Genomic DNA, 57,671 nt, shown 5'->3' on the forward strand with positions numbered 1-57,671 from the left:
TATCGGCTTAAGCACCGAGCGCACCACTTCACCTGTCTCTGGCATTTTACGTACCGGAGACGCTAATGAGTAAACCACCAGATCAATCTGACCAAGATCGGCTTTAATCAACTCAATAGCTTTCTGTTTAGCCTCATGCGAGAACGCATCTCCATTGATGCTTTTCGCATACAATCCGGCCTCATGCGCCATTTGTTCAAACGCAGCTGAATTATACCAGCCAGCGGTACCTGTTTTTTTCTCTGATGCCGGCTTTTCGAAAAACACACCAATCGTAGCCGCACCCGAACCAAAGGCGGTCTCAACACGAGAAGACAATCCATAACCGCTGGACGAGCCTACGATCAAAACACGTTTTGGCCCGTTTTCAATGGCGCCTTTCTGTTTAATAGTTTCAATTTGGTTACGGACATTCTGCGCGCAACCAGCAGGGTGCGCTGTGGTACAAATAAAACCACGAATTTTCGGAGTAATGATCATGGCTGGCTATAATCTCTATCAATTAATCGGAAATATCTGCGCCGTACCTTACCCGTTTATCGCCTCATTTAATAGCAAAACACCCGCATAGGCGGGTGTTTACACATCACTGTAGGTGCTTAGCGTTTAATTAAAAGAACTTAATTAAACGAACTAGCCAAGTGCTCATCAGTGAAAGCCATAATAGAATCACTTCCAGCAGAAACCATCTGGGCATAGCTTAAATGGCGAGGCAAAATTTGATCAACATAAAACAGCGCGGTTAATTGCTTGGTTTCAAGGTACGGATCGTTCTCCCCTTGCTCCTGCTTTTTAGCAGCGGCTAATGCTGCACGCAATAGCTCCCAACCTCCACAAAGCGTGCCCATCATCATCATATAATTATAGGCAACAGCGCCCGGCAAATAAGGCTTATCAGCTGATTCTGACAGTATCTGAGTCGTCGCTTTTTGTGCTACGTCGACTGCCGCTTGCAATGCGGCGGCGGCTGCAGCAAAGCGACTAACCGAACTCGCTTCTGCAAGCGTGATATTCATTTCTTCTATCAGAATATGCGCAACAACACCTTTATCACTTAAGGTTTTACGACCGATCAGATCCAATGCCTGAATGCCGTTTGTTCCCTCATAAATCGGTAAAATACGCGCATCCCTGAAGTGCTGAGCGGCGCCTGTTTCTTCGATATAGCCCATACCACCATGTACCTGCACACCCAACGACGTGACTTCCTGTGCAACTTCAGTACACCAGCCTTTAACAATAGGGGTTAAGTACGCTGCACGTGCTTTCTCTTTTGCGGCCAGCGCTTTATCTTCGTAAGCATGTGAAAAATCTAAGCTGGCGCATGCATCATAAACCAGCGCACGCCCTGCTTCAGTCAGGGCCTTCATAGTCATTAACATACGACGCACATCAGCATGGCGCAGAATCGGGCCCTCTGCTTCATAACCAACCGCTTTACTCTGGATACGATCACCGGCAAACCATAGTGCCTGCTGGTAAGAACGCTCAGAAATAGCGACGCCCTGCAAGCCAACAGCCAGACGGGCGTTATTCATCATGGTAAACATGCACGCAAGACCTTTACCCGCCTCACCCACCAGATAACCGACAGCTCCTGCATTTTCACCAAAGGCCATCACACAGGTAGCACTGGCATGAATGCCTAATTTATGCTCCAGCGAAGCGACAGCAACATCATTGAGTTCGCCCAGCTCGCCATTTTCGTCAACCCTATACTTGGGAACCAGAAACAAAGAGATTCCACGCACACCAGCAGGAGCATCAGGCAAGCGAGCTAATACAAGATGAACGATATTCCCGGCCATCTCATGATCACCCCAGGTAATAAATATCTTTGTACCGCGAATCAGATAATGATCGCCTTGCGGCTCCGCTTTAGAGCGAATAGCGGATAAATCAGAGCCTGCACCGGGCTCGGTCAGGTTCATGGTACCGGTCCACTCACCACTGATCATTTTTGCCAGATAGGTATTTTTCAGTGCATCGCTACCGTTTAAATACAGTGCTTCAACAGCGCCCTGACTCAGCAACGGGCATAGTCCCCATGCCATATTAGCTGACTGCCACATTTCCATAACGGGTGTAGATAACGAATAAGGAAGCCCTTGGCCGCCAAATTCAGGATCAAATTGTAATGACCCCCAACCACCTTCCGCATATTGCTGGTAAGCCTCAGCGAATCCGTCTGGTATCATCACTTTACCATTTTCCAGGCGAACACCTTGCTGGTCGCCAACACTATTGGTAGGAGCGATAACCTCTGCAGACACCCGGCCTGCCTCTTCAAGAATCGCGCTTACCATATCCGGCGTTGCGTCTTCAAAAGTTGTCAATGCAGCCAGTTGTGGCATGCGTGATATGTTTTCCAGAATAAACTGCATATCTTTAACAGGCGCTTTATAGTCAGCCATATGTAATCTTCTCTCTATATCCTAGCGGGAGACCAAAAGATTGACGCTTCATACTCGCATCAATCAGGGAATTCACTTATTCTAACATAAAAATATTATTCACTAAGGATTTACCCTAATACTTTGGGTTGAATTAATCATCTAAAGTTTGTTTCATTAATTTCAAAGATTCGTTCAATTTTAAAAAGATTCGTTCAATTATTATAGGAATTACAGCATGCAGGAACTACACGGTTACTATTTAGAAGATCTGGAAGTGGGCATGAGCGCTTCTTATGCAAAAACAATTTCTGAGTCAGATGTTTATATGTTTGCCGGCATTTCAGGCGATAACAACCCCATTCATATCAATGATGACTACGCCAAAACGACGCCTTTCAAGAAACGCATCGTGCATGGAATGTTCAGCGCCGCACTGATTTCTACCGTTGCTGGTACGCGCTTACCCGGGCCTGGCGCCATTTATATTGACCAACAGATTAAATTTCGTGCGCCGGTGTTTATTGGCGACACGGCCAAAGCCACGTTAACCGTGACCGAAATTGATCAGAAACGCCGCCGCGTCACTGCTAAAACAGAAGTCCATGTCGGTGAGACGCTGGTAGCAACCGGTACAGGAATCTTTATGGTTGATCGCCGCGAGGCTGCAGAATAATCGAGTTCAGATGATAACAGGACCGGAAATATCACTATTTTCGGATACCTGTTTTTTCAAGCAGATTTTCAAACAAATTTTTAAACAAAAGACCCTGTCAAAGAAAACAACCGATATCTTTCAACACCTCAACTTGCATACACCGCGGCACCCCTTCCGCTATCGTATGTAATTCCATACTCTGGCCATTGAGAAAGCTTGCAAGGGCTCACAATAAATTATTAGCACTCAACATAGGAAATAATATATGTCGACTAATAAGCCATCAGCTTTAACCATTGCCATAGTAACCGGAGTACTTACGATTCCAGGTACCGCATCAGGAAGCATTATAAAGAGTTTTGCTGACATTAACCTCGAGCGCACAAAAATGATGTTGATATCTTCGTATCTGGAACAGACAATGCTAACTAAGTCTTAAGTAAGCCTAAGCGTTCTGGAGCAGGAAAACTAAAAGCCTGGGATAGCCTTTATACAAAGAAATACAATTATCAGCACTGAAGGGGGAAACAACGATTGTCATGGACTTTAATCATGATGAATGTACAGAAAAATAATCCATTGCAAATAGATTAGGTAGTGTTTTTCGATTACCGGAGAGAGTATTCGTGCAAAATAAGCACTACCTGAGATTGTTTACTCTCAGTTTTTTACGAAAGATATATGCTTAATCTCATTCAACAGCAAAACATCCAGGGAAGGGAGATCCCATCCCATTTCCCTAAGCTCATAAAAAAACGGCCTTTTGGCCGTTTTTATGAACAGCTATTATTATTTACTTTTCATTAGCCTGATCACGCAACAGGAACTTCTGTATTTTGCCGGTCGAGGTTTTTGGCAAATCGCCAAAAATAACTTTTTTAGGCGCTTTGAAACGTGCCATATTATCGCGACAGAACGCGATAATTTCTTCGGCGGTTACCTCCTCACCCTCTTTTACCTTGATGAAGGCACAAGGCACCTCGCCCCATTTCTCGTCCTGCTGTGCAACAACGGCCGCTTCCATAATCGAGCGGTGACGATAAAGCACATCTTCCACTTCAACACTGGAGATATTCTCTCCGCCGGAGATAATGATATCTTTAGAGCGATCTTTGATATCAATATACCCATCAGCATGCCATACCGCTAAATCGCCCGAGTGCAGCCAACCACCTTCAAAGGATTCATCGGTGGTGGTTGGGTTTTTCAAATACCCTTTCATGACGAGATTACCACGCATGAAAATCTCACCGATGGTTTTACCATCCTGAGGCACCGGCACCAACGTTTCAGGATGAGCTACCATCAGCCCTTCCTGCATAGGCACCTTAACACCTTGACGTGACTTGAGTCGGGACTGCTCTTCTGAAGTTTTGTCGTTCCACTCGTCATGCCATGCACACACAACAGAAGGGCCGTACGTTTCAGTCAGGCCATACACATGCGTGACTTTAAAGCCCATCTCTTCCATCCCCTGGATAACCGATGCAGGTGGTGGCGCGCCTGCGGTCATTACCTTAACCTGATGGTTGATGTCTGCTTTCATTTCGTCAGTGGCATTATTCAGCATATTAAGCACAATCGGCGCGCCACAGAAATGATTTACTTTATCCTTACGGATCGCATTGTAAATATCATCTGCACGGACATGGCGAAGACATACGCTTACACCCGCACACGCCGCCAAACTCCAAGGAAAGCACCAACCATTACAATGGAACATCGGCAGCGTCCACAGATAAACAGGATGCGCTCCCATATCCCAGGAAATTAAATTACTGACGGCATTAAGATAAGCACCACGGTGGTGATAAACCACACCTTTAGGGTTACCCGTAGTACCGGACGTATAGTTCAGAGTAATGGCATCCCACTCATCTTCCGGGAGAGACCAGCTGTAATCACTTTCACCTTGTGCAATAAATGCTTCGTAATCCATCGCACCAATCAGCTCACCACCGTCGTAGTATGGATCATCGATATCGATAACCAGTGGCTTATGCTGAATCATTTTGACCGCTCTGGAAACCACTTCAGAGAACTCACGGTCGACTATAATTACTTTGGCTTCACCGTGCTGAAGGATAAACGCAATAGCTTCCGCATCAAGGCGCGTATTCATTGCATTCAAAACAGCACCTACCATGGGCACACCAAAATGTGCTTCAAATAGCTCTGGTAAGTTCGGCGCCATAACCGCGACAGTATCCCCTTTGACGACACCATTTTTTTCAAGTGCGCTGGCTAATTTAAGCGTCCGCGTATACGTCTCAGCCCACGTACGCTTCGTGTCCTGATGAACTACCGCTACATGGTTTGGATAAACACTGGCAGCACGCTGAATAAATGACAGTGGACTCAAAGCAGCATAGTTAGCAGCATTCTTATCCAGACCCATCATATAAGGATTGTGGTTATTATTTGTCATCTTATCCTTTTCACTCACTGTTGAGTTATAAACACCTAAAGGCTTTGCGAGTGCAGTAGCAGCATCTAATACGCCGATAAATAAGCAAAAACCCTTACTTAGTTATTATGATACGCAATTTCCCTTATTACACAAGATAGCCTAAAGTCATACTATTAGCGCCGCAGTCTAGTCACGCAGACAGAACAGATCAGCACAAGAGAGAGAACATGCAGAAGACCACCGCTGAGGATCTTCAGAAATGCCGCGAAGAAGCAGATCGGTACCGCTTACTGGCCGAACAATCTACCGACATGATTTCACGCCATTCAGCCACCTCCGAATGGGTGTATATCGACGTAAACCCTGCCGTTGAAAGAGTGCTGGGTTACACGGTAGATGAAATAATAGGCACCAAAGGTTATGACCTTTTTCATCCGGAAGATGCCGATAATTTAATAAAACGGACAGAATCAGTCCATTATCGACGCGGCATGTACACAAACACATACCGCTACCGCCATAAAGATGGCCATTATATCTGGCTTGAAACGACCAGCCGCACTATCCGTGATGATCAGGGAACACCCGTAGAGATCATCTGTGTTTCACGTGATGTTACCGAGCGTGAAATGGCACAAAGGGCAATTCGACGCCTCGCGCGCGTTGTAGAAGCATCTAGTGATTTGATCATGTTTTGTAATCATGAATCAATGCAACTGACATATTTAAATGAATCAGCTTACCGCACACTCGGTAGCGAAAAAGAAAATCTCGTGATTTTTTATCTTGATCAGATTTTTGATGATGAAATATTCAATACATTGGTTCAGGATGCCTTAAGCCATGCCGCTCAACATGGCACCTGGTACGGCAGCATCCCATTGAAAATGCCGGAGAATCATCAGAGAATTGCCGAAATTCGCGAAGTCATTGCCCACCGTAACCGCACAGAAAATATGCAGGTAGAGTACTACTCTATTATCGGCCGCGATATCACGCTGAAACGTAAAGCAGAAGAACAAGCCAAACGACAACAGCTGGAGATGGCACATATGTCCCGCTTATTGTCTGTTGGCGAAATGGCGACCGGGCTTGCGCATGAAATAAACCAACCTCTGGCTGCCATTCTTAATTATTGCAGGGGCAGTCTGAGACGTTTGGAAGAAGGTTCCAACGAAGCGAACCTGCCGCAGATCGCGCATTCAATGCAACTCATCACCAAGCAGGCCAAGCGTGCCGCCGATATCGTTAAACGCATGCGTAGTTTTGTAAAACGCACCGACTATCAGCGTATCGAGTTTTCAATCAATGAATCCTGTATTGATGTAGTCGGATTTCTTAATCAGGAAGCAACTGACCACAATATTACCTTTAATTTTGAATTAGACCCTGCTGAACCCAAGCTATTAGCTGACAAAATCCAGATTGAACAGGTATTATTGAACCTACTGCGCAATGCGATAGAGGCTTATAGCGACAGCCAACAAACTTATCGCCCAGTTACTATTACGACCCAGCTTAAAAACGGCTATATCTACATCTCGGCTCAGGATGACGGTAACGGGATTTCCGCTGAAGGGCTTAAGACACTTTTTGAACCCTTCATTACCTCAAAATCCACAGGCTTGGGAATGGGCCTGGCGATTTCACAAACAATAATCGAAACTCATGGCGGACTGCTATGGGCAGAGAGCGATGGTAACACCGGCACGCAATTTCAATTCAAAGTACCGGTAAGGACAAGTTGATGACACAAAGAGCAAGCGGCACTGTATTTATTGTCGATGATGATGATGATTTTCGGGATTCTATGAAGTGGTTACTCGAATCAGACAATTTTCATGTCATTGGATTTACCTCTGCATATGATTTTCTCGATCGCTATAATGGTGATATGGGATGCATGCTGTTAGATGTGCGCATGCCTGAAGTCAATGGTTTGGCATTACAACAAATCATGATTGAGCGTGGCATTAAACTACCCATCATTGTAGTGAGCGGTCATGGAGATATTCCTATGGCGGTCAATGCCATGAAATATGGCGCACTCGACTTCATCGAAAAACCCTTTGATGATGAAGTTTTATTACGTCTGGTTGAGCTGGGTTTACAACGCGCCACAGAAATGTTCAAAGACAACGTCGCGTTCAATCAGTCACGTAGCAGCTATGATTCGCTCAGCAAACGCGAGAAAGAGGTAATGGCGCTGGTTGTTAGCGGCAAATCCAATCGGGAAATAGCAGAAGATCTGGGTATTAGCCCGAAAACTGTCGAGGTTCATCGGGCTCGTGTCATGAGTAAAATGCGGGCGGGTAGCTTACCTGACTTAGTACAGCAGTCTAACCGTCTTAATGCTGTCTAGTTATTTAACCTGACTTTTAAATCTGCCTTTAGTCCTCAATGATTTTCTTCGACAAAACAGACCACTGCAGCGACCAGCCTTTCTCTGTCCTCAAAATGCGGAACATGTCCGCATTTTGAAAGAAAAAGTGGCGCTGCACGTGCACCAATTCCTTTACAGATATCAGCAACCTGCTCAGGCACCCCATACTTATCGTCCTCTCCCTGTATGATTAATGCGGGGCACTGAATGCGCGGCAGCCAGGGACGAAGATTCATGGGCTGTTTGCGTTGCCGCAACCAGGTCTCATGCCAGGCGCGAAATAGCAGATCAGTTCGCTCTCCATGATATTTCGCCAGCTTATCCTTTAAGTCAGTTGTACGGTAACGCTCAACAGCCTCTTCAATACCCGCCGTTGTCAGATGGTCAATATAGATATGCGCCGCTTCAGTCACTACCCCTAACACCTGCTCAGGCATACTCGCCGCAGCGATTAATGCCACCGAACCGCCATCACTATGCCCGATAAGGAAGACGCGTTTAAGCGCTAAGCGATCGATTAATCGAGGCAACCACACCTCGCCCTCTTCTACTAGGTAATCATCATCACGAGGCAGTGTGATCGTCGACGATAATCCATAGCCCTGACGCTCATAGACAACAACATCACAGCCTGTTTCAGCCGCCAGCTGATCGGGAATGTCTTTCCACATAGCGATGCAACCGAGCGCTTCGTGCAAAAAAAGCAGTACCGGTCGGTTGCTATCAACATCTGAATGCCGCCCTATGCGAACCGACAATATAACGCCATGCCCCATATCAATCTGCTGATTTTTCCATGAAATAGCCACGCTTAACGCTCCGGAATTGAGTAGGTCAGGGTGGCATGAGCTACCGGATCAGTTTCGCCGCGTGACGTAATATACACCTCACCCACACCCAGCCGCTTACCTACTTTTAAGGTTTCTGCGCGCGCCACAATATCCATATCCGCTTTAGGACGACGCAGAAAATTAATATTTAAATTAATGGTCACCGCCAGCGCAACAGGGCCAATTTTACTCAGTAGCGCCGCATACATAGCGACATCAGCCAAGGCCATCATGGCAGGGCCAGATACGGTTCCACCCGGGCGTAAATGCTGATCATCAATCAGCAAATGCATTTCTGCCCAACCATCACCTAACGCTTCAAGAACACCGTACTGATCCCCTTGCGGAAACTGCTCTGCAAGAAAGCTGCGCATTTCTTCTACATTCATAACTTGTGGCATAGAACCCTCTGCTGTTTTTTCTAATTATTAATGACAGCTAATGTCACTGTTGCTTTCGCCACCAGGATAAGCGAGCTATCAGCCTGCAAGGTGTAAATTTCTGATTCTGCAATAATCAGCACTCTTCCTGGCTTTAACACCGAACTGCGGCAGATAAGCTGCTGTCCTTTTGCTGCGCGCAGTAAGTTAATTTTAAACTCAGCCGTTAACACCCGTTGACCTTTATCGATCAGCGTAACCGCCGCTGTTCCCGCGCTGTGATCAGCCAACGTAGCCTGAACGCCCGCATGCACATATCCATCCTGCTGCTGATGCATGTCCTCAAGTATTATATGGCTGTGGCAAACACCGGCGTCTAACTGATCCAACTGGCAGCCAAGCGATGTAATAAACGGAGCGCCGCTAAAGATTCGTCTGGCTTCATCAAGTTGTAAATTCATCCCTTCTCCGGTTCAATAATAAGGTTTATCTGCGGATAAGCTAAACCTCATCGCGTGCCTGGTTACGTAATATGAATCGCTGAATTTTACCACTCGGGGTTTTCGGCAACTCGTCAATGAACTCGATTTCGCGAGGAAATGCATGTGTGGACAAACGATCACGCACCCTTTGTTTTAGCTCTTCGGCCAATTCTACAGTAGGGTCGTATTGTGGTTTTATCACAACATAGGCCTTGATAATGGCACCACGAGAAGCGTCTGGCTTACCAATAACACCAGACTCAATAACGGCATCATGTTCCAATAAAGTGCTCTCTACATCAGCAGGCCCTACCCGATAACCTGCCGTGGTAATAATGTCATCATCGCGACCAGTGAACGAATAGCTACCATCACCGTGACTCATAACCACATCGCCTGTGAGGTAATAACGCCCTTTAAACGGATCTTTTTCACCCCAGGTATAACCCTGAAAAAAGAATAAAGGTGACTGGTCTACATCAACCGCCAGCTGACCAATTTCACCTTCACCTAACTCCTCAAAATCAGCACTCAAAACCACTACATGGTGCCCCGGCAAAGAAAACCCCATTGAGCCCACACGCACAATAGCCTGTTCAAGATCAAGATGATTACAACATGTCATGCCTGTTTCAGTCTGGCCGTAATGATCCATAACAGGACAGCCCATACGACGCTGAACCCAGTTAATAACTTCAGGATTTAAAGGCTCCCCAGCGCTACTGGCCACACGTAACCCTAACGATTCATCGGGTGCCAGCACCGCATCGTTGGCCATCAGCATTCGATAAGCGGTTGGCGCGGCGGCAAGATTGGTAATAGCGTACTTGCGGATCATTTTATAAGTTGTTTCGGGCGTAAAACCATTCTCATTAAAATGTGTTCCATTACCCATGAGCATTGGACCGATAACCGCATAATAAAGCCCGTATGCCCAACCCGGATCGGCAACATTCCAATAAGCATCATCCGGACGTAGTCCAATTGCATAACGCATATACACATAGAAAGACATGATAGCGCGAGCAGGCACAGCCACCCCTTTAGCTTTTCCCACGGTACCAGAGGTGAACATTTGTAAAAATGGCTCATTTGCACCGATACGCACCGGTTCAAATTCGTCGGGTTGCTTTGCCATTTCATCCGTTAATAACAGGTCGCCTTCCCGAGCATCCCCGACCATCAAAATAAGAGGGCAACCTTTCACTTCATCTAGTTTGCTGCGGTTAGTTGCATCAGTAACCACCAGCTTTGTTTTAGCGGTTGCCAAGCGGTATTCTATTGCACCCGGCCCAAACGCAGTAAAGAGCGGCTGATAAACCGCACCGGCGCGTAACGTACCCAGAATAACGATCATCAACTCAGGCGTACGAGGCAATAAAGCAGCCACCCGGTCTCCCTTACCAATACCCTGCGAAGCCAGAAAATTTGCAAACCTTGCCGACTTCTCTTTCAATTCAACATACGTATGTTGCGAGGATGAACGCTCGGCAGCTTCATAAAACAACCCGACACGATCAGCACCAGAATCAGAACAAGAGCCAGCCCAACGATCGCAAATCTCTTCGCATACGTTAAAACCCTCCTTAAGACTGCCGATCAGCCTGGCTTCCACTAATGCCGGCGTGAAGTTGTTATAAAATGATTGATAATCCCTAATGCTCATTTCAGGCCTCTCTTTATTATCATTATTATCAGCTTTTAACTATTCGCCTAACCTATTCACCTAAACTGTTCACCTAAATTATCCGTTATAAAGGTGCTGCTTTAAAAATTCATATACGAACCGCTATGTAAATAAACCTGCTGTTTCCATTTCAGCAATCATTTCGGGCGTCATGCCGAGCTGCGCTAATATCTGTTGATTATCTTGCCCACACAACGGGGCTGCAGGCACAGAATGCCTATCCATACCCGCCAGTAAAGGCGTTGGCCTGACTTGCTTCACACCTGCTGAGTTTTCTGCTACTAATTGACGCGCTAACGCATGAGGATGAACTAACGCCTCAGACATCGACAATACAGGTTCAACACAGGCGTCTATTTCACTGAAACACCGCACCCACACGTCTTGTTTTTGCTGGATAAAAGTATGACGCAGATGATCCTTTAAAATATCATCAGGCTCGGCCAGCCATTCAGGGTGACCCAGCGCCTCCACTAATCGCTGACGAAACTGCGGCTCTAAACTGCCAACCGCCATATAAAGACCATCTGCTGTGGCATAATAATCATAAACGCCAGCCCCATTCAGAAAATGCTCTTGCGCACCGATAGCGGCATGTCCATTGGTAACACCCGGCATCATCAGCGGTTGCAACGCCATGCACTGGTCACTCATAGCAATATCAATAAACTGCCCTTCCCCTGTGATAGAGCGCTGAATAACGGCCGCTAAAATCGCCATTACAGCCGGTTGAGAGCCCGCAGCAACATCCGCAATTTGTACACCCGATAAAAGCGGACCAGTGGACTGCTTACCCGAGCATGCCGAAATACCACTGAGGGCCAGATAGTTAATATCATGCCCTGCACGATCCCGATACGGGCCTGATTGGCCATAACCAGTAATTGAACAATAAATCAGGCGAGGATTTATTCGTGACAACGCCTCATATCCCAGACCAAGACGCGCCATAACACCGGGACGAAACTGCTCAACCAGCACATCATAATCAGCCAATAACGCATGTACGATGCTAACCGCTTGCTTGTGTTTAAGGTTGATGCCCAGCGAACGTTTACCACGATTAAGATACTCAAAGGCTGCAGACTGACCCGCAATCTGAGGCTCCATTGTTCTCACCAAATCAGGTCTGGAAGGAGACTCTATGCGCAAAATATCAGCGCCCATATCCGCCAATAACATCGTCGCATAAGGCCCTGGCAGCAGGGTTGAAAAATCGAGTACTTTTAATCCTTCTAATGGTCGCATCAATAAATCACCTATTAATCTGTAGCGCTAACCCATTCGCAATGACCTGACATGATTTCATCATTTGCTGCTCTTCAGAGAACGATAAAGCCATAGTCGCCTTTTTATTAGGTATATACCCTTAATTATATATCTTCATTTTACGTAAACGTAAAGAACTATTAATACATTCCCTTACGTATACGTCATATTTCGTTATTTAATTAATTAAAATCAACACATTAGAAGAACATGCTGAATAGAAGTTTAAGCAGAGATTATATTATTTTTATGTAATTAAGAGAAAATTTATAAGCTTATAACATTGCACTCTGAGCTATAGACGTTAGAATGCCGTCCAGACAAACTCGAGAACCTTATAATAATGAAAAAAATACTCGTGAGTGCCTGCTTTTTAGGTCAAAAAGTAAGATACGACGGTCAACACAGCTTGTTACAGCACCCTCAAATCCAAAAATGGCAGCAAGAAGGACGGATTGTACCTTTTTGTCCTGAAATCGCTGGTGGCCTGGCTATTCCGCGCCTACCTTCTGAGATCACCTCTCGCCACCCAGTCATGGTGGTTAATATTCAGGGAGACGATGTAACCCCTGAATTTTTACATGGCGCAGAATTAGCAGTAGAAAAAGCGAAAGAAACGGGGGCTTGCTGCGCTCTACTTAAAAGCAGAAGCCCATCTTGTGGAAATCGTGAAACCTATAATGGTGAGTTTAACAATACATTGACACCTTGCAATGGCGTTACCGCTGCAGAATTACTGCGACACGGCATTCCTGTTTTCAATGAACGTGAAATTGATCATTTGATAGAATTTATCACCATGCAGGAAACACCTGAGGATCCCAATTCTAATAATCCTCATTCTGGAACACGTTAAACGCCGCTAACATCACGGCCAACAACCCCAGCGAGACAATAGATTGGAATCGGCTGGGCCAACTTCTTAGTTGGGCTCAGATTAGCAATGCTCAGGACTTATCAGACGCGAGCCTTTAGGCTAACAATCCGCATCATCATTTATTACAAAGCCTTCATGAACATTTTCATACACTAATTGCTCTGAATGCACATCAACAACGTTAGCCAATTCGGGGCCTTTATACAGCCAGGCTTCAACCTGCCTGACAGCATTCCCTTCGCCGCACATCATCACCTCTACCCGCCCGTCAGGGAGATTTCTCACCCATCCCGTTAAGCCATGCGAAAGCGCCACATCTTGCGTCGACTTTCTGAACCACACACCCTGAACACTGCCGCTAACATGGGCATTTATACAGATTTTAGTCACGCGTTACTTCCCCTGATACCCGATATTAATTATTGCTGCTCAAACTCAGCAAACAGAAGCTCCAGCGAAACATTAAGTTCGCTATTTTGCATTTTTTTAACTTCACTAAGATGCTTATCCAGATTTATTTGCCACATCTTATCAGTGCCCGACGTTTGTAATGGTTCGGGAATTGGCCACGGTAAACGCTGGCATAAATCATATAAGGTGAATGCCCCCAGGCGTCTCGATAGCAAATATTCGCCCTGGTCTGTTCGCCTGATAATATCTTCTTGCAATAGTAATTGAACGTACTGATCCCAACTGGATTGCTCTAATCCATCCACCTGTTGCAGTAACTGCTCATCCGATAATGCCTGCCCTGTCTGTTGCCCTTCCCACAAACGATGCAGAATACCCACGATGGTATGCAGGTGCGATTTTTCACGCTTCCTGTCTAACGACTGGTACACCGTCAGCGCCCGTGTTAATTCACACCCCATCAGAATGATAAACCAGGAAATAAATATCCAGACTAAAAACAAGGGAATCGCGGCAAAAGCACCATAGATAAGCTCATACGAGGGGAACTGTACCGCGTAAAAAGCAAAGCCACGTTTGGCACTTTCAAATAAAACAGCAACAACAACGCCACCAATAAATGCATTTTTAAGCGGCACCTTACAGTTGGGTATAGCGGCATAAAGCAGCGTGAACGCCGCCGCTGACATAACGACAGGAAGAAAGGTCAGCAATCGGGAGCGTCCCACAAGATTGGTCGCATCGGAGATAAGCGAGAGAGATGCTATATAAGATGACACAAGAATTCCGAGCCCGATAAGAATCGGTCCCAAACTAAGAATAGCCCAATACAATAAGAAACTGGACATCCCTTTGCGCTGATCCGACACGCGCCAAATCCGATTAAAAGCCACTTCAATATTACGCATCATCATGATGGAGGTGATCACCAAAAACCCTACCCCGATGGCGGTCAATTTTTGTGCTTGGTTAATAAAATCTTTCAGGTAATCCTGAATAACGGCACCTGTCGCGGGTACAAAATTACTGAATACCCAGCTCTGAACCTGCTCACCTACACCCTGGAAGGTTGGTATAGCCGCCAGCATCGCAAATGAAACCGTCATCAAAGGGACGACGGCAAACAAGGTTGTATAGGTTAGTGCTGAGGCATTAATCACCCCACCATTACCCCAAAACTGGCGAAAAAGATAACGTAAAAACCGTATAACCGGCGCATCTAGTAACCCACTCATCAAGCAGCTCCTTGCAGTAATCTTTATAGAAATTGTATAGCGACCTTTGTTGCGACTTCCGAGAAGTATACAATAGCGACTTATTTAGCTTAATCGCTGTTTTACAACAGTTTGCACGGGAAATCATTATGAGCCAAGTGACAATCTATCATAATCCACGTTGTTCAAAGTCACGACAGACACTTGAACTGCTCAAAGAACAGGGAGTTGAGCCTGTAGTGCGCGAGTATTTGAAGGATGTCCCCAGTGCAGACGAGCTCACGCAGATTCTAGCGTCACTTAATATCGGCCCGCGTCAGTTGCTGCGTAAAGGCGAGCAGGAATATAAAGACAATGACCTGAATAACCCGGATCTTACAGACGATCAGATTATTGCGCTCATGATCGCTCATCCAAAACTCATTGAACGACCGATTGTTATTAAAGGCAATGAGGCACGCATCGGACGCCCTCCTGAGTCTGTATTGGAGATTATGTAAGTGACATCCCCAGCTTCAAAACCTCAACACCCAGCCCCGTATGTTTTAGTGCTTTATTACAGTACGCACGGCGCTACCCGACATATGGCACAACAGATTGCACGCGGTGTAGAGCAAGCGGGTATGGAAGCACGTCTGCGTACCGTACCGGCTATTTCCACTGTCTGCGAAGCAACGGCAGCTGCTATCCCCGACGAGGGTGCTCTTTATTGCAGTGAGGACGATTTAAGCCAATGCGCAGGCCTGGCATTAGGCAGCCCTACTCGCTTTGGCAATATGGCAGCCGCCTTAAAATATTTTATTGATTCGACCAGCGGTATCTGGATGTCGGGCGGCTTGATTGGCAAGCCCGCCAGCGTTTTCAGCTCAACTTCCAGCTTACATGGCGGACAGGAAACAACACTACTCAGCATGATGCTGCCGTTATTGCATCATGGAATGGTGATTACAGGCATTCCTTATAGCGAAACTACGTTGCTGACTACGCAGTCTGGCGGCACGCCTTATGGCGCGACGCATGTAGCCGGCAAAGACAGCAAGCGCGCGCTGGACAAGGACGAGATTCTACTCTGCCAGGCACAGGGCAAACGGCTTGCTATACTGGCCAAAAAACTCTCTAGCACAACGCTCTGCAGCGACTGACCAATAACATCACAGGACACCTGATGGATTCTTTACGCAAAAAAGCCCGAATAACTCGCGTCACCAGCATCGCCAGCTATATCGGCCTCATGGTTCTATTTACGCTCTGGTTTATGGTATTTCATCCACTTGGAACCGGTAAACTCTGGGTAATCTGGGCCGTCCATGTATTGCCGTTGGCGGGTTTCATTCCGTCAATTTTGTCGGGCAATCCGCGCAGCCATGCCTGGCTTTGTTTTGTGTTGTTACTCTATTTTATCGAAGCGATACTGGCGGTAACCACCAGCGTTGAAACACGCACATTTGGTCTGTTTTACACAGCGCTGGTGACTACTTTATTTACGTCCGCCATGCTTTACGCACGCTGGGGAAGCCAGTTTGCTCGTTTATCTCATGAAGCAGAGCAAGCGTCTAACTAATATGCTGAATCCCGTTAAAGGCTTCGATCCCTCTAAAATACGCCGCGACTTTCCGATACTCTCAAGTAAGATCAATGGCCAACCGTTGATCTATCTTGATAACGCTGCCACAACACACAAGCCCCGCTGTGTTATTGATGCGCTCTCACGTTTTTACAAACTCAATAACAGCAATGTCCACCGAGGCTCGCATACACTTTCTAACCGCGCCACCAGTGAATTTGAAGCCGCACGCGAAACCGTAGCGCAGTTTATAAATGCTACCGATACAGCAGAGATAATCTGGACACGCGGCGCTACGGAAGGGATCAATCTTATCGCTCAGTCCTATGCGGATTCAGTGCTTTGCGCAGGCGATACAGTGTTGGTTTCTATGATGGAGCATCATGCCAATATTGTTCCGTGGCAACAGATAGCAGACAAAAAGCAGGCACAGGTACTGCCTATTCCACTTACACAAAAAGGCGAACTTGATCTCGTCGCGTATAAAAACTTACTCAATAAACATCATCCCAAAATAGTATCGATTACCCATGTATCTAATGCGATGGGGATTATTAACCCTGTTATCGAAATAACACATCTCGCTAAAATGGTGGGCGCGACTGTCATCATTGATGGTGCTCAAGCGGCTGCTCACGAAGTGGTTGATGTGCAAAAGATTGGGTGCGACTTTTATGTTTTTTCAGGCCACAAATGCTACGGCCCTACCGGTATTGGTGTGCTATGGGGACGTAAAGTATTGATGGAAGCAATGCCCCCCTGGCAATCTGGCGGAGAAATGATCGAAAAGGTCAGTTTTTCAGGGTCGACATTTAACCGTCTACCCTTCAAATTTGAAGCAGGCACACCTCCCATTGCCGATGCTATCGCGATGGCCGAGGCGCTCCGTTATCTTGACAGTCTGGATCGTGCGGCGATATCAGCACACGAAAAGCAACTCAGACAACTCGCTTCCACTCTCTGTCAGAAAATTGATGGGCTAACCATCCTAGCGGCTGAGCCGGAGAATGTCGGCATTCTCTCCTTTACCGTAGCAGGCGTTCATCATCAGGACTTGGCTACACTACTAGACCAGTCTGGCATTGCGATTCGTAGTGGTCACCATTGCACTATGCCCTTAATGGCATATCTTGGTTGCGATGGCACCGTGCGAGCCTCCTTTGCGCTTTATAATACGGCGACTGAAGTGGAACGCTTTGCAGAAGTGCTGCAGCAAAGTATTGCTCAACTGCTCAATGTCAATTTGACCCCTGCTGTGGATCTGCGAGCTACCGACCTAAAAAGCAGCATCACCTATTTTGAACCTACTGATGATTTACAGCTAATCAGCAGATTACAATCGGCTAAAAACTGGCAGGCTAGATTCGACACTCTATTGAGTGCGGGCAACTATCTGCCTGAGCTCCCTGCCGCTTATAAATCGCAGCAAAATAAAGTCAGCGGCTGTGAATCTAATGTCTGGTTAATAGCAGCACAACAGCCTGACCATTCCTGGAAATTTGCTGCCGATTCGGATGCACGTTTGATGCGTGGAATAATCTGCCTGCTCCTTTCAGTCATACAAAACAAAACCCGCGAAAATCTGCAATTGATTGATACCCAACAGCTGTTAGAATCATGTGATCTTTATCATTATCTGGGTCCATCGAGAACCAATGGTGTTCAGGCCATCGTCGACACAATCAAACAACTCACCCTGCAAGGCGAATAGCAGCCCTCATCTTCAGGTTCGTCGGTAATTGATCAGCGTTAAGCCCGACAGGCTACCCGGCGGGTTTAAGTCTTGATATTTACTCAGCAATAACAGAAGATCGCTTCTGCCAAGTTCAGTTTGCAGCTTACACAATAGACAAAACAACCAATAAATCAGTGTGTTAAACTAGTAATCTAATCCGACTCCACTGATCCATTCACTTTTAGCATAGCGACGACACCATGAATCTCAATGATATAAGCCTTTTTATTCGTATTGTTGAAACAGGGAGTTTCACGTCTGCAGCTGAAAGTTTAGGTATCCAAAAATCAACTATCAGCCGCCGCATCGCTCAGCTAGAAGATGATTTAGGCGTCCGTTTACTGCAAAGAACCACGCGCAAACTTAAGCTCACTGACGACGGTGAAGAGCTCTTTGCACGCTGCCAACCACTGATCAACGAACTGGATTCCGCTAAAGACCATCTATCCGCCACGCAAAACAATCCTCGTGGACGATTAAGAATCACCATGCCATCAGAACTCGGCGTCTTCATGATGAACGAAATCGTAAGTACATTTATGCAGCGCTATCCGCAGATCATGCTTGAAGTAGAGCTGAGTACGCGCGTTATCGATCTGATTGAAGAAGGTATAGATTTAGCTATCAGGGTTGGCGAGCTGGCCGATTCAAGTTTGATTGCAAGAAAAGTGGCTACGGTATCACGAGGGCTATATGCGTCCCCTGCCTACCTGACAAAACAGGGCACACCCAAAACACCCGATGACCTCCAAAATCATGAATGCTACGGCATCCTGAAAGCCGTTGAATATTGGGAATTTGATAATTGGCACGAACCTGTAGAAGTTAAAGGGCAACTCAAAGCCAATAGCATCAGCTTTATTCGTGAAGTATTATTGCAGAATATGGGTGTTGCCAGAATGCCTAGGGTTTTCTGTCGCAACTGTGTAAACCGTGGTGAGTTAGTTGAAGTTTTAAGCGATTATGCCTCTCCGCCGATAGAAGTGCATGCTCTCTATCCAAGTCGGAGGCACCTCAACCCCAAAGTTCGCCTTTTTATAGACCACATGATGGAAATGATCGGTGATCACCCGTGGGTAAACGAGCAGATGGTCACTCCCGTATCCACTCATAATCATAGCTGAGCATTAACACCTCCCTCCTTAAATATAGCTGTAGGCTTGCTTCATAGACACGGCTGGACAGCCGTGTCTATGAAGGCCTCAGCCAACACGTCCATGCCTGGTAGTATAGGCAGATTTTTGTGACGAATTAACAGCGTTGGAATAATCGCCAGCTCTGACACAAGTTCCACACACACTAATCGATCTCTATACTGACTTTGTTCAATCACCGATCTGGGCATTAATGTAACCCCCAGACCGAATGCAACACAACCAAGAATCCCTTCCAGTGTACCCATTTCCATTACATCGAATTGGCTCACATGCTGCCGTTGCCATTGCAAAGCCCGCTCACGATAGGTACAGCCTTCACGGAACACAATCAGTGTGTCTGACCGTTGTATTACCTTACTTTTTACCGCCACCAACTCTTCGTAAGCGACTGCCTGAGTCACCAGGTCAGGATGATCAAAAGGCCCACCAATGAAGGCGCAATCCAGCTCATGCTTTAACACGGCCTGTATCAATGCATGCGATGTATCTGTTTGTACTTTCACCTCAATACTCGGACAGGCCTGATGTAACCGCAGCAACATATAAGGCAAACGAATCGCTGCAAAGCTTTCCATCGTGCCTATTCTTACCTCACCGCCCTGATCCATCACCTGCTTAACAGCTAGTCGAGCCTGACGCTCGAGTTGCAACATTTGTCTCGCATATTTAAGCAGCACTCTACCTGCCGGTGTCAGCGATAAACTTCTACCGGAACGGACAAAAAGATCAGCACCAACCTCCTCTTCAAGCCGTTTGATACGTGTAGTCACATTTGATTGCACCGTATGCAGAATTTTTGAAGCCGCTAGTACGCCTCCTTCATCAACCACAGCCCGAAATGTTGCCAAGCCGAGAAGCTCCATTATTTATATCTCCAAAACAGAACGATCAGTTCTTAAAATATCATTTGTATTGATACTAAACTCACATTAGCCTGATGGAAATAGAAAAGGACGATTACATGAAAACGAGCACAGACATTCGGGAAAAGTACTTTGTACTGGCTGCCGGCGTTATTAGTCTGATATTACTGCTTGGCGTAGCACGTTTTGCTTATACGCCACTTATTCCTATCATGCAGAATGAAACACTACTTAATGATCTGAGTGCTGGCTGGCTGGCTGCCATTAATTACGCAGGCTACATGTGCGGAGCACTGATTGCAGCATCGATTAGTGACCTGATGGTCAAAGACCGTTTATATCGTGCAGGGTTAATTATCGCCATTATTACTACCGCCGGTATGGCATTGGCCGAAAATACGCTGTTATGGGCTGTCATGCGATTTTTCGCCGGGCTGAGCAGCGCTGCAGGCTTACTGATTGGCTCTGGTTTAGTGCTGAACTGGTTGATGCGACATCATTTTCGCAGGGAATTAGGCATTCACTTTACAGGCATGGGCCTCGGTATTGTGTTCACCGCTATTGCGGTAGACCTAATGATTAATCATTTTAATTGGCGTGAACAATGGTTGCTACTTGGTGCGGCCGCCATTGTAATGGCGATACCTGCATGGCGCTGGTTACCACGGCCTCATAATGGCACGGTAACAACTGCCGGACAGGCCTTGCAGGACCACCCGCCCAGCGTGCGATTTTTATGGCTAATGATGGCATCCTATTTCTGTGCCGGCTTTGGCTACTCGATCAGCGCAACATTTACGGTCGCTATGGTTGAACGTCTACCGGGCTTGCAAGGTATGGGAGAACAAGTCTGGCTGGTACTCGGTTTAACCGCGATTCCTGCTGTTCTTGTATGGGAACGCATAGCGCGAAAAGCAGGGACACTTTATGCTCTCCTATTGTGTTACATCATTCATATTCTGGGTATTATTGTACCCATATTTTACGAATCGCTCGCGGGTGCAATGATCAGCGCAGTACTTTATGGTGGTACTTTTATCGGTATCGTCAGTCTGGTATTAACAATGGCTGGCCGTTTTTATCCGACAAAACCCGCCAAACTAATGGGTAAGCTAACATTATCGTATGGTGTCGCTCAGATTATTGCGCCGGCGGCGGCGGGCATGATGGCAGAGCAAAGTGGTGATTATGTCGGGGGATTAATCATGGCTGCAGGTATGATGGTTATTGGCACACTCATCTTGCTTATACTCATCAGCACAGAAAACCAAAGTATTAAAACACTAGACGCCGCATGAATGATAATCTGTAGACGATTTTATCAAGACTGTTATCAGGTGTTGTGATCACTCTTGTTTGTTCAGCAGATTCCATTTTCTCACCAGAAGCCCTCAGATGTGTTACTTTATCAGGCCGTTATATTAGTGAAGTAAACAGCAGGAAACTATGGACACCAATACGTTATCGGCTTTTATTGCGGTGGCAGAAAGCCATTCTTTCTCATTAGCGGCTCAACAACTGTATATTACACAATCAGCCGTCAGCAAACGCATCGCATTACTTGAAGACCAGCTGAATCAGAAGCTGTTCGACAGAATAAGCAGAAAAGTCACCTTAACAGAAGCCGGACGTGAACTATTACCCCGCGCCAAAACGATTCTAAGCGCTATCAAGGATGCTGGACGCTCCATGGGGAATCTCTCTGGTGTCGTTCATGGTCCTCTGTCTCTTGCTGCCAGCCACCATATTAGCTTGCATCGCTTACCGCCGATCCTTCGGGCCTTTACAAAAAAATATCCTGATGTACAGCTCAACCTGCGCTTTGATGAGTCAGAAATTGCCTATGATGGTGTGCTTCACGGTGATCTGGAACTAGCTCTGATCACGCTTTCACCTCAGCCAGATCCTACTATTTTTTCACAGGCCATCTGGGTCGATCAATTACAGTATGTCGTGTCTCGTGACCACCCTCTCGCCAGTAAATCAATCGTTAGCCTGGAGGAGCTTACTCACTACGCGGCCATTCTTTCCGGCGCTAAAACTTTCACCCATCAGATTGTCGCAGAACAATTCAGGAAAAAATCACTCGACCTTAATATCACTATGTCGACTAATTATCTTGATACCATTCGTATGATGGTCAGTATTGGGTTAGGCTGGAGCCTATTACCCGAAACGATGATAGATGACTCATTAAAGGTGTTAAATACAGGTTCAGAGCCTATTCAGCGTCAATTAGGCTATATATATCACCGGGACAGAACATTATCTAATGCAGCCAGCAAGCTAGTAGAGATGCTATCTTGTTCATAATTGTTATTCATAATAACTGTTCATAATCAAAGACCGCTCCATTAAACTTATTAAATATTATGCATGACCTGAGGTAGACGCGTGTCAAGTGATACAAAAGAACCGATACAAGCGCTCCTTCAGCAACAGCAAGACCTGTTAAAGCAATGGATCAATGCGCAAACGGCACAGGAAGAACCTGCAAAAAAAGCTCCGCCTCTTGAGTCTCGCGATATGGCCAGAGTGGCAGCTATTCTCGCTTCACAAACCACCGATTTTTTACAATTTGGCAACAACATCCTTGATCAAATCCAACAGCCCCCTCTCCCACACGGGATCGAAGAGACGCTGAATCAATTCCGGGATTATGTTCATCAGCAAACCGGCGAAGCGCTGCTTAAACAATGGCAGTTACCTGAAAATATTGCGGCACTATTTCATACTCATAGTGTTCAAGATGACATGCTGTTTGAGAACCCCTATCCAAATGGATTGAAAGGCTTACTTAATCTTCCGTCTACCGGGGCTTCCCATGAGTTTCAGCAGAACATCCGCGACGGGATAAAGTTTTTACTGGAATACCAAGAAGCACTGGGCGCATATATTCAGCAGTATAGCCAAATCAACCAAAACGCGACCCAGGCATTACTCATAGAACTGACAGAAGGTTCGAAGATCATCGAAACATTGGGTGAGTTGCATGATACCTGGGTTGATTGTTATGAGCATGCCTATTCAGATCTGCTTTATACTGCAGAATATCAAGGCAGCCACGGAAGAATATCTAATGCTATCATGCAGCTACGTAAATATTCTCAGGATATACGTGATACTTATTTTGAGGCGACAGGCTTAGTCACACGCAAAGGCCTGGATACAGCATTACAGCGCCAACATACATTGCGTAAAGAGATGCGACAGATAAACCGAACACTTACTTCATTACAGAGTAGCAGTCATCAATATCCATTATCTGAAATAAGTTCTGCCATTAAACAACTGTCAGAAGATGTTTCAAATCTGAGAGATGAACTCACTAAGCTAACACCCCTTACCGTTAGCACTACTATGGCTGATACCGATGAAAAATCTTAAACTCGATCCTGAAAAAATACAGGAAGAACTCATCGAGCTTAGTCAGAAACTTGAACACAGTTATGACACACTTCAAACAATTACCGATATTGACGTTGGCCAATCCAAAGGGATTGAGATATTTTCTCAAGACAAACTTAAACTCCTTTTTTTCCCAGGCGATAGAAATCTTAGCCAACGCTGCTCTACCCCACTACTCATCAGTTATGCGCTCGTCAATCGTTGGTACATGATCGATTTAGAACCTGAGCGGTCTCTACTAAAATCGCTGAACAAACTAGGCCTGGATGTATATGTGATCGACTGGGGCTACCCGGATCCTGCTGACCGCTTTCTTGATCTTGATGACTATGTGAATGAGTACCTTAATAACTGCGTAGATCAGGTTTGTGGGCATGCTGAATCACAACAAACTAACCTACTGGGTATATGCCAGGGAGGCACACTGAGTCTTTGCTACACAGCAATTCATGCTCATAAAATTAAAAACCTTATCACTATGGTCACGCCTGTCGATTTTCAGACAGAGACCAATCTTCTAAGCTTGTTAGCACGCTCTGTCGATGTGGATCTGGCAGTATCAACGTACGGCAATATTCCAGGAGAAATGCTGAATGAGGCTTATAGTTCACTGATGCCTATGCGTCTTGGCATCCAGAAAAACCTTGGGATGCCTAACCATTTAAAAGACCCGGAACGTGCGCTTAGTTTTCTAAGAATGGAAAAGTGGATTTATGATAGCCCTGACCAGGCAGGCGAAGCTTTTAGAGAATTTATTAAATGGTTTTTTCAGGAAAATCGTTTAATAAAAGATGAGATTTCAATCGGAGGTTACCCCGTCAGGTTAGCTAACATCCGACAACCTGTATTGAATATCTATGGCTCCTATGATCATCTGGTCCCCCCAGATGCTTCCTTAGCATTAGCGGATCATATTGGCACTAATGACTACCAAACACTGGAGATTAAAGCCGGTCATATTGGGGTTTTTGTTAGCGGAAAATCACAAGCTATCGTGCCTTCAGCCATCAATAAGTGGCTACTTAGTAGAGAGTAGTTAAGTAAGTAGGCAGGTAAGTAGCAAGAAGAAAGGCAGTATACTTACTGCCCTTGCATGATGACGCTATTGACAGACTTTTACTTATCCGCTGTCTTTTTTGTACTTTTAAGCTTTGACGAATCACTTACTTCAACATCTGCTTTTTTAGCAGCTTCTGTTGCGGCTTCAGCTTCTTTTGCTGCTTCAGCTTCAGTGGCAGTAGGCTGAAACATTTTCCATACAGCCATATTGCGATCAGTAAAGCTGTTCATCATAGTGAGAGGATTAGCCACGCCCATCATTGTTTGCATCTGTTCTTTTATCCGGTCCTGATGCTCCAGAAAAGAAGCGATACTTTGCTCCAGATACTGACTCATCATGCCCTGCATGCTATCGCCATAAAACCGAATCAGTTGTTGTAAAACCTGATTGGTTAATAACGTCCCATGTCCATCACCCTCCTGTTCACTGATAATCTGGAGGAGAATATTCCGCGTTAAGTCATTACCTGTCTTAGAGTCAAGAACTTGAAATACTTCGCTGCTTAAAACCAGTTCTTTTACATCTTCCAGTGTGACGTAACAACTGCGTGAAGTGTCATAAAGGCGTCGATTGGTATATTTTCGAAGAATGCGCAACGTGTTATCTCTCTCTTTCACTGCTATATCATGGGTATTGGGTAGTTATTAACTTTTTTTATTATCGGATTTATTATAACCCTGCATCATATTCATTATTAGTTTCTGGAAAGACTCCATAGATCCAACACTGTTTGTGATATAAGGCTTCATAAGCGTCAGCGGATCATATCCTTCTGCTCCTGTATCCATTTTTTCCCTGATTTTTTTTATCACTTCTTCCTGAAGCGAAGCAACATCTGGTAGCCCCATGACCTGACGCAATTCACTCGGCGTCATCTCTATATCAACTTTAAAATTCATGTCATAACCCTTTTTGATATCACAGAATATAAGACTACTTATAACTATATAGCGATACCTACCGCAGTGCAAAATATTAACGGCTATTTTGCTGCACTTTTTCCGGATGAATCCATACATATGCCAACATGATCGCAACAACTGATGCGAGAGCGGCAACGCCAAATGCAACCGCAGCTCCCTGACTTTCCCATAAAAGCCCTGCGACTATAGCGCCCAACGTCCCTCCCAGGCCAAACCCAATACTGGAGAAAATCGCCTGCCCTCTACCCTTCATACTATCGGGGAAATAATAGTGAACAAGTGTAATACCAACGGCATGTAAGCTCCCGAATGTTGCTGCATGAAGGATCTGAGCAACAATCACCAAGAGTAATTTTTCCGGCCACAATGCCAGTAAACTCCAACGCACAATACACAGAAAAAGGCTTATTATCATAATCAAGCGCAGCCCAAGACGGGCAATCAAAGAATGCATCACAACAAAGATAGCCACTTCAGCCACTACACCCAACGACCAGAGCATGCCTATTTGGCTACGTGTGTACTCTAGTTTCTGCATCATTAAACTGAAAAAAGTGTAATAAGGGCCATGTGAAAACTGAATCAATAATGTAATGACAAAAAAAGCGACAACCTGCGGCGTCAACATTAACTGCTTAAAACTAACCACTTCGACTTCTTCAGCTATAACAGACACCCTGACTGAGGGGATCAGCAGTGAATTCACCCAGATCAGGATCATCAACACAAAAAGAATGATGGGTATCCAGTCAACAGAAATACTATCTAACGCATACCCCAAAAGCAGAACAGCAATGATAAAACCAACCGAACCCCATAACCTTATCTGGCTGTATTTTTCCTGTTGTGAACCTAAATAATTGAGAGTGACGACTTCAAACTGTGGCAACACTGCATTCCAGAAAAAACTATATCCCAGCATAACCAGGCCGATGCCGAGTGCCGAGGTTTGCCAAAAAACGGCAATAAATACAACCCAGGTTAATAATGCACCGATACGAATTATTCGTATTCTGTGACCTGTTCTGTCCGCTATCCAACCCCATAAAGCAGGAGAAAAAATCCTCGATAAATGCAGGGTCGCCATCAGCAGCCCTATAGTCTCAGCACTAAAATCAAGTGATTTAAGATAAAGCGACCAATAAGGAATCATTGCACCGAGCAGGGCAAAGTAGAAAAAATAGAAACCTGAAAGACGTATATAAGGCAAGAGAATTAACCGGAAAATTGATTAGCGAGTAAGCAGTACATCAAGAGGCATAGGCGCTGCATAATAAGCCCCCTGCAAGCACCCATAAAGCGAACCCAATCAGAGACATTTTTTTAAAATAATGTATTAAAGATAGCCTATAAAAAGCGGATAGTAATAGTCTAACCGGTTGTGTTTTGTACTGCCGGTTAGACCAGAGAGGCATTAACTGTCGATTGAGCGAGGTGTACGCGACATTACAACTCGGTAATACCGCCCATGTAAGGCACAAGCACATCAGGTACGATGATACGTCCGTCTGCTGTTTGATAGTTCTCCAGCACAGCCACAAGCGTACGGCCAACAGCCAAACCAGAACCGTTAAGTGTATGTAGCAGTTCAGGCTTACCTGTTTCAGGATTTCTCCAACGCGCTTTAAGACGACGCGCCTGGAAATCCGTCATATTAGAAACAGATGAAATCTCGCGATATTTATCCTGTCCTGGCAACCATACTTCAAGGTCATAGGTTTTCGCGGCACCAAAACCTAAATCACCACCACATAGCGCGACAACACGATAAGGCAGTTTAAGTTTCTGTAAAATTGTTTCGGCATGCAGAATCATGGTTTCGAGCGTATCCCATGATGTAGAAGGCTCAACAATCTGCACCATTTCAACTTTTTCAAACTGATGCTGACGAATCATGCCACGCGTATCTTTACCAGACGCACCCGCTTCTGAACGGAAACAGGGTGTATGCGCTGTAAATTTAAGAGGTAACTTATCGGCGTCAACAATTTCATCGCGTACCATATTCGTTACCGGCACTTCTGCTGTTGGGATCAGGTAGTACTGACGATCACCAAAGGGAACCTTAAACAGATCTTCGCCAAATTTTGGCAACTGTCCGGTACCTTTCAGGCTGTCTTCATTCACCAGATACGGCACATAAGCTTCTGTGTAGCCGTGTTCCGTAGTTTGTACATCCAGCATAAACTGAATCAGGGCACGGTGCAGACGCGCCATTTTACCGGTCATTACGGCAAAACGAGAGCCGGTAAGCTTAGCAGCCGTTTCGAAATCCAAACCGCCATTCTGCTCGCCTAAGGCGACATGATCCAGTGGGTCGAACGCCATTTCAGGCGGCGTACCCCAGCGACGAATTTCGACGTTATCGTCTTCACTTAAACCCGCCGGTACTGATTCATCAGGCAGATTCGGCACTCCTAACAGCAGGTCATCCAAATCAGAGGCTATGTCATTTAATTTGGATTTTGCTTCATCTAACTGACCGCCTAAATTCTCCACTTCAGCAAGCAATGGCTGAATATCTTCACCCGCTGCTTTTGCTTTGCCGATCGATTTAGAGCGAGTGTTGCGTTCATTCTGCAAATTCTCAGTCAGAATCTGGGCATCGCGACGTAACGCTTCCAGCTCATTAAAGCGCGCAACAGGGAATATGTAATTTTTTTTAACCAGCTGTTCTGCAACAGCTTCGGGGTTCTCGCGAACAATTTTTGAATCTAACATGAGTTTATAAATAACCTTATTTAAAACAGGCGGGTGATCCAGATACCAGCAGACAAAGCAGCTATGCACATTAATACGCTTAATAATACATAAACCAAAGCGGACATTATATGTCCTTCCTGCATTAGAGCCACCGTCTCGAGTGAGAAAGATGAAAAAGTAGTAAAAGCGCCCAGAAATCCAACCATGAGCAAGGGACGTAATTCAGGAGAAAGCCGGGCTTTCTCCATAATGAGAACAAACAAAACACCCATAATTAACGAGCCGGCAATATTACAGGTAAGCGTACCTATCGGTAATCTATCTGTCTTATCGTTAAGCATTCCAGCTAACCAGAAACGACTGACTGCACCCAAGGCCCCTCCTGTGGCAACTGCGATAATCGTTTGCATGCTCTACCCTTTGCCCTTATATCGTTTCGATAAACTTTGTTCGTCAAGTAGCTTAAGCTGCTGAAGTTTACCACTTATTTTCTGCTCAAGGCCACGCTCAACAGGGTGATAAAATTGACGTAAGGCAATTTCTTCAGGAAGATAATTTTCACCTGCCGCATACGCATTCGGCTCATCATGAGCATAACGATACTCTTCACCATAACCCAAATCTTTCATTAGGGATGTGGGAGCATTGCGCAAGTGAACAGGTACAGGATAATCGGGATCAGAACGAATCGCAGCTCGACATTCATTAAACGCTTTATAGACAGCGTTACTCTTGGGTGCACTGGCACAGTAAATAGCCGCCTGAGCAATAGCGCGTTCACCTTCTGCCGGCCCTACCCGCTCAAATGCGTCCCAGGCAGAGAGAGCCACTTGCATCGCCCGCGGATCAGCATTACCAATATCTTCTGAGGCTATCGCGACGAGCCGGCGGGCAATATAAAGCGGGTCACAACCCCCTTCAAGCATTCGGCAATACCAATATAAAGCACCATCGGGAGAAGATCCGCGTACTGATTTATGAAACGCGGAAATCATATCGTAGAATATATCGCCCTGCTTATCGTAGCGGCGTCCACTGCTACTTTGAAGAACCTCTTTGAGTGCGGCGATCGAAACCCACTCAACGCCATTTTCTGGGACCGAGAGATCGGCGGCAATTTCAAGTAGATTTAACGCTCTGCGCGCATCCCCTTCTGCCGCTCTGGCTAATTGCTCTAAAGCCCCTTCTTCAAATTTCAGAAGTTTTAAACCGAGTCCTTTTTGCTCATCACTCAATGCCTGCTGAATAACGAGCAGTGATTCAGCATCGCTTAAATTACGCAAAAGATAGACACGCGCCCGGGACAGCAACGCATTATTTAACTCAAAAGAGGGATTTTCAGTGGTCGCACCGATAAATAGAAATGTGCCATCTTCAATGTAAGGCAGAAAAGCATCTTGTTGTGATTTGTTAAAGCGGTGTACTTCGTCGACAAATAAAATAACCTTACATTGGCGCGATAGTGCCACCTGCTTAGCTTCATCTACGGCAGCACGAATATCCTTAACACCGGATAAAACTGCCGATAACGTCATGAAATGCGCATCACACGTATGCGCAACAATTTTAGCCAATGTAGTTTTACCCACTCCTGGCGGTCCCCACAGAATCATGGAGTGCAAAGCGCCCTGCTCAATCGCAAGCCGTAAAGGCTTACCCGGTGCTAATAAATGAGACTGTCCCACATAATCTGCCAGGTGAGTGGGTCGCATGCGCGCTGCCAGCGGTTGATATACCGGCCGAGCTCCATCAAACAAGTCAGCCATCAGGCCTCGTCGCTCATAATAACATCCGTTCCTTCAGGTGGGGTAAACTGAAACAGTGAAGCATCCATCGCTTCATTGATCACCGGGTCCCGCAACAATATAGTCGTTTGCTGGCCTAATACATCCTGCAACATTAATTCAGACATCACACCATTCGTAAAAAACACACGGATACGTTGAAAACTGCTTTGAGTGTCTTTTGGCAGTAATTCAAAAAGCTGTTCACTCTCTTCATTAATCGGCTGATAAATTTCGAACTTATCTGCCAACTCAGTAACATTTCCATTAAGGATTAATGCCGCTGCATTTGTCTTACCCAAATCAACCGGCTTACGCGTCGCTTGCTCAAGATCGGGGTCATAAATCCAAAGATACTGACCGTCACTAATAATCAGCTGGGGAAAAGGGCTCACCGTTTCCCAACGAAACTGACCGGGGCGGGCAATCATTAACGTTCCTTTAGACACTTCAGCGTCATTACTCTGCTCACTGCGTGTCACTTGCTCAAAATGGGCGCTAAAACGCTCATATCCTTTCAGTACGTGCTGTAAAGCTTCAGTTGGTGTTTCAGCGTGAGCCAATAACGGCATAGCTGTCAAAAAGACCATAACGAACCGTCTAAATATTTTTTTCATGCAACCCTCTATATTAACCAACGGCATTCAACGAGCAACCCCAATAAACAACTACAACTGCACTAATCTCAACCTCGTACTGGCGGTGGCGCTAACACTTCACGTAGTCCATTGGAGCCTGCATTCGTAACAACACCCGCAGCTTCCATTGTTTCTATGATTCTGGCGGCGCGGTTATAGCCAATTTTCATTCTCCTTTGTACACTGGAAATAGATGCTTTTCTTGTTTCGGTAACGAAAGCAACCGCCTCATCATAAAGTGGATCTTGTTCTTCATCGAATAAACCACCTGAAGCGCCGCCCGACTCTGATCCGCTTTCATCCAATACAGCATCAATATACACAGGCGAACCGATAGCTTTCCAGGCTTCCACAACACGATGTACTTCATCATCTCCCACAAAAGCGCCATGTACTCGATTAGGGACACTAGTGCCTGCAGGCAGATATAGCATATCGCCATTACCTAATAAATTTTCGGCGCCTGACTGATCCAGAATTGTTCGCGAATCGATCTTAGAAGACACCTGAAATGCAATTCGTGTCGGTATATTCGCTTTGATCAATCCCGTAATAACATCAACAGATGGTCGTTGCGTAGCCAGAATCAGATGGATACCTGCCGCACGCGCTTTCTGAGCAATACGCGCGATCAGCTCTTCCACCTTTTTGCCGACAATCATCATCATGTCTGCAAACTCATCAATGATGACAACAATATAAGGTAAGGTTGTCAACGCTGGCGCTAGCGTCCCATAAGGCTCGCCATGCTCTTCCGCTTTCCAGAGCGGATCTAACAACGGTTTACCCGCCTGTTCAGCAGCTTTCACCTTGTCATTAAAACCCGCCAGATTACGCACGCCCATTTTCGACATTAAACGATAACGTCGCTCCATCTCGCCAACACACCAACGCAGGCCGCCCGCCGCTTCTTTCATGTCGGTAATAACGGGCGTGAGTAGATGAGGAATACCTTCATAAATAGAAAGCTCCAACATTTTAGGATCTACCATCATCATCCGCACCTCTTCAGGCGTGGCTTTAAATAGCAGACTCAGGATCATCGCATTAACACCGACAGACTTACCTGAACCGGTAGTGCCCGCTACCAGCAAATGCGGCATTTTTGACAGATTTGCGACTACCGGATTCCCGGCAATATCATTACCAAGGGCCAGCGTTAGTCGCGACGATGCTTCATTATAGGGCTTAGAGTTGAGCACCTCACTCAGGCGGACCATCTGTCGGCTGGCATTGGGTATTTCGATTCCGACGACCGACTTTCCGGGAATAACCTCAACCACACGAACACTCGATATCGCCAAGGAACGCGCCAGATCTTTTGATAAATTGGTAATTTTACTGACTTTAACACCCGGTGCGGGTTGAATCTCAAAGCGTGTGATCACCGGCCCTGGATTAACTTCAACTACCTCAGCAACGACACCAAAGTCTTTTAGCTTACTTTCAAGCAAGCGCGACATATCTTCCAGCTGCTCTTCGGAGTAACCATGATCCGTTTGCAGCTCTGGTGGATCCAGCAGATCCAATGAAGGAATTTTACGTAAAGCAGGCAAAGGAAGACCCCCTTTCTCACGCGAGTTAAGATCCTGATCATCACTTTGTATAGGCTTGTGCGACTCAGCCAACGGAACGATTTTAAGTTCCTTTTTAGGAGAAGTAGCTTCTGTATTCATAACCGATGAATGTTTCGGGTTTGCAATACGTTCACGCTGACCAGGCACATCATCAAGTGCCTCACCGTCAGTGTTAAGCTGATCGACACTGGATTGCCTGCTACCAACGTGATCATTAGTTTTAATGGGCTGGCCGACAACATTCATTATCAATGGAGGCTCTGTTGCTAAAGGTTCGACAACAGGTTTAGCAGCTGCCGTTGTTTTGGCAGGCTCAGTGACTGCTTTAGATGTTAGTTGCTGATTAGGATCAGATATACTTTTTATCGAATTACGCGAAGATAATGAAGCACCGGGCTCAGGTGTAGTATCAGACGCCTGACGGTTAACGTCCGGTTCAAAACGCGACCGAATCCGTTCTTTTAATGTGTTTTTTGTTGTTTCTTCATCAGTTTCACTACGACTGACATCGCCACTCCCATCACTACGGGTACCGTGTTGAGCGGCCAAGACATCGGCTACTGTCCGATAACCATTTAATACCCAGCTTCCCAAACGATGCTGTATGTCATCCCAGGAAAGCTCCATATAAAATGTACTGCCAATCGCCGCTGCAGTTAAGAGCAGTATGGTACTACCAAGCAGACTGAACCAGGAAACCATCCAGTCAGACAGTGCCTGCCCAACAATACCGCCACTGGTAAAAGGGAAACCTAAATGGTTATTCGCCAAATGTATGGATGCAAGCGCACAAAGTGAGGCGACCAACAAAAGAGCGCCTGCCGTACGCAACATCACAAACGGCAGCCCCTCCAATAAAGACACCTCTTTTCTTCGCATGAAGCGCACTGTAGGCACAAGTACGATAAAGGGTATAAACCAAGCGGTAACACCCAAAAACGAGAACACGATATCAGCAGCCCAGGCACCGAAAACCCCCATCCAATTACGCACGCCGGGATGGTATCCCAAATGAGACCAGCCGGGATCTTTAGGGTGATAGCCCATCATGCTTAACAGCAGATAAACACAGCTCATAATAACCAGAAAAAGCACACAGACTTTGAATACGCGTGCGAACAGCTCAGAAAAAGCATAAGGGCTAGCTGGGCACTTATTTTTCACTCAAATTCCTTATCGTTTTGAAGTACTTACTACGAATATATTAAAATACCATCATTCAATAAAGCACACCGTATCACTACCTTGCTGACAACAGATGATTGCGCAGCGTGAAGGCGATATTCAAAATTAAAGTAGGCAGGGCGTCAGATCACGTTTACGTCTTTATTAACTCATTTTTTACACTTCAATAAACTCTTTAATAAGTTCTGGCTCGGCTCTAATTAAGGACAATAGTCCAAATTAGCCGCCAATTATAATAGATAAATCAAACAATATCAGAGGCTATAGACATGAGTTTACCCAATCTGGTTCAAAACAACTCACGTGTATTAACTTTCACCATCGAAAATAGCTATTTTGGCATAGATACCGCCAATATCCTCTCTTTTTCAAAAGACGATGAATAGACTCAAGCGGGCAACAACACACAACATCGTGGATTCATTGACGAGGCAGACTACCGGGGCACACCGGTTAATGTATATGATAGAGCCATACTACTTATTAGAAAACGAAGCTTAGCTGATAATATCAAACGTTGAGATGATAGGTTTTGTATTTTCAGGTTATCCAAGTAAATAAGCAAAAATAACACCCGCCGAGGATTGTATTTCCTGATCCGGCCCTCCATCATATTCATAATCACATAGACACGTTTAGACTAAGGCAAGCATTTATGAGCGAAACACAGCACCACAAACTCCTTATTCTTGGTTCAGGCCCGGCCGGATACACGGCTGCTATTTACGCCGCCCGCGCCAATCTGAATCCAGTGGTTATTACCGGTATGCAAGCCGGCGGTCAACTGACCACCACCACTGAAGTTGACAACTGGCCTGGCGATGTAGAAGGCTTACAAGGCCCTGAATTGATGCAACGTATGCAGCAACATGCTGAGCGCTTTGATACGCAGGTTATTTTTGATCATATCCACACCGTTGATGTACAAAACCGCCCTTTTACACTGACTGGCGACAATGGCATTTATACCTGTGATGCTTTGATCATTTGTACCGGTGCTTCTGCACAGTATCTTGGTCTTGAGTCAGAAGAAGCATTTCAAGGCAAAGGCGTTAGCGCATGCGCTACCTGTGATGGTTTCTTCTATCGCAACCAAAAAGTCGCCGTGATTGGCGGTGGCAATACGGCCGTTGAAGAAGCGCTATACCTGTCTAACATTGCAGCAGAAGTCACGCTTGTGCATCGTCGCGACACCCTACGTTCGGAAAAAATTCTGCAAGACAAATTATTTGAGCGTGCCAAAAATGGCAATATCAAGATTATCTGGAATCACCAGCTTGATGAAGTGCTGGGTGATGCTACCGGTGTAACAGGTATTCGCCTAAACAGCACAGACGGTAGTTCGACACAAGATCTGGAACTGACTGGTGTCTTTATTGCGATTGGCCATAAGCCTAATACCGATATTTTTAAAGGCCAACTTGAGATGACCAATGGCTATCTGAAGATTCAATCCGGTCTCAACGGCAACGCGACTCAAACCAATGTCGAAGGCGTTTTCGCTGCAGGCGATGTGTCTGACCATATTTATCGTCAGGCGGTCACGTCAGCGGGCTTCGGATGCATGGCAGCATTGGATGCAGAACGCTATTTAGATGATCTGGCTAAATAACATTAGCGTCGGCCAAAGACTGCCCCGTCTTTGGCCCTTATATGAACATTGCTCATGATTCCCTGGCTACACCCCACCACGCTTATTTTCCCAGACCCTGCGACAGCATTGAAGGAGCCTGACGGACTACTCGCCGTCGGAGGTGATTTATCACCAGAACGACTATTGGCGGCTTACAAACAAGGTATTTTTCCGTGGTTCAACCCTGATGACCCCATACTCTGGTGGAGTCCTGATCCGCGCTGCGTACTTATCCCTGAAAAGATTCATATATCCCGCAGCATGCGAAAACAGATCAATAAAGGCGATTATCACATCACCTTCGATACAGCCTTCGCTGACGTCATCCATGCATGTGCTAGTGTCCGCGAAGCATCAGGCACCTGGATATCCGCCGACATGCAGGCGGCTTATATCGCACTGCATCAGCAAGGTATCGCGCACTCGGTTGAAGTTTGGAGCGAAAATCAGCTCATAGGAGGCCTATACGGACTGGGTATAGGAAAGCTGTTCTTTGGTGAATCAATGTTCAGTCTGCAGACAAATGCCTCTAAAATAGCCTTTATTGCGCTTACTCAGCAGTTAGAACAATGGGGCTATCCATTAATTGACTGTCAGATTCACAACAACCATCTCCAAAGTCTTGGTGCTTCTAATATTCCCCGTGAGGAATTTCTACGTTATATTAATCAATATATCGATGTAGTAACTGACCATAGTTGGCGTTTTGATACTCATACTAAAAAATTGGGCATTTGAAGCTAATGACAGATTTGAAAGAGTTACATTTTTTCTCTACACCGGAACACAGCTGTAGCTATATCAAAGGCTATAAAGCTAAAACGCTGTTTGTTGATCCACAGTCAAACATTTCAGCTACTGCTTTTAGCCAGCTATCCGATCTTGGATTCAGACGCAGCGGAAAACACATCTATCGCCCTCATTGCGAGCATTGCCAAGCGTGTATATCCGTTCGGGTACCTATTCAGTTTTTTCAGCCAAATAAAACACAACGCCGTATTTATAACAAAAACAAAGACTTAATTGTACAAAAAACAATACCCCGCTACACCGATGAATACTTTAAGCTTTATTCAGATTATATCTCGTTACGTCATGCAGACGGAGATATGTACCCTCCCAATAAAGAGCAATTTATTAGTTTTCTCGTCGAGGGCCAGCAACCCTGTGAATTCTTAGAATTCTACCTCGATAGTAAACTTATCGGCATAGCCGTCACTGATCGGTTAACGAAAGGATTATCTGCCACTTATACTTTTTTTGACCCAGACCCTGCACTACAACATCGGAGTTTAGGAACCTACGCCATTCTTTGGCAAATTGAAGAATGCCGCAAACTCAACCTTGAGTACCTATATATGGGGTATTGGGTGCAGTCTTGTCGCAAAATGAAGTATAAAATTGCCTATCGACCACTCGAATTTTTAATCGATGGGCAGTGGATTCTTATCCGATCGCAATAAAACCCCCAATACTCTTTGATATCCCTACACAAATAAGGCAAAATACTGCGCTCTGATAATAGGACATTGTTCGAAATCAGCCCTTACACAGGTAGGTAATTAATGGCTAAAGAAGATAGCATTGAAATGGAAGGTACCGTGGTTGACACGCTACCAAACACCATGTTCCGCGTAGAACTCGAGAATGGTCATGTAGTTACCGCCCATATCTCTGGTAAAATGCGTAAAAACTACATCCGTATATTAACGGGTGATAAAGTAAAAGTTGAACTAACACCATACGATCTGAGCAAAGGCCGCATCGTATATCGCGCCCGTTAGTTCGATCGATCTGGCTTAACGTCCCTGTTAAATACCAGATCCAGAAAGTTCCCCAGTGGCAGCCTTAGGCTGCCACTGTTACATTCAACACTATTTCATTTTGATCATCGACAGACACCTGAACTTCTCCCCCATCTTCAGCAAGATCACCAAATAGAATCATTTCAGCCAATGGTTTTTTTAACTTCTCCTGAATCAGACGCTTCATAGGCCTGGCACCCATTTTCTCATCATAACCATGCTTACCCAGCCATTCACGTGCATCATCATTAACATGAAGCACTACTCTTTTATCATCCAGCTGCGCCTGCAGCTCTGTAAGGAATTTATCAACCACTCCCATGATGATATCGGGTGACAGTGATTTGAACTGAATAACCGCATCCAGACGGTTACGGAACTCCGGTGAGAACAAGCGTTTAATCGCCTCCATACCATCAGATGAATGATCCTGATGCGAAAAACCAATAGACGGACGACTCATCACATCAGCCCCGGCATTAGTCGTCATTACCAGAATAACGTTACGGAAATCTGCCTTACGGCCATTGTTGTCGGTTAACGTGCCGTTATCCATCACCTGTAGCAGGATATTAAAAACCTCTGGGTGCGCTTTTTCTATTTCATCCAGCAAAAGCACACAATGAGGTGATTTAGTGACCGCTTCCGTTAGCAATCCGCCTTGGTCATAACCAACATAGCCCGGAGGTGCACCTATTAATCGAGACACGGTGTGGCGTTCCATATATTCCGACATATCAAAGCGAATCAGTTCAATGCCCAATATCCGCGCCAACTGCGTGGTAACTTCAGTTTTACCCACACCGGTAGGGCCGGAAAACAGGAAATTACCTACCGGTTTATGCGGATCATTCAGCCCGGCACGCGATAAGCGTATCGCTGAAGACAAAGAAGATATTGCCTCTTCCTGCCCAAGAACAACCATTTTCAGGTTGGAATCAAGCTTTCTAAGCTGGTCTTTATCAGAAATGGAGACTGTTTTAGGTGGTATGCGGGCAATTTTAGCAACCACTTCTTCCACTTCATGAACACCAATAATCGGATTGCGATCTTCTTTCTTGAGCAAACGTTGATAAGCACCCGCTTCATCAATAACATCGATAGCTTTATCTGGCATATGCTTGTCATTGATATAGCGATCCGCTAATTCTGCGGCTGCTCGTAACGCCTCATCGGTGTATTCAATTTCATGATGCTGCTCAAACTTTTTACGCAGCCCACAAAGAATTTCATAAGTTTCCTGAACGCTTGGCTCAAGCACATCCACTTTTTGGAATCGTCGGGCTAAGGCGCGATCTTTTTCAAAAATACTTCTGAATTCCTGGAACGTGGTTGAACCGATACAGCGCAGATCACCTGAACTCAAAAGCGGCTTCAGCAGATTAGACGCATCCATCGAACCGCCAGAGGCCGCTCCCGCACCAATAATCGTATGAATTTCATCAATAAACAGGATCGCATTATCCTTCTGCTTCACTTCATTGAGTAATGCTTTGAGGCGTTTTTCAAAATCACCACGGTATTTAGTCCCCGCCAACAACGCCCCAAGATCAAGAGAATAAACCACACTACCTATCATCACGTCAGGAATCTGATCTTCGACAATTAGTTTAGCGAGGCCTTCCGCTATAGCCGTTTTACCAACACCCGCTTCGCCAACCAGGAGTGGATTATTTTTACGACGTCGGGATAGTATCTGTATAACGCGCTCAACTTCCGAGCTGCGACCAATCAAAGGATCAATTCGTCCCTCTGCTGCCTGCTGGTTCAAATTAACAGCATACTTACTCAGCGCACTAGCCTCACCATTATTTGCCGCTTCATCAGACTCTAGCAAGCCTTCATGCTCACCATCATCCTGACTCACGCGTGAAATACCATGGGAGATATAGTTAACGACATCAATTCGCTCAACACCTTGCTGCTGCAGCATAAACACAGCATGGCTTTCTTGTTCGCTAAAAATAGCAACAACGACATTGGCACCCGTCACTTCATTCTTACCGGAAGACTGCACATGAAATACAGCTCGTTGTAATACACGCTGAAAACCCAGGGTTGGCTGTGTCTCCATGGCGGGAACATTATCAGGTAATAATGGCGTGGTTTCTTCAATAAACACACTGAGCGACGTACGCAGTGCATCCACATTGGCTCCACAGGCGGTCAAGACCTTGTAAGCGTCTCTGTTATCAAGCAGAGCCAATAACAGATGCTCAACCGTCATGAACTCATGTCTATTATCTCTGGCGCCTTTGAATGCTGCGCTTAATGTTTCTTCAAGTTCACGATTTAACATAGCTATGTCTCCGCTAAACAGCTTCCACTTCACACATTAATGGATGCTTATTGTCTCTAGAGTATTGATTCACTTGTGTCGCTTTAGTTTCAGCCACATCACGAGAAAAAACACCACAAACGCCCTTGCCTTGAGTATGCACGGCTAACATTATTTCCGCGGCCTGCTCTTGTGTCATATTAAAAAATATCATCAACACCTCAACAACGAACTCCATCGGGGTGTAATCATCATTCAGTAACACGACACGATACATAGGTGGTTTCTTCAGTTTAGGCGCTGCTTCCTGTGTCGCCAAGTTGCCATCGTCAGAAAAGTGTTCCTCCTCTTCTGACGACAATCTAATCGTATTACTACATCTAGCTACCAACATGAATTATCTCTACAAAAAAATTACGAACAATCTAATGAATAAACTTAGGTACCATTAGCGTCATCAAAACACAATGATATACTGATGGAAACAAGAGATGTAAACCTACCATCAAATATGGATCAGTAACTCTTTTAAATTTGAGTAGTTTATTACGTTTTTATTGTAGCAGGAGCCGGCTTTGCAGTTCAGACTTACATTTTAGTAAGTTACAAAACAAGTGACTAAAGTAAGTTCTTAATATCAGATTAATGGGAGTTCGAAATGCAAACAGGGAAGGTTAAGTGGTTCAACAATGCCAAAGGCTTCGGTTTTATCATTGCTGATGAAAACCACACAGAAGATCTATTTGCGCATTATTCAGCCATTCAGTCAGAAGGTTACAAAAGCCTTAAAGCAGGCCAGCCTGTGACTTTTGAAACAACACCAGGCCCAAAAGGCATGCATGCAGTTAATATCACACCTCTGATTCAAGCGTAGAAGGGTGCATAACTGACAAAGCAAAAACCAGCTACCTCTAGCTGGTTTTTTCTATCTCTGCATAACGCCTACGTACAAGATTTTACATACCCGCAATAATCGCATCACCAAACTCAGACGACGACAATAAGGTTGCTCCATCCATCAGACGTTCGAAATCATAGGTAACCGTTTTTGCGCCAATCGCCGCATTCACTCCCTTAAGAATCAAGTCAGCAGGCTCAATCCAGCCCATGTGACGCAACATCATTTCTGCCGATAAAATCAACGAACCCGGATTAACTTTATCTTGCCCCGCATACTTAGGAGCCGTGCCATGCGTTGCCTCAAAGATCGCCACACTGTCTGACAAGTTAGCTCCCGGCGCGATACCTATGCCACCCACTTCTGCCGCCAGCGCATCGGACAAATAATCACCATTCAGATTAAGCGTCGCAATCACATCATACTCCGCCGGACGCAGTAAAATTTGCTGCAACATCGCATCCGCAATCACATCTTTTACGATAATATCTTTACCTGTTTTTGGATGCTTAAATACCATCCACGGGCCGCCATCCAGTAATTCAGCGCCAAACTCTTCAACGGCCAACTCATAACCCCACTCTTTAAAAGCACCTTCCGTGTACTTCATGATATTGCCTTTATGCACCAAGGTCAGGGAGTCTCGATTATTGTCTACGCAATACTGCAGTGCTTTTCTTACCAAACGCTGCGTACCTTGCTTTGAAACCGGCTTAATACCTATTCCGCAGTTTTCTTCAAAACGGATTTTAGTAACACCCATCTCTTCGGTCAGAAATTTAATCACTTTTTTGGCTTCATCCGAACCCGCTTTCCACTCAATACCTGCATAAATATCTTCGGAATTCTCCCTGAAAATAATCATATCAACATCTTCAGGCCTCCTGACTGGGCTCGGCACACCTTCAAACCACATCACAGGACGCTGACACACGTACAGATCCAATTCCTGACGCAGCGCGACATTCAGCGAGCGGATACCGCCGCCAACAGGCGTCGTCAGCGGCCCTTTAATACCCACCACAAATTCTTTAAACGCCTCCAGTGTTTCATCAGGCATCCATGCATCCTGATCATATAATTGCGTGGCCTTCTCACCCGCATAAACCTCCATCCAAGAAATCTTGCGCACTCCGCCATAAGCTTTAGCCACCGCCGCATCAACTACTTTAAGCATAGGCGGCGTGACATCCACACCTATACCATCACCCGTAATAAAAGGAATAATAGGGTTATCCGGAACATTCAGTGAATAATCAGCATTAACTGTGATCTTCTCACCTTGCGCCGGTACTTGAATATTGCTGTATCTCATCGCTCTACTCCATTAAAGACATTAAATAGATTCGTAGAAATAACCATCTGCAGGCATAATTACCTAATCATCATATTAATACGCTGCAATACCGTACTCATACTACAGAAACAGGATCCATGTCTAATATCTTACTTATTAATAAACCCTTTCAGGTACTCACACAATTCACCGATCAAGACGGACGCACAACGCTGGCCGACTTCATCGACAAGCCCGATTTTTATGCCGCCGGAAGGCTGGATTATGACTCTGAAGGATTATTGATCCTGACAGATGATGGCGCACTGCAACACACCCTTGCGCATCCCAAATTCAAAATGGAAAAGACCTATTGGGCACAAGTCGAAGGCGACGTAAGCGACAGTGCTCTTGAACAACTGCGTAAAGGCGTCGAACTCAAAGACGGTACAACACGCCCGGCAAAAGCCAAATGCATCCCAGAGCCCAACCTGTGGCAAAGAACCCCTCCGATCCGCGAACGCAAAGAGATCCCTACCAGCTGGATAGAACTTAAAATAACCGAAGGTAAAAACCGCCAGGTAAGACGCATGACAGCCGCCGTGGGCTTCCCAACACTACGCTTGATTCGCTATGCCATCGGCGACTGGACGATTGGTACTTTACAACCTGGCGAATACAGAGAAGAAACAGCCAACATAGCGCCGCTAGCTAAACGAGCGCAGCCGTCCTCAACACAAGTAAAAACAACGCGTAACCCCAGGATTAGTTCACGCAGGCGTTGATCAGATTTTATCTGATCATCCAAGACTGGAAGTCTATGACAGCAGGCAACCTACAATTAAAGCGCATAACTAACATTTGATGCTCGTCAATTACTCTTGCACTGCTTAGCTTTACAGTACGCGCCTAAGTGACAGGAGTGCTCCATATGATAGCTAAACCTAACTCTGCAAGACGTGTACGCCATGCCCGGCCCGATACGCTAATATATGCTATAGAAAACAGGTTATATGTTAATTTGACAGACCGCTGCACGCTTGCCTGTCGGTTTTGTCCTAAACATAATGATAGTAAGGAGGTACACAACTACAATCTGACCTTATCTGAACTACCCGAACCGCAGAAGATAATTGATCTGATAGGTGATCCAACGCAGTACGAAGAAGTTGTTTTTTGCGGCTATGGAGAACCTACCTTACGTCTTGACGCACTCATTTCAGTCGCCAATGCAGTCAAAGCCAACGGCGGTAAAACACGCCTGAACACAGACGGTTTAGCGAATCTGTTCCATAAAAAAGATGTTGTGCCTTTACTGGCAACGTGCATTGATGCCATCTCTATTTCACTCAATGCGCAGAATGAGTACCAATATATTGAGCATTGCGTACCTAGTATTCCACATAGCTACCCTGCTGTTATCGCTTTCGTGCAACGAGCAGCGCAATGTATACCCGATGTTACTGTCACCGCTATTGATGGCTTAAAAGGTATAGATATCAGCGCCTGTCAAACAATCGCGATCACTAATGGTGCTAAATTCAAAGCGCGGACTCTGGATAACGTGGGTTAAATAGCATCCCTATCCACTGAAGCACTTATGTATGACTTATCACCCAATATTCGCAAAAAACTCATCGCATCTTGCTGCTTCATCGGATAACCCAGAAAATAACCCTGAGCGATATCACACCCCTGTTTTTGCAACACATTTAACTGCTCTTCAGACTCAACGCCTTCCGCAACCACTTCTAAACCCAGTGAATGAGCCAATGCAATGGTCGCTTTAACAATCATTTCGTCATTAGCATCATGCAACATATCACGAATAAAGCTTCGATCTATTTTCAACCGACAGGCGCTTAGCTGTCTTAATGCAACCATTGATGAGAAACCGGTACCAAAGTCATCAATCGCGAGCTTTAAGCCTTGATTAACATAGCTTTCTAATAATTTGAGTGTATCTTCAGATGCATCCATACAGGCGGATTCGGTAATTTCTACTTCAAAATGATGCAATGCCGTGCCGGAATCTTTTAGTAACGATAGCAGGTTCTGTATTCCCTCTTCGTTTCGTAATTGAACCGGAGAAAGATTAAAAGAAACCGTTCTGAAATTTAACCCCTGTTCCAGCCACCTCCCCACTTCTATGCACACATGCTGGGCAACCCATAAACCAATGCCGTCGATCATCCCGCGCTTTTCAGCAATAGGGATAAATATCATGGGTGAAATCAATCCCTGTTCAGGATGCAACCATCGGAGCAATGCCTCAAAACCCACCAACTCGCCACTTTCACAATCAAATTGAGGCTGATAGACCATATAAAGCTGCTCAAAAAATCCAGCACTACCCAGCATATGCGCTAGTTCTGCATCTCGCTGAACGCGTTCTGTCATTTCTTCCTGATAAAAAACGAAACGAGACCGGCCTAGTTCTTTTGCTCTATAAAGAGCAACATCTGCACGTGAAATAAGCTCGTCCACAGGAACGTTATTATCACAAATAACAAGCCCGATACTGGTATTCGTTTTTAACTTAGTCACAGAAAAGTTAAACGGCTCATTAAAACAATTGATCACTTTTTCTGCCAAAGCAGCGACATCGGAAATATCGTCAATATTGTTTTGTAAAATAGTGAATTCATCCCCTCCAAAGCGAGCAAAAGTGTCGCTTTCACGAAGAATATTTTTTATACGATGTGCCACTTCAATCAATAAAGAATCACCTGCAGGATGGCCCAGGGTATCGTTAATTTCTTTGAAATGATCAAGATCTAACATATGCAAAGCTGAAACCTGCCCCGAACGGCGCCCTTGTAATATTTCGTGTTCAAAGCGGTCAAGAAAGAGTCGACGGTTGGGCAAACCGGTTAATGGATCATGAAAAGCGAGATATCTGATCTGTTCTTCAACCGCTTTACGATGTGTAATATCATGAAAAGTTACAACAGCTCCGATAATCTCTTCATTTTGATATATAGGCGAACTCCAGTATTCCACCGGAAACGAATGCTTATCCTTGCACCATAAAACATCTGTTTCGATCCGATAGCTTTTGCCATACCGGATCGACATTAACATATGGCATTCTTCTCGTTTTATTGGCGTGCCATCGGCATGCGAGTGATGAATCAACGGGTGGTTTTGTTTCCCTATCAACTCATCAGGATGGTAACCAAGCATCATCGCGGCGGCGGGGTTGATAAAAGTGGTTATACCTTCTGCATCTAACCCGAAAATACCTTCATTACTGTGTTCTAAGAGTAATCGCGAGCGTTGTTCAGCGACTTCTACAGCTTTTTCATAATTAATTCGATCACTAATATTCTTAAAAACCGTGATCATATAAGTTGTATCTTCGTAGAAAAACGACCGTGATGAGGCTTCTATTGGAACTTCCTCACCATTTCGTAAACGGTGTGCTGTCTTAAGAGCTTGTGATTTGTTTTTGATATTACTCTTAATACTGCTCTTGATTTTTTTCCAACGAGATTGCAACGTCGCGAGAGGACAGCTGGGATCCCAGTCATGGATATGTGTTTTATAAAGTTCAACAGCACTGATAGAAAAATGCTTGATAGCAGCGGCATTTGCATAAATAATTCGAAAATCATCATCCGGTGAAGTACAAATCAACGGATCCAAGCTATGATCAACCATCGCATTCACTAACGACAACTGCCCACTCATCAATGAATGTTCTGTAATATCCCGACTAACCCCAAGCACACCAAAGCCATCAACTTCATCAAGATATAAGGGTATTCGAAGAGTATCCAGAAGTACCCGACGGCCATCTGCGTATGTTACCCATTCATCATGACGCTGCGACACTTGACTCTGCAGCATATCCTTATCGGAACATTGGAGAGCACGCGCAGTAACCTCATCAAATAAATCAACGTCAGTTTTACCTAACAGTACCGCCTCGGGCGCATCACTAAACGCTTCAAAAGCTTTATTACATCCCATAAATACAGAGTCGGAATTTTTGAAGTAAATAAGATCTGGGATCGAATCAATTAACGTGCGCAAACGACTTTTTTCAGCTTGCAACGTTTTCTCAGATAGCCGCTGTTCAGTTATATCCGTTCCTGAAGAAAGAATACCTATACGCTGCCCTTGCTCATCGGTAAGAACACGGTTGTACCAAAGAATCAGGCGCTCTTCACCCGTACTGGTTAACACCGGTTTTTCAACCTGCTGATTGGGTATTAAATGATTGTTCATCAACCGGCTGTATGCTGATTGGGCGATTCTCTTTCCACGTTCGGGTAAGAAGTAATCAAACCAATTCAGACCCAGCGCGGCTTCCTGGCTTATCTGAAGTAACTTACAGGCAAAACGATTAAGCAGCGTAATATTACCGTCAAGATCCAGTGTGACCATAATCACACCCGCAATATCCAAATAATAATTTGCTCTTTTATGCTCCTGCTCAAGATCCTCGACAGCAGATGCTCTATCCGCATATTGATACGAACCGGAGGCATGAGACGAGTCACAAAAGGCAGTCATAACAAATTTCAAAGGGATGACAGTGTTATCTGCGCTCTGCTGCTGAGCACTATCGATAACCAGAGCACCAAGAGTCACGACAACACGCTGATATTGACCATTATTATCAATAAAACGAAGAACTAATGCATCAGGAAAGTCCTGTTCGGATTGCCACTGAGATATGGCATTTTCCCAGAGAAAAATATCTTCTGGATGCATCATTTGTATCAAGAAAAAGGATTTTTCCCAAAGAACAAATGCATACCCAAGAAAATTTCCGGGTTGTTCTTCAGCCAGATTGAATTGATCACTTTTTAAATCAAAGAATCCTTCTATCACACCTATCCCATTCATGGACACATGTAAATTTTCAGACGAGCCAAGCTTCATTAAAAACTCTTTTATATTTATTAAAATGGAATATAACTAAAGCCATACAATGACCCTATTATTTTTTGATTATAACACTCATCAATATTATGAGCATTTTTTAGCGAAAGTTTTTAGATAGCGGCAGCTTGAAAAGCCTAAAAAAAGAAGAAGCAACAACTAAACTGCAGATAATTTTAGTTGTTGCTATAGCAGTACGTTTAGATGAAATATGTCTTTAACGGTGGGAACCCGTTAAATTCTACAGAGCAGTAACTACTGGTATAAGCGCCGGTAGACATCCAATACAGCCGATCACCGATGTTCAGAGACAGCGGCAATTCGTATTTATGATTTTCATACATAATATCCATACTGTCACAGGTAGGGCCAGCTAAAACAACCGCTTCCTCTTCGCCTTCATGCTCAGTATAGATAGGGTATTTAATGCACTCATCCAGTGTTTCAATAAGCCCGTTAAATTTACCCACATCCATATAAACCCAACGCTCTAAAGCAGTTTGAGACTTTCTTGAAATAAGCACAATCTCCGACACCATAACACCAGAGTCACCTAACAAAGAGCGACCCGGTTCAAGAATGATTTCGGGTACCATGTCTGGAAAGTCTTCCGTTAGGTAACGAGTAATTTCTTCGGCATAGGTACTAAATTCATTAGTTTTCTGAATATATTGCGCAGGGAAGCCACCTCCCATATTGATCATTCTCAGTGCAATACCATGCTCATTATAGAGTCGCTCAAAAACCACTTTTACTTTTGCAATCGCACCATCCCATGAGTCGATTTCGCGCTGCTGCGAGCCCACATGAAAAGATACACCGTAAGGATCAAGACCTAACTCTTTTGACAGAGCGGCCAACTCTATAGCCATTTCAGGACTACAGCCAAACTTACGTGATAACGGCCAATCAGCGCCTTCCGAACCTTCTGTTAAGATCCTGATATAAACCCGTGAACCCGGCGCAAGCTCTGCGATATTACGGACATCTGCTTCCGAATCCGTCGCAAATAACCGCACCCCTTTATCATAAAAATAGGCAATATCTTTACGCTTTTTAATAGTGTTTCCATAGCTGCAACGGTCAGGTGAAACATTACACTTCAGAACACGATCTAGTTCATAGATCGAGGCAATATCAAAGTTGGAGCCTAGCTCAGCTAACAAACTAAGAACTTCTTCAGCCGGGTTAGCTTTAACGGCGTAATAGATACGCGCGTAATCAAATCCCTGCTCAAGTTCTAAATACTTTTCACGTACTGTATTTAAATCGATAACAATAAATGGAGTTTCTTTATTGTCGGAAAACGCTTTGATATGACTCCACTTTTCAGGAGATAATTGTTCTGGATGTTTCACTACTTCCGGCACCTCACCATCTATTTTCTTAGGGGTTATATGAAAACAGCCCATAATGTATAACCATTATGGGCTAGCTTTTCGCTTAAATCATACCAGATCTGGATCTGGCAATTCGGCGAGTATAAATTAATTTTTTACGATAGCAATAGTGTAAAAATTAAATACCACCTCCATGCGTCACAACCCGTTCTATCTCTGCAAAGGACTTGGCTTCATACATTATTTCAAAGCCGACTTTCAGTTTTCGCGAAAGATCGCTTGCTGAGATAATACCGCGAATACGCTTAACCTGAGCAAGGCTTTCATCGATGACGACTATGTGCTGCTCTCCCGAATCTTTCAGCGTTAACATCATATCACCTATTTGTGCATGCTTTAGCTGCTCATAGGTTAACGCCAGTAATTGTTCTTTAGCAATCATGACATGTTTTACCAACACATATTCTCTTGGCAAGCCATGTGTTTGCATATAAGACATAACACTACTGCCCATGATATCCCGGGCAGTTACCACACCACTAAATAAGCTATCAGCACCTGTAGCAAAAAGTAAACGTACATGCTGACTTTTCATCCATTCAAGTGCTTCATCTACCTGTGTTTCTTGTGATATAGAGACAGGTGCAACTTTTAGGAAATCAGTCATGACATCTATAGCAGGACTGTTCAGGCTGATTGGATTCTGAAGCTGCTCAGGTGAAAGCAGATGATTTACATCTGAAATTTCTTGTAACCGAATATGACGAAAGGTCTGAAACATCGCCAACCTCCTTTCTGCTATGGTTAGAGTATGGAGCTTGTTATCTATGTAATGCTTCATAACAGAATAGTCAGATTTTCAAGAAAGATCACCCTTTTCCTTATGAAAAATAAAACGCTCCCTTAGACATCAGAACAGCACTACCAAATACTTCAACTGAACGCACACCCTCATTCCCGGCTGTCACATACGTGCCGATAATACTAGGCCTTCCCATCTCCTGACCCTGCTCAATCATCCATCCTTGAGGGATCACCTGTTTACTCCGCAATGCAAGCCCACCCACTAATGCTGCCGCCGCACTTCCTGTAGCGGGATCTTCATCAATCCCTGCCGAGGGCGCAAACATCCGCATGCGGATATCGGCACTTTGCTGACTAAAACTATAAATACAAAGATCAGAAACATCTGCCGCCCCCAAAAGTCTCTTCCACAATGACGAATCAAGCACGGCCTGAGAAACAGCCTCTACATCAATCAGTTCAACAAACTGATATGGCACACCGCAACTGGCAATATACGGTATGGATGCTATTTGCTGTGGTTCAAGTTGAAGCAAACCTGCAGCATCTGCTATCGTCAGTTCACTCTCAGCCTGTGTTGGCAAAACAGCGGTCGTAAAACGAGCCAGGCACTGTCCGTTCGCATGTTCGATAAATACCACAGGGACTGGCCCTACCTGCTCATCTAATATGAGTGCCGGGGCACCTTCACTTTCTTCCTGAGCGGCGTCTAACCAGCCTAATTTTTTAATCAGCAGCGCCGTGCCTATCGTTGGATGTCCTGCAAATGGAATCTCTCCTTTAGGCATAAAGATACGGATTGTCCATCGCTTAGGGCCTGTTTGTTTCGTGATGAATACGGTTTCAGATAAATTTAGCTCTGCAGCAATCCGCTGCATTTGCATCTCTGATAAATGCCCTGCATCGGTAAATACGGCCAACGGATTACCACCAAAAGGCGTATCGGTAAAAACATCGAGCGTGTAATACGAAAAAGGTTTATTTGCCTGATAATTATTCTCTGGGAGGCTATAAAGCTCCATTTTCTACTCCTTCCAAAAAGGCTTTTCAGCTTCGAGTATGGCGTCCGCCCGACTAATACCTATATCTTTCAATGCGTGCTGCTCCAGCCTCAATAACTGTCGACGACTCCGTTGGCGTTGCTGCAATAACCCCAGATGGCTCAAAAGACGTCTGAAAAATTCAATAATAATCATCCCATGCTCTCCTGTTGCTTATCACCAGAGACCCTAGTGTTGCTGTGAGATATGTTATGACTTACACTAAAACCATTACAGATTCAGAATTAAATTTTTACAACCGATACAGATTTTCAATACAGATATCTGTCATGCTAAATATCACCGCATCTGTCATGCAGCCCTCTAGAAGCGACGGATATAAGCGACAGAGTCAAACCGTGAAGGGTCATCTGACATGAAGCTTTATGAGCAAGTTGCGCACAGTATTGCAGAACGAATAGAACAATCATTTTATCAGACGGGGGAAAAACTCCCGTCTATTCGCAGCTTAAGCCTCACGCATGAAGTCAGCATCTCTACTGCGCAGGAGGCATACCGCTTACTTGAGGACCAAGGCTGGGCAGAATCCCGACCTAAATCCGGCTTCTATGTTATTAACAAACAGAAAGCGCCACAACATCTGCCTGATCTCTCACGACCAATACAAAAACCCATCGAAATATCCCAATGGGAAGAAGTCTTAAACCTTTTATGCGCCAGCACGACATCAGATATCGTACAATTGAGTCGCGCCATTCCTGATTTAGAAGCACCGACCCTAAAGCCATTAACCCGTATTATGTCCGACCTGAACAAACACGCTCAGGCAAGCATGCTTTCATATGAAAGCCTCAGGGGTGCTGACAGTTTACGTTTACAGATTGCACGCTTAATGGTGGATTCTGGTTGCCGACTCCATCCTGACGATATCATTATCACCACGGGTTGCCAGGAAGCACTCTCTGCCAGCCTGCGGGCTATTACACAACCCGGCGATATAGTGGCGGTGGACTCCCCCAGTTTTTATGGCTCGATGCAGGCAATAAAAGCTCATGGTTTAAAAGCGATTGAAATCCCGACACATCCAGAAACGGGTATCAGTCTGGAAGCACTGGAACTGGCCTTAGAACAGTGGCCTATTAAAGCCATTCAATTAACCCCGACCTGCAACAACCCGCTGGGTTACACCATGCCTGTTGAGCATAAAAAGCGTTTATTAGAACTCACGTCGCGCTATGACTTGCCCATTATTGAAGATGATATTTATGGTGACCTGTCATATATATCCCCGCGGCCACCCTCTATAAAATCATTCGATACACAAGGCCGTGTTTTGCTCTGCTCTTCCTTTTCCAAAACTCTCGCGCCTGGCCTTCGTATCGGATGGGTTGCCCCTGGCCGCTATGTGAATCTCGTCATGCATATGAAATATGTAGTCACTGCGAGTACTTCCACCTTGCCCCAGCATGCTATTGCTGAATTTATCGCGCAGGGAGGTTACGAACGTCACATCCGAAAAATGCGCGCCCAATACCATCAAAGCCGCGATGTAATGATTGGATGGGTTGAAAAATACTTCCCTGTCGGCACTAAAATCAGCTATCCACAAGGCGGCTTCGTGTTATGGGTCGAACTTTCTGATGAGATAGATACAGTAATACTAAACGAGCGGACCATGCGCCAAAACGTAAGCATCGCACCAGGGATGTTATTTTCCGGTTCAGGTAAATACAGTAACTGCATGCGCCTCAACTTTACTGACAAGCCGTCGGTTAAAAATGAAAATGCGATAAAAACCGTAGGGAACATGGTCTCCAAAATGCTCACTGATCTACTTTAGAACAAGGAGTATATTAACGGACACCTCCAGTACAGAGCAAAGGATGCTGTTTTATAAGCTCATTACTGACACCAATAATGTCTGACCGCGTGTATCACACAAAATGCAGGGGCATCGCTGCCCCTGCTACTCCCCTTCACTGATCAGTTATCCAGTAATTCTATCCAGTGCTGAACCGGCACTTTGGCTTTCGACTCCAGATGCAGTTGGCAACCCACGTTTGAAGTTACGATACGATCTGGCTGGCCAAGGGTCAGAGCTTCTAATTTGTTACTCAGCAGTTTCTGGCTCATTTCAGGCTGTAGAATGGAATAGGTTCCTGCTGAACCACAACACAGATGTGCATCCTTGGTTTTGGTCAATTCGATACCTGCTCGCTGTAAAATATCTTCAACCACACCACTCTGTTTCATTGCATGCTGAAGCGTACAGGGACAATGCACGGCGACCTTACCTGATGACGTGCTTCCCGGGGTATTGTTGATAGCAAGCTGAGTAAGATCTTCAGCTGACAGAATTTCACTGATATCTTTTGTAAGCGCGCTGATTTTATGCGCTTTTTCAGAATAGATTGCGTCATGTCTCAGGGCGTAGCCGTAATCCTGCACCATCGCACCACATCCAGATGCGGTCATCACGATAGCCTCAACGCCGGCCTCTACCGCAGGCCACCAGGCATCGATATTACGCCGCATAAAATCCAGCCCTTCATCATGAGCACCGAGATGATAGCTTACCGCGCCACAACAGCCTGCTTTAGACTCTTCCACCAGCGTAATGCCCAACTTATCTAATACGCGAGCGGTGGCAATATTAGTATTGGGTGTGGTACTCGGCTGCGCACATCCTGCCAGTGCCAGCATCACCCTGTCGTGACGTTCGGCTGGCCAGGGACTGTTGGCTTGTCGCTTAGGCGGCATCTTGGCTTTAATAGCTTCAGGCATGATCGGCCGCAAGACTTGCCCTGCTTTTAACAACGGACCGAAACGCTTCGGATAAGGCAGTACTTGTCGTAGCGCCCACCGCATTAGCTTTTGATTGAGCGGTCGATCAAGCTTTTTCTCGACTTCAGCGCGACCAAAATCAATCAACCGGCCGTATTGAACACCGGAAGGACAGGTGGTCTCACAGCTACGGCAGGTCAGACAACGGTCAAGATGAGTCCGGGTTTTTTCAGTGACTTCGCCGCCTTCAAGCAGCTGTTTTATCAAATAAATGCGACCACGCGGGCCGTCACGCTCATCGTTGAGCTCTTGGTAAGTAGGACAAGTCGCGTTACAAAAGCCACAATGTACACAGCTACGCAGTATTGCTTCCGCGTCCTGGCCTTCAGGCGAATCTTTATAATGAGGAATCAGATCAGTTTTCATAGGCTACCTGCTTACATCCAGCTATAGAGCCGTCCGGGATTAAAAATACCATCGGGGTCAAAAGAGTCTTTAATCCGTTTTTGGATTGTCTGAAGTACAACCGGAGCGTTGTGCATCACTTCTGAACAACGGTCTCCGCCGGCAAAAAGACTGACCTGCCCACCCGCCTCTGTTGCTAATGATTCCATCCGCGTTTTGTCTGCTTCACCACGATACCAACGCTGCGCGCCACCCCAATCGATCAGGGACTCACTATCAAGCGATGCGATCTGAGCGGTTGAATTAACTGATAAACGCCAGAGTGGTAATGCCTGGTTAAAGAAATCTAATTTCTGATGACGCAACTGTTCCCAGAACTTTTCAGAATCAAACACGTCAGAATCCAAGCTACCAGAACCAAAAGCGCCTTTACCCTGCCACTCCTTCCCTTGCCATTCCTGTACGGTTGCTTCCACAGCAGAAAGCGCTCCGGACAAGCGTACATATAAGCGCCCTTCTAACCAACAGGCCGCAGACACTGGCTTAGGCCGGGCCGAAAGCTGATTCATAAAGGTAATTGCAGCCTGCGCATCCATGTCCCACACCAGAGTTTTGGTCGCGGCAGGTTTGGGTAGCACTTTGAGGCTAACCTCAGTGATAACACCCAGTGAACCCATGGCTCCCGCTTGTAAACGCGAGACATCGTAACCGGCAACGTTTTTCATCACCTGGCCACCAAACTTAAGGTGCTCACCGAGTCCATTAATTAAACGGACGCCCAGGACATGGTCGCGCACTGAACCAGACCAGGGCCGTGAAGGACCCGATTGATTACATGCCAATGTCCCGCCTATCGTGGCGGCATCTGAAAACCGGGGAGGTTCAAATGCCAGCATCTGATTATTTTCAGCCAATGCTGCTTCAATCTCAGTAATCGGTGTCCCCGCCCGGGCAGTCATTACCAGTTCAACCGGATGGTAATTCACAATGCCGGTGTGGCCGGAGAGGTCCAATCGACTGCCGCTGGTTTCACGTCCCATGAAAGACTTGCTGCCGCCGCCTATAATACTTAAAGCACGTTTCTCATCACGGGCCGTCAGCACCTGCTGTTGTAATTCTTTAGATAGATCAGTCATGAGTAGTCACCTTTTTAGGTTCGATCGAGCGGTACTCCTGGCAACGTCGCAACGTCGGTATGCCCTTACCCGGATTCAACGTTCCCAGCGGATCAAAAGCCTCTTTAATGGTGGTAAATTGCAACAGCTCCTGCTCAGTGAACTGAATAAACATCTGACGGATTTTCTCGATGCCCACACCATGCTCACCGGTAATACAGCCACCCACCGCCACGCAGAGTTCAAGAATCTTGCCACCAAACTCTTCGGTTCTTTCGAACTCTCCGGGAATGTTTGCATCAAACAGAATCAGCGGGTGCAGGTTACCGTCACCGGCATGAAATACATTTGCCACACGGAGTTGATAATGATCAGACATTTTCTGCATTTCAGTCAGTACATGTGCCAGCTGACCACGGGGAATCGTGCCATCCATACAGTAATAATCTGGCGATATGCGACCCACGGCGGGAAAGGCACACTTTCGACCTTTCCATAAGAGCGCGCGCTCGGCTTCGGTCTGCGACGTCCTGACGGAGGTTGCACCAAAAGAATGAAACAGTTTTTCAACCTTTTCGATATGTTCCTGAACTTCCTCAGACGTACCATCGACTTCACACAGCAGCAGCGCTTTAGCATCTTTAGGATAGCCTGCTTTCGCGAAATCCTCAGCGGCCGAAATCGCATGAGAATCCATCATCTCCAGGCCAGCGGGAATAATACCGCTGGCTATAATGCCACTGACCGAATCGCCGGCCTGCTGCACATTATCAAACCCTGCCATCACCACGCGGGCTTTTTCTGGTATGGGCAATAATTTAACCTGAACCTCAGTAACCACGCCCAACAGACCTTCGGAGCCATTGATCAGCGCTAATAAATCAAAGCCACAACTATCGAGCCCATCACTGCCTAAGGTGATCTTCTCACCTTCTACGGTGAGCATCTCAATACTCAGTACATTGTGTACCGTAAGGCCGTATTTGAGGCAATGCACACCGCCGGAGTTTTCCGCGACATTGCCGCCAATAGTGCAGGCGATCTGCGAAGAAGGATCAGGGCCATAATAAAGCCCATACTCTGCAGCCGCCTCACTGATCGCCAGATTACGGACACCCGGTTGTAATCTGGCAGTGCGTGTTAGCGGGTTAATCTCAATAATATTCTTAAACTTAGCTAACGAGAGAACCACCCCCTGCGCATTCGGCATGGCGCCGGCACACAATCCTGTACCCGCACCACGAGCCACGACAGGAATCGTATAACGGTGGCAAATACGTAAAACTTCTTGTACCTGCGTCACCGTCTCTGGCAACACCACAACCAACGGCATTTCACAGTACATCGACAAGCCATCGCACTCATAAGGCTTGAGTGTTTCTGCATCAGAAATCACGTACTGCGGGGCAATAAAGCACCGAAACAGTTTACACAGTTCGTCTTTATTGATTTTATTAGCTGCACTCATTGATCTGCTCCGTAAATTGGCACCGCGCAGTATTACAAACTGCTGAGATTAAATTTATCGATACCCGCCTGAGCACAGGCCATATCCTGCTGGGGAGAACCTGAACTGATACCGATACCACCAACGACTTCACCATTAACTCTGATCGGGAAGCCCCCTCCAACGATACATAACCGACCGCCTAATGCAGTATGGATGCCAAACAGATAATTATCACTACCCGGAATACAGGCTTCATTAAATTCATGGGTCGCTTTTCGGGCAGAGGCAGCGGTAAACGCTTTATCCTGGGCAACCGTGGTACTGTGCACCTTACCACCGTCCATTCGTTCAAAAGCGATCAGGTTGCCGGATTCATCGGTAATGGCGATACACATGGGAACACCAATTTCTTCGGCTTTTTGTTCAGCTCCCGACATCAGGATTCGGGCATCAGACTGACTGAGGCGATTAATTAACAACATAATGTTCTACTCCTACCTACAAAGAAAAAAACACAGGCCACCGCATCGGCAGCAGCCTGCAAAAAAGAACCACAAGGCAGGTTCTAAAGGGCTCGTGCACCCTTAAACTCGCGTCGGCGCTGGTGTAATAATGGCTCTGTATAGCCATTGGGTTGTTCACAACCTTTGAACACAAGGTCACAGGCCGCCTGAAAAGCGATACTACGATCATAATCAGGTGCCATATTTCGGTAAGCCGTATCGCCTGCGTTCTGCGTATCAACCACTAACGCCATCTTTTTAAAGGAGTCCAGGACCTGATCGTCTGTACAGATACCGTGCAGCAACCAGTTGGCCAGCAACTGACTGGAAATACGCAGTGTCGCCCTATCTTCCATCAATCCGACATTGTTAATGTCTGGTACTTTAGAACAGCCCATACCCTGCTCAACCCATCGCACTACATAACCCAGTATGCTCTGGGCATTACTGTCTACTTCAGATTGAATCTGTTCCGGTGCTAACCGTTGGCTATTCAACTGTTCAGTATTGAGCAAGGGCGGAGTCAAGAGTGTTTCTAACGCAGATGCCGGACGATTAACCAGTTCCGCCTGACGCTCAGCCACATTGATCTGATGATAATGGGTTGCGTGCAGTGTCGCCGCCGTTGGCGAAGGCACCCAGGCACAGGTAGCTCCCGCTTCCGGATGCATCCGCTTAACCTCGAGCATCTTTTTCATCTCATCCGGCATTGCCCACATACCCTTACCGATCTGAGCCTTACCAGGTAACCCGCACGCTAAACCGATGTCCATGTTGCGATCTTCATAGGCCATGATCCACGGCTGAGCTTTAATCGCCTCTTTGCGAAGTACGGGGCCGGCAACCATGGAGGTATGAATTTCATCACCGGTGCGATCCAGAAATCCGGTATTGATAAAGAATAATCGATGCTTTACGGCCCGAATACATTCCTGCAAATTGGCAGAGGTGCGGCGTTCTTCATCCATCACCCCTACTTTAATAGTGTTCTTTTCCAGCTCCAGCGCCTGTTCAACGCGCCCGAACAACTCATCGGTAAAGGCGACTTCTTCAGGGCCATGCATTTTCGGCTTAACAATATAAATACTGCCATGACGGCTGTTGCTGGTTCGCTTATCAGCAACCGCATCATGCAGCGCACAGAAAGATGTCACCATCGCATCCAGCATACCTTCTGGTATCTCATGGCCAGCGGCATCCAGTACTGCATCGGTGGTCATCAGATGGCCGACATTGCGTACCAGTAATACGCTGCGACCGGGCAGAGAAAACAGCTCGCCTACCGGGTTGTTATAATCCCGGTCTGCAGCAAGCACGCGGCTTACCGTCTCGCCATTTTTAACGAAAGACTCTTTGAGGTTACCGTCCATCAGGCCCAGCCAATTACGATAAACCTGTACTTTATCTTCGGCATCAACTGCTGCAACCGAGTCTTCACAATCCATAATGGTGGTCAAGGCCGATTCAAGAATAATATCCTTAACGCCGGCAGATGATATCTTGCCGATAAAATGATCAGCGTTGATCTGCAGTTCGATATGCAGGCCATTATTGACCAATAACACTGCTAGTTCAGCGCCAGTATCACGATATCCGACAAACTGTGCAGGGTCAGCTAAGTGAGTAGATTCACCATTATTCAACTGCATGTGCAGTTGTTTTCCCATGGCTGAATTGTCTAATACATACTCAGTAACATCGGCATGGGAGCCTGATACTAACGGTGCTGCCTGATCGAGAAACCGGGTGGACCAGTGAATTACTTTTGCCGCACGCCCTGCGTCGAAAGCGACACCTGTTTGTGCGTCATGATCGATGGCGTCGGTACCGTAAAGCGCATCATACAAACTACCCCAGCGGGCATTCGCTGCATTTAGCGCAAATCGGGCATTATT

The 57,671-nt window shown here is 45.7% G+C and carries 53 protein-coding genes (2 of these 53 cut by a window edge); 21 read left to right on the plus strand and 32 right to left on the minus strand.

Annotated elements, in window-relative coordinates:
* Together fabV and Nant_RS06890 are read right to left on the minus strand one after the other, a co-directional pair.
* Window positions 1-480, minus strand: the 5' end (the start) of a protein-coding gene (gene fabV, locus Nant_RS06885) for an enoyl-ACP reductase FabV (protein WP_054340904.1). It extends 714 nt beyond the left edge of the window; the window shows 480 of its 1,194 coding nt (coding positions 1-480); the start codon lies at window positions 478-480; its stop codon lies off the left edge, out of view.
* Window positions 481-620: 140 nt separating this feature from the next.
* Window positions 621-2,414 (minus strand): acyl-CoA dehydrogenase, encoded by a 1,794-nt coding sequence (locus tag Nant_RS06890; protein ID WP_054340905.1) that lies wholly within the window; start codon window positions 2,412-2,414, stop codon window positions 621-623.
* 217 nt (window positions 2,415-2,631) lie between these two features.
* Between Nant_RS06890 and Nant_RS06895 the strand changes: the two genes are divergently transcribed.
* Entirely contained in the window at window positions 2,632-3,069 is a 438-nt protein-coding gene (locus Nant_RS06895; RefSeq protein WP_054340906.1) for a MaoC family dehydratase, read from the plus strand.
* A 775-nt stretch (window positions 3,070-3,844) separates the two neighbouring features.
* On the opposite strand, the gene Nant_RS06900 is transcribed toward Nant_RS06895, so the two are convergent.
* Complete coding sequence (locus Nant_RS06900; RefSeq protein WP_054340907.1) at window positions 3,845-5,479, minus strand: acyl-CoA synthetase; 1,635 nt, start codon at window positions 5,477-5,479, stop codon at window positions 3,845-3,847.
* Between the two features lie 209 nt (window positions 5,480-5,688).
* Here Nant_RS06900 and Nant_RS06905 point away from each other — a divergent pair, with 209 nt between their 5' ends.
* Both Nant_RS06905 and Nant_RS06910 read left to right on the plus strand, forming a co-directional pair.
* A complete protein-coding gene (locus Nant_RS06905) occupies window positions 5,689-7,209 on the plus strand; it encodes a PAS domain-containing sensor histidine kinase (RefSeq protein WP_054340908.1) in 1,521 nt (506 codons plus the stop codon).
* Window positions 7,209-7,823: a response regulator transcription factor gene (locus Nant_RS06910; RefSeq protein WP_054340909.1), complete on the plus strand. Its 615-nt coding sequence runs from the start codon at window positions 7,209-7,211 to the stop codon at window positions 7,821-7,823. The genes Nant_RS06905 and Nant_RS06910 overlap by 1 nt, the downstream gene beginning before the upstream one ends.
* 35 nt (window positions 7,824-7,858) lie before the next feature.
* On the opposite strand, the gene Nant_RS06915 is transcribed toward Nant_RS06910, so the two are convergent.
* From Nant_RS06915 to Nant_RS06935, 5 genes are all read right to left on the minus strand, one after another.
* The gene (locus Nant_RS06915) at window positions 7,859-8,653 is read right to left on the minus strand and encodes an alpha/beta fold hydrolase (protein WP_238377088.1); all 795 of its coding nucleotides are present in this window, start codon (window positions 8,651-8,653) and stop codon (window positions 7,859-7,861) included.
* Window positions 8,654-8,655: 2 nt separating this feature from the next.
* The gene (locus tag Nant_RS06920) at window positions 8,656-9,075 is read right to left on the minus strand and encodes a PaaI family thioesterase (protein ID WP_054340910.1); all 420 of its coding nucleotides are present in this window, start codon (window positions 9,073-9,075) and stop codon (window positions 8,656-8,658) included.
* A gap of 20 nt (window positions 9,076-9,095) precedes the next feature.
* Entirely contained in the window at window positions 9,096-9,515 is a 420-nt protein-coding gene (locus Nant_RS06925) for a PaaI family thioesterase (protein ID WP_054340911.1), read from the minus strand.
* A gap of 40 nt (window positions 9,516-9,555) precedes the next feature.
* On the minus strand, window positions 9,556-11,202 hold the full coding sequence (locus tag Nant_RS06930) for an AMP-binding protein (RefSeq protein WP_054340912.1): 1,647 nt from the start codon (window positions 11,200-11,202) through the stop codon (window positions 9,556-9,558).
* 123 nt (window positions 11,203-11,325) lie between these two features.
* Complete coding sequence (locus Nant_RS06935) at window positions 11,326-12,471, minus strand: CaiB/BaiF CoA transferase family protein (RefSeq protein ID WP_054340913.1); 1,146 nt, start codon at window positions 12,469-12,471, stop codon at window positions 11,326-11,328.
* 364 nt (window positions 12,472-12,835) lie between these two features.
* On the opposite strand from Nant_RS06935, the gene Nant_RS06940 reads away from it, so the two are divergent.
* Window positions 12,836-13,348 carry a 2-thiouracil desulfurase family protein gene (locus Nant_RS06940; RefSeq protein WP_054340914.1) on the plus strand — a complete coding sequence of 171 codons (513 nt, stop codon included), beginning with the start codon at window positions 12,836-12,838 and terminating at the stop codon, window positions 13,346-13,348.
* A 120-nt stretch (window positions 13,349-13,468) separates the two neighbouring features.
* Here the strand turns inward: Nant_RS06940 and Nant_RS06945 are convergent, their stop codons facing one another.
* Complete coding sequence (locus Nant_RS06945; protein ID WP_054340915.1) at window positions 13,469-13,759, minus strand: acylphosphatase; 291 nt, start codon at window positions 13,757-13,759, stop codon at window positions 13,469-13,471.
* A 29-nt stretch (window positions 13,760-13,788) separates the two neighbouring features.
* On the minus strand, window positions 13,789-15,015 hold the full coding sequence (locus Nant_RS06950) for a virulence factor BrkB family protein (protein ID WP_054340916.1): 1,227 nt from the start codon (window positions 15,013-15,015) through the stop codon (window positions 13,789-13,791).
* 128 nt (window positions 15,016-15,143) lie between these two features.
* Here Nant_RS06950 and arsC point away from each other — a divergent pair, with 128 nt between their 5' ends.
* The 5 genes from arsC (at window position 15,144) to Nant_RS06975 (ending at window position 19,417) form a co-directional block, all read left to right on the plus strand.
* On the plus strand, window positions 15,144-15,494 hold the full coding sequence (gene arsC, locus Nant_RS06955; protein WP_054340917.1) for an arsenate reductase (glutaredoxin): 351 nt from the start codon (window positions 15,144-15,146) through the stop codon (window positions 15,492-15,494).
* The gene (gene wrbA / locus Nant_RS06960; protein ID WP_274378325.1) at window positions 15,495-16,136 is read left to right on the plus strand and encodes an NAD(P)H:quinone oxidoreductase; all 642 of its coding nucleotides are present in this window, start codon (window positions 15,495-15,497) and stop codon (window positions 16,134-16,136) included.
* Between the two features lie 23 nt (window positions 16,137-16,159).
* A complete protein-coding gene (locus tag Nant_RS06965) occupies window positions 16,160-16,555 on the plus strand; it encodes a DUF2069 domain-containing protein (protein ID WP_054340919.1) in 396 nt (131 codons plus the stop codon).
* Window position 16,556: 1 nt separating this feature from the next.
* The gene (locus Nant_RS06970; RefSeq protein ID WP_054340920.1) at window positions 16,557-18,269 is read left to right on the plus strand and encodes a SufS family cysteine desulfurase; all 1,713 of its coding nucleotides are present in this window, start codon (window positions 16,557-16,559) and stop codon (window positions 18,267-18,269) included.
* 224 nt (window positions 18,270-18,493) lie between these two features.
* Window positions 18,494-19,417 (plus strand): LysR family transcriptional regulator, encoded by a 924-nt coding sequence (locus Nant_RS06975; protein WP_054340921.1) that lies wholly within the window; start codon window positions 18,494-18,496, stop codon window positions 19,415-19,417.
* Between the two features lie 41 nt (window positions 19,418-19,458).
* Here the strand turns inward: Nant_RS06975 and Nant_RS06980 are convergent, their stop codons facing one another.
* Window positions 19,459-20,313, minus strand: a complete 855-nt coding sequence (locus Nant_RS06980) for a LysR family transcriptional regulator (protein ID WP_054340922.1) — start codon at window positions 20,311-20,313, stop codon at window positions 19,459-19,461.
* Between the two features lie 98 nt (window positions 20,314-20,411).
* Between Nant_RS06980 and Nant_RS06985 the strand changes: the two genes are divergently transcribed.
* The 4 genes from Nant_RS06985 to phaC all read left to right on the plus strand — a co-directional run bounded on the left by Nant_RS06985 (window position 20,412) and on the right by phaC (window position 24,757).
* Complete coding sequence (locus Nant_RS06985) at window positions 20,412-21,611, plus strand: YbfB/YjiJ family MFS transporter (protein WP_054340923.1); 1,200 nt, start codon at window positions 20,412-20,414, stop codon at window positions 21,609-21,611.
* A gap of 148 nt (window positions 21,612-21,759) precedes the next feature.
* Window positions 21,760-22,626, plus strand: coding sequence for a LysR family transcriptional regulator (locus tag Nant_RS06990; protein WP_054340924.1), 867 nt, complete (start codon window positions 21,760-21,762; stop codon window positions 22,624-22,626).
* 81 nt (window positions 22,627-22,707) lie between these two features.
* A complete protein-coding gene (locus Nant_RS06995; RefSeq protein ID WP_054340925.1) occupies window positions 22,708-23,700 on the plus strand; it encodes a poly(R)-hydroxyalkanoic acid synthase subunit PhaE in 993 nt (330 codons plus the stop codon).
* A complete protein-coding gene (gene phaC, locus Nant_RS07000; protein ID WP_054340926.1) occupies window positions 23,687-24,757 on the plus strand; it encodes a class III poly(R)-hydroxyalkanoic acid synthase subunit PhaC in 1,071 nt (356 codons plus the stop codon). The genes Nant_RS06995 and phaC overlap by 14 nt, the downstream gene beginning before the upstream one ends.
* A gap of 80 nt (window positions 24,758-24,837) precedes the next feature.
* Here phaC and phaR read toward each other — a convergent pair whose 3' ends face one another.
* The 8 genes from phaR to Nant_RS07040 form a co-directional block, all read right to left on the minus strand.
* On the minus strand, window positions 24,838-25,398 hold the full coding sequence (gene phaR / locus Nant_RS07005) for a polyhydroxyalkanoate synthesis repressor PhaR (RefSeq protein WP_238377089.1): 561 nt from the start codon (window positions 25,396-25,398) through the stop codon (window positions 24,838-24,840).
* 27 nt (window positions 25,399-25,425) lie between these two features.
* Window positions 25,426-25,680: a DUF6489 family protein gene (locus Nant_RS07010; protein WP_054340927.1), complete on the minus strand. Its 255-nt coding sequence runs from the start codon at window positions 25,678-25,680 to the stop codon at window positions 25,426-25,428.
* A gap of 76 nt (window positions 25,681-25,756) precedes the next feature.
* Complete coding sequence (locus Nant_RS07015; protein WP_076495946.1) at window positions 25,757-26,914, minus strand: MFS transporter; 1,158 nt, start codon at window positions 26,912-26,914, stop codon at window positions 25,757-25,759.
* A gap of 236 nt (window positions 26,915-27,150) precedes the next feature.
* The gene (gene serS, locus Nant_RS07020; protein WP_054340929.1) at window positions 27,151-28,425 is read right to left on the minus strand and encodes a serine--tRNA ligase; all 1,275 of its coding nucleotides are present in this window, start codon (window positions 28,423-28,425) and stop codon (window positions 27,151-27,153) included.
* 20 nt (window positions 28,426-28,445) lie between these two features.
* A complete protein-coding gene (gene crcB, locus Nant_RS07025) occupies window positions 28,446-28,817 on the minus strand; it encodes a fluoride efflux transporter CrcB (RefSeq protein ID WP_054340930.1) in 372 nt (123 codons plus the stop codon).
* A gap of 3 nt (window positions 28,818-28,820) precedes the next feature.
* Window positions 28,821-30,173: a replication-associated recombination protein A gene (locus Nant_RS07030; protein ID WP_054340931.1), complete on the minus strand. Its 1,353-nt coding sequence runs from the start codon at window positions 30,171-30,173 to the stop codon at window positions 28,821-28,823.
* Complete coding sequence (gene lolA / locus Nant_RS07035) at window positions 30,173-30,808, minus strand: outer membrane lipoprotein periplasmic chaperone LolA (protein WP_054340932.1); 636 nt, start codon at window positions 30,806-30,808, stop codon at window positions 30,173-30,175. The genes Nant_RS07030 and lolA overlap by 1 nt, the downstream gene beginning before the upstream one ends.
* Before the next feature lie 68 nt (window positions 30,809-30,876).
* Complete coding sequence (locus Nant_RS07040; protein WP_054340933.1) at window positions 30,877-33,570, minus strand: DNA translocase FtsK; 2,694 nt, start codon at window positions 33,568-33,570, stop codon at window positions 30,877-30,879.
* Window positions 33,571-34,246: 676 nt separating this feature from the next.
* Here Nant_RS07040 and trxB point away from each other — a divergent pair.
* From trxB to infA, 4 genes are all read left to right on the plus strand, one after another.
* Complete coding sequence (trxB, locus tag Nant_RS07045; RefSeq protein ID WP_054340934.1) at window positions 34,247-35,203, plus strand: thioredoxin-disulfide reductase; 957 nt, start codon at window positions 34,247-34,249, stop codon at window positions 35,201-35,203.
* 54 nt (window positions 35,204-35,257) lie between these two features.
* Window positions 35,258-35,962, plus strand: coding sequence for a leucyl/phenylalanyl-tRNA--protein transferase (aat, locus tag Nant_RS07050; protein WP_054340935.1), 705 nt, complete (start codon window positions 35,258-35,260; stop codon window positions 35,960-35,962).
* Between the two features lie 5 nt (window positions 35,963-35,967).
* On the plus strand, window positions 35,968-36,687 hold the full coding sequence (locus tag Nant_RS07055) for an arginyltransferase (protein ID WP_054340936.1): 720 nt from the start codon (window positions 35,968-35,970) through the stop codon (window positions 36,685-36,687).
* Window positions 36,688-36,789: 102 nt separating this feature from the next.
* Window positions 36,790-37,008: a translation initiation factor IF-1 gene (gene infA / locus Nant_RS07060; RefSeq protein WP_027853708.1), complete on the plus strand. Its 219-nt coding sequence runs from the start codon at window positions 36,790-36,792 to the stop codon at window positions 37,006-37,008.
* A gap of 64 nt (window positions 37,009-37,072) precedes the next feature.
* Here the strand turns inward: infA and clpA are convergent, their stop codons facing one another.
* Together clpA and clpS are read right to left on the minus strand one after the other, a co-directional pair.
* Complete coding sequence (clpA, locus tag Nant_RS07065) at window positions 37,073-39,328, minus strand: ATP-dependent Clp protease ATP-binding subunit ClpA (RefSeq protein ID WP_054340937.1); 2,256 nt, start codon at window positions 39,326-39,328, stop codon at window positions 37,073-37,075.
* 13 nt (window positions 39,329-39,341) lie between these two features.
* Window positions 39,342-39,701, minus strand: coding sequence for an ATP-dependent Clp protease adapter ClpS (gene clpS / locus Nant_RS07070; protein WP_054340938.1), 360 nt, complete (start codon window positions 39,699-39,701; stop codon window positions 39,342-39,344).
* Window positions 39,702-39,965: 264 nt separating this feature from the next.
* Between clpS and Nant_RS07075 the strand changes: the two genes are divergently transcribed.
* Window positions 39,966-40,181: a cold-shock protein gene (locus tag Nant_RS07075; protein ID WP_054340939.1), complete on the plus strand. Its 216-nt coding sequence runs from the start codon at window positions 39,966-39,968 to the stop codon at window positions 40,179-40,181.
* A gap of 82 nt (window positions 40,182-40,263) precedes the next feature.
* Here Nant_RS07075 and icd read toward each other — a convergent pair whose 3' ends face one another.
* A complete protein-coding gene (icd, locus tag Nant_RS07080; protein WP_054340940.1) occupies window positions 40,264-41,520 on the minus strand; it encodes an NADP-dependent isocitrate dehydrogenase in 1,257 nt (418 codons plus the stop codon).
* A 119-nt stretch (window positions 41,521-41,639) separates the two neighbouring features.
* Between icd and Nant_RS07085 the strand changes: the two genes are divergently transcribed.
* Both Nant_RS07085 and Nant_RS07090 read left to right on the plus strand, forming a co-directional pair.
* Window positions 41,640-42,266, plus strand: coding sequence for a pseudouridine synthase (locus Nant_RS07085; RefSeq protein ID WP_054340941.1), 627 nt, complete (start codon window positions 41,640-41,642; stop codon window positions 42,264-42,266).
* Between the two features lie 146 nt (window positions 42,267-42,412).
* On the plus strand, window positions 42,413-43,054 hold the full coding sequence (locus Nant_RS07090; RefSeq protein WP_054340942.1) for a TatD family nuclease-associated radical SAM protein: 642 nt from the start codon (window positions 42,413-42,415) through the stop codon (window positions 43,052-43,054).
* Here the strand turns inward: Nant_RS07090 and Nant_RS07095 are convergent.
* The 5 genes from Nant_RS07095 to Nant_RS21010 all read right to left on the minus strand — a co-directional run bounded on the left by Nant_RS07095 (window position 43,051) and on the right by Nant_RS21010 (window position 49,714).
* The gene (locus tag Nant_RS07095) at window positions 43,051-46,374 is read right to left on the minus strand and encodes an EAL domain-containing protein (protein ID WP_054340943.1); all 3,324 of its coding nucleotides are present in this window, start codon (window positions 46,372-46,374) and stop codon (window positions 43,051-43,053) included. The genes Nant_RS07090 and Nant_RS07095 overlap by 4 nt on opposite strands.
* A 200-nt stretch (window positions 46,375-46,574) precedes the next feature.
* On the minus strand, window positions 46,575-47,786 hold the full coding sequence (locus Nant_RS07100; protein ID WP_054340944.1) for a type III PLP-dependent enzyme: 1,212 nt from the start codon (window positions 47,784-47,786) through the stop codon (window positions 46,575-46,577).
* 106 nt (window positions 47,787-47,892) lie between these two features.
* A complete protein-coding gene (locus Nant_RS07105) occupies window positions 47,893-48,495 on the minus strand; it encodes a CBS domain-containing protein (protein ID WP_054340945.1) in 603 nt (200 codons plus the stop codon).
* 100 nt (window positions 48,496-48,595) lie between these two features.
* Window positions 48,596-49,540, minus strand: coding sequence for a PhzF family phenazine biosynthesis protein (locus tag Nant_RS07110; protein ID WP_054340946.1), 945 nt, complete (start codon window positions 49,538-49,540; stop codon window positions 48,596-48,598).
* Between the two features lie 3 nt (window positions 49,541-49,543).
* Window positions 49,544-49,714 carry a DUF1127 domain-containing protein gene (locus tag Nant_RS21010; protein ID WP_076495947.1) on the minus strand — a complete coding sequence of 57 codons (171 nt, stop codon included), beginning with the start codon at window positions 49,712-49,714 and terminating at the stop codon, window positions 49,544-49,546.
* 220 nt (window positions 49,715-49,934) lie between these two features.
* Here Nant_RS21010 and Nant_RS07115 point away from each other — a divergent pair, with 220 nt between their 5' ends.
* The gene (locus Nant_RS07115; protein WP_054340947.1) at window positions 49,935-51,359 is read left to right on the plus strand and encodes an aminotransferase-like domain-containing protein; all 1,425 of its coding nucleotides are present in this window, start codon (window positions 49,935-49,937) and stop codon (window positions 51,357-51,359) included.
* Between the two features lie 143 nt (window positions 51,360-51,502).
* Here the strand turns inward: Nant_RS07115 and glcF are convergent, their stop codons facing one another.
* The 5 genes from glcF to Nant_RS07140 form a co-directional block, all read right to left on the minus strand.
* Window positions 51,503-52,729, minus strand: a complete 1,227-nt coding sequence (glcF, locus tag Nant_RS07120) for a glycolate oxidase subunit GlcF (protein WP_054340948.1) — start codon at window positions 52,727-52,729, stop codon at window positions 51,503-51,505.
* 11 nt (window positions 52,730-52,740) lie between these two features.
* Complete coding sequence (gene glcE, locus Nant_RS07125; protein WP_054340949.1) at window positions 52,741-53,844, minus strand: glycolate oxidase subunit GlcE; 1,104 nt, start codon at window positions 53,842-53,844, stop codon at window positions 52,741-52,743.
* Window positions 53,837-55,291 carry an FAD-linked oxidase C-terminal domain-containing protein gene (locus Nant_RS07130; RefSeq protein WP_054340950.1) on the minus strand — a complete coding sequence of 485 codons (1,455 nt, stop codon included), beginning with the start codon at window positions 55,289-55,291 and terminating at the stop codon, window positions 53,837-53,839. Before Nant_RS07130 ends, glcE begins: the two co-directional genes overlap by 8 nt.
* A 32-nt stretch (window positions 55,292-55,323) precedes the next feature.
* Window positions 55,324-55,755, minus strand: coding sequence for a GlcG/HbpS family heme-binding protein (locus Nant_RS07135; RefSeq protein ID WP_054340951.1), 432 nt, complete (start codon window positions 55,753-55,755; stop codon window positions 55,324-55,326).
* A gap of 83 nt (window positions 55,756-55,838) precedes the next feature.
* Window positions 55,839-57,671 carry the 3' portion of a malate synthase G gene (locus Nant_RS07140; protein WP_054340952.1) on the minus strand. It continues 363 nt past the right edge of the window, so only the last 1,833 of its 2,196 coding nucleotides appear in the window; its start codon lies off the right edge, out of view; its stop codon occupies window positions 55,839-55,841.

Source organism: Neptunomonas antarctica (genome assembly GCF_001305295.1).
Classification (GTDB): domain Bacteria; phylum Pseudomonadota; class Gammaproteobacteria; order Pseudomonadales; family Balneatricaceae; genus Neptunomonas; species Neptunomonas antarctica.

Coding starts and splice junctions, on each gene's coding strand:
- Nant_RS07090 (WP_054340942.1), top strand. CDS start 42,413: ATGATAGCTAAACCTAACTCTGCAAGACGTGTACGCCATGCCCGGCCC.
- Nant_RS06970 (WP_054340920.1), top strand. CDS start 16,557: ATGCTGAATCCCGTTAAAGGCTTCGATCCCTCTAAAATACGCCGCGAC.
- Nant_RS06965 (WP_054340919.1), top strand. CDS start 16,160: ATGGATTCTTTACGCAAAAAAGCCCGAATAACTCGCGTCACCAGCATC.
- icd (WP_054340940.1), bottom strand. CDS start 41,520: ATGAGATACAGCAATATTCAAGTACCGGCGCAAGGTGAGAAGATCACA.
- phaC (WP_054340926.1), top strand. CDS start 23,687: ATGAAAAATCTTAAACTCGATCCTGAAAAAATACAGGAAGAACTCATC.
- Nant_RS07100 (WP_054340944.1), bottom strand. CDS start 47,786: ATGGGCTGTTTTCATATAACCCCTAAGAAAATAGATGGTGAGGTGCCG.
- Nant_RS06925 (WP_054340911.1), bottom strand. CDS start 9,515: ATGAATTTACAACTTGATGAAGCCAGACGAATCTTTAGCGGCGCTCCG.
- trxB (WP_054340934.1), top strand. CDS start 34,247: ATGAGCGAAACACAGCACCACAAACTCCTTATTCTTGGTTCAGGCCCG.
- Nant_RS07055 (WP_054340936.1), top strand. CDS start 35,968: ATGACAGATTTGAAAGAGTTACATTTTTTCTCTACACCGGAACACAGC.
- Nant_RS21010 (WP_076495947.1), bottom strand. CDS start 49,714: ATGATTATTATTGAATTTTTCAGACGTCTTTTGAGCCATCTGGGGTTA.
- Nant_RS06905 (WP_054340908.1), top strand. CDS start 5,689: ATGCAGAAGACCACCGCTGAGGATCTTCAGAAATGCCGCGAAGAAGCA.
- Nant_RS07135 (WP_054340951.1), bottom strand. CDS start 55,755: ATGTTGTTAATTAATCGCCTCAGTCAGTCTGATGCCCGAATCCTGATG.
- clpS (WP_054340938.1), bottom strand. CDS start 39,701: ATGTTGGTAGCTAGATGTAGTAATACGATTAGATTGTCGTCAGAAGAG.
- Nant_RS07130 (WP_054340950.1), bottom strand. CDS start 55,291: ATGAGTGCAGCTAATAAAATCAATAAAGACGAACTGTGTAAACTGTTT.
- crcB (WP_054340930.1), bottom strand. CDS start 28,817: ATGCAAACGATTATCGCAGTTGCCACAGGAGGGGCCTTGGGTGCAGTC.
- arsC (WP_054340917.1), top strand. CDS start 15,144: ATGAGCCAAGTGACAATCTATCATAATCCACGTTGTTCAAAGTCACGA.
- Nant_RS06910 (WP_054340909.1), top strand. CDS start 7,209: ATGACACAAAGAGCAAGCGGCACTGTATTTATTGTCGATGATGATGAT.
- Nant_RS06975 (WP_054340921.1), top strand. CDS start 18,494: ATGAATCTCAATGATATAAGCCTTTTTATTCGTATTGTTGAAACAGGG.
- Nant_RS07085 (WP_054340941.1), top strand. CDS start 41,640: ATGTCTAATATCTTACTTATTAATAAACCCTTTCAGGTACTCACACAA.
- Nant_RS07110 (WP_054340946.1), bottom strand. CDS start 49,540: ATGGAGCTTTATAGCCTCCCAGAGAATAATTATCAGGCAAATAAACCT.
- Nant_RS07030 (WP_054340931.1), bottom strand. CDS start 30,173: ATGGCTGACTTGTTTGATGGAGCTCGGCCGGTATATCAACCGCTGGCA.
- Nant_RS07095 (WP_054340943.1), bottom strand. CDS start 46,374: ATGAAGCTTGGCTCGTCTGAAAATTTACATGTGTCCATGAATGGGATA.
- Nant_RS07115 (WP_054340947.1), top strand. CDS start 49,935: ATGAAGCTTTATGAGCAAGTTGCGCACAGTATTGCAGAACGAATAGAA.
- serS (WP_054340929.1), bottom strand. CDS start 28,425: ATGTTAGATTCAAAAATTGTTCGCGAGAACCCCGAAGCTGTTGCAGAA.
- Nant_RS07105 (WP_054340945.1), bottom strand. CDS start 48,495: ATGTTTCAGACCTTTCGTCATATTCGGTTACAAGAAATTTCAGATGTA.
- Nant_RS06890 (WP_054340905.1), bottom strand. CDS start 2,414: ATGGCTGACTATAAAGCGCCTGTTAAAGATATGCAGTTTATTCTGGAA.
- glcF (WP_054340948.1), bottom strand. CDS start 52,729: ATGAAAACTGATCTGATTCCTCATTATAAAGATTCGCCTGAAGGCCAG.
- Nant_RS06940 (WP_054340914.1), top strand. CDS start 12,836: ATGAAAAAAATACTCGTGAGTGCCTGCTTTTTAGGTCAAAAAGTAAGA.
- glcE (WP_054340949.1), bottom strand. CDS start 53,844: ATGACTGATCTATCTAAAGAATTACAACAGCAGGTGCTGACGGCCCGT.
- Nant_RS06950 (WP_054340916.1), bottom strand. CDS start 15,015: ATGAGTGGGTTACTAGATGCGCCGGTTATACGGTTTTTACGTTATCTT.
- Nant_RS06920 (WP_054340910.1), bottom strand. CDS start 9,075: ATGCCACAAGTTATGAATGTAGAAGAAATGCGCAGCTTTCTTGCAGAG.
- Nant_RS06935 (WP_054340913.1), bottom strand. CDS start 12,471: ATGCGACCATTAGAAGGATTAAAAGTACTCGATTTTTCAACCCTGCTG.
- clpA (WP_054340937.1), bottom strand. CDS start 39,328: ATGTTAAATCGTGAACTTGAAGAAACATTAAGCGCAGCATTCAAAGGC.
- infA (WP_027853708.1), top strand. CDS start 36,790: ATGGCTAAAGAAGATAGCATTGAAATGGAAGGTACCGTGGTTGACACG.
- aat (WP_054340935.1), top strand. CDS start 35,258: ATGATTCCCTGGCTACACCCCACCACGCTTATTTTCCCAGACCCTGCG.
- Nant_RS06895 (WP_054340906.1), top strand. CDS start 2,632: ATGCAGGAACTACACGGTTACTATTTAGAAGATCTGGAAGTGGGCATG.
- Nant_RS06985 (WP_054340923.1), top strand. CDS start 20,412: ATGAAAACGAGCACAGACATTCGGGAAAAGTACTTTGTACTGGCTGCC.
- lolA (WP_054340932.1), bottom strand. CDS start 30,808: ATGAAAAAAATATTTAGACGGTTCGTTATGGTCTTTTTGACAGCTATG.
- Nant_RS06980 (WP_054340922.1), bottom strand. CDS start 20,313: ATGGAGCTTCTCGGCTTGGCAACATTTCGGGCTGTGGTTGATGAAGGA.
- Nant_RS06990 (WP_054340924.1), top strand. CDS start 21,760: ATGGACACCAATACGTTATCGGCTTTTATTGCGGTGGCAGAAAGCCAT.
- Nant_RS07075 (WP_054340939.1), top strand. CDS start 39,966: ATGCAAACAGGGAAGGTTAAGTGGTTCAACAATGCCAAAGGCTTCGGT.
- Nant_RS07010 (WP_054340927.1), bottom strand. CDS start 25,680: ATGAATTTTAAAGTTGATATAGAGATGACGCCGAGTGAATTGCGTCAG.
- Nant_RS06930 (WP_054340912.1), bottom strand. CDS start 11,202: ATGAGCATTAGGGATTATCAATCATTTTATAACAACTTCACGCCGGCA.
- Nant_RS06900 (WP_054340907.1), bottom strand. CDS start 5,479: ATGACAAATAATAACCACAATCCTTATATGATGGGTCTGGATAAGAAT.